Origin of the sequence: Colwellia sp. BRX9-1, from assembly GCF_014077195.1 — a bacterium.
Classification (GTDB): Bacteria; Pseudomonadota; Gammaproteobacteria; order Enterobacterales; family Alteromonadaceae; genus Colwellia_A.
Genome location: NZ_JACGVM010000006.1, coordinates 1 through 57,671, shown reverse-complemented (window position 1 = coordinate 57,671; position 57,671 = coordinate 1). Strand labels below are relative to the sequence as shown.

Genomic DNA, 57,671 nt, shown 5'->3' with positions numbered 1-57,671 from the left:
ATATAGAAATATTATAAGTTGCATCTAGTGTGGTCAGCAAGGCATCAATACTTGTGGTGTCTCCAGTTACATTTGAAGAGTGATCAAAGCCAATAATAAGAAACAGCACCAAGGCTATGCTAATAGAAGGTATGGTGGTCCATAACATATATCGAATATGTTCAAATAATTCACTGCCTGCTACTGCAGGAGCAAGGTTAGTCGTTTCAGATAACGGCGATAATTTATCACCAAAATAAGCACCTGAAATAACAGCTCCCGCCGTAACCGCAGTCGACATTTCAAAACCGTTCGCAATGCCAATAAAGGCAACACCGACCGTTGCCGCTGTAGTCCAAGAACTGCCAATACTCATTGCGACAATACCACAAACTAAACAGGCAGCGGCGTAGAACCAACTAGGGTCAATAATTTGTAAGCCATAATAAACCATCGTAGGCACAGTACCAGACAGTAGCCAAGTTCCTATTAATGAGCCAACTGCTAACAGTATTAAAATTGCCCCCAAAGAAATAGAAATACCACCGACAATTGACTTCTCAATCGACTGCCACGTATAACCATTCTTGATACCAATAACAATCGCTATACCCATAGCGAGTAATAAAGCAATTTGATTTGGACCATAAGAGGAGTTGTCAGCAAAATACCAAACGGCTGTTGTTAACATAACAACTAATGCAAAAATAGGAATTAACGCATCTAGCATGCTCGGTTCTTTGTGGGTGTTGATTACTACGGGTTGATTGTCTTTTTCTGGCTCTGTCATGTGCGATGCCGACCTTAAGTTTTTTATAGTTATAATTTTTAATGTTTATATCGTTTTTATTAACGAGTTATATTATTTTTCATTAGGAAAAATAGTACAACGCTAATCAAATTGATATTAATCACAAACCCCTAAAAGTCAGGGTAACGCATATAGGCTAATCTATAGAAGAAATTGAGTTTAGCTTTTTTCTTACATAAAAGCCGCAATTAAGCGGCTTTTTTGGGTGGGTAATCATTATTTTTTAGCGACTTTACCCAGCGAGATTAAATCAAAAGTTATCTTAGCCGTTTCATCTAAAAATGGATCCAATTCTTCTAACTCATCAGGTAAGTCTTCAAGTGATTTCACTTTTTCTTTACCCATAACAACTAATCGTTCATTAACACGAATAAGTTGCTTCGCTTTTCGTTCTTCGCGTTTTGCTTTACGTTCATCTAACTTAAGGGAAATAGTTTTATCGTCTTTCTCTTTTTGATAAACCGCAATATCATCAAGTAAGTAGTTAAACTCACGATTGCCTTTAACACGCTCACTATGCAGTGAAGTGAGGTACGTTAAGTCAGCCGATAAGTTACCTAAAGCTTGATATTTTGCCTTAGGGATTTGATCCCAAGGTAGTGCATTTTTCTCTCGACTTTCTCCCCAGTCTTCTGGGTCAACAGCCGTTGGAAAAGAAATATCGGGTAAAACACCTCTATGCTGAGTACTACCACCATTGATACGGTAAAACTTAGCGATGGTAAATTGAATACTACCTAATGGATTGTCATAAAGGTCATAAACTCGCCCTAGTCCACGATGTTGCTGAACAGTACCTTTACCAAAGGTATGTTCGCCTACGATTACCCCACGACCATAATCTTGAATCGCTGCGGCAAAAATTTCAGAAGCAGAAGCACTGTATCTGTCAACCATCACGGTTAATGAGCCATCATAAGAACTGACTCCATCATCATCACTATTAACTTGTACTCGGTTTGCACCATCACGTATCTGGACAACGGGGCCTTTATCAATAAATAAACCCGTTAATAATGTTGCTTCACGTAATGAACCACCGCCATTACCACGTAAATCAATAATAATACCAGCGACTTGTTCAGCTTTAAGTTTATCGAGTTCTTTGTTCACATCGCGCGATAAATTATTATAAAAACTAGGTATAGTGATAATGCCTAATTTTTTAGACTTTTCATCACCTTTAGTTTCAAAATACACTTCAGACTTTGCCGCTCTGTCTTCAAGGACTATTTTATCACGAACAATCGTAACAACTTTAATAACGGCATCATCTTCCGCTTCCGCTGGTAAAATTTGCAAACGAACTTTGGTGCCCTTAGGTCCTTTAATGAGATCTACAACATCATCTAAACGCCAACCGATAACATCTTCAAATTTATCATCGTCTTGCGCAACACCGACGATTCGGTCTTTAGGTTTTACTTCGTTTGATTTGTCTGCCGGTCCACCGGGAACAACGCTATTGATAACCGTATAGTCTTCTTCAGCTCTAAGTACCGCACCAATCCCTTCAAGAGACAGATTCATGTCCATTTGAAATTTTTCAGCATTTCTTGGTGATAAATAAGAGGTGTGAGGTTCAACAACGCGAGCAAAGCTATTCATGACGACTTGGAAAACATCTTCACTTTCACTTTGTTTTAATCTTTTAATCGCATAACGATAGCGTTTGCCTAAAACTTCTTGCACTTTAGGCCATTCTTTACCCGCTAAGGTTAAATTTAGGGCGTCGTACTTAACTTTTAAGCGCCATAACTCATTTAATTCTGCACTATCTTTTGGCCAATCAGCTTCTTCACGGTCGAAGTTATAAACTTCGTTTACAGTAAAGTCGAAAGGTTCTTTTTCTAAAAGGCTTAATGCATATTCATAACGCTCGGCACGTCTTTGAAGGTTTAAGTTAAATATGTCATAGGCTATATCTAACTTACCACGAGCGATTATTTGATCAAATTCAAGACGATGCTTTTGAAAGTCTTCTATATCGGTCGCTAAAAAAACATTTCGAGCATAATCAAGTTGTTTTATATAACGGTCAAATATTTTTTCAGAGAGCGCATCATCCATGTCAACTTTCGAGTAATGGGCTCGAGTAAACTGCGCAGTAACGCGTTTACTCGATGCAGCATGCTGGCTTTCAGGAGCCAATATGGGTAGCGATTCTACCTTATCAAGATTTTCGACAGCAAAGATGTTCATTGCTGATAGCGACAAAGAAACGGCAATTGCGATACGACAAATTTTTAGCATGCCCAAAACACTCCAATTTATTCAGTAAATATATTTTTAATTTGTGTCTTAACAACCATTCCTGAATTTAATTGTACACTCACATCTTTACCAGCAACTTCAGTGATAACAGCGTTCATAGGCGAGTTGCCTAATTTAACTTTAACGCTTTTACCAACAACGACTGCGCTGTCTTCAACAGGAACAAGTTTAACTTCTGCTTTAGTATGCGTCGATTTAGTTGATTTTACCGACTTAAACTTAGCTTGTTTTTCTTGCTTTGCTTCTAGGTTGTGAGCAGACGGTTTTGCTTCAGTAGGATTGTCTGACTTATTAAGCTTAGATCCTTTATAAGGCTTTTTGCTTGCTTTGTCGTGTTTGTTTTTGTTACCAAATTTGTCTTGGCTTTCTTTTAGTGTCTTACTGGCATAGTCAGCTTGCTCTTGATCTATCTCAGCAGAGTCATTGCCATCGATATCAACACGAAAGTTACCCAACTTAACCGCTTTCAAATAACGCCAGCTGCTAGTGTAATGTCTTAATGCTTGACGTAAGCGAGTTTTACTTACAGTGCCATCTTCCGCTAAATTTACAGACAAATCTTGAAAGATGCCGATTTTAAGCGCTTTAGCTGGACCATCAACAGAGAAACACTTTGGAAATTTATCCGCTAAATAAGCAATAATTTCTTTTGTGCTTAACCGTTTAACTTCAGTTTCTTGCTCTGCTGCTACTGGTGTTTGTTGTGCAACGTCAGTATCAACTGCAACGTCAGTAGTTACTTCAGTTTCAGTATTACTCATTTCTGTTTTGCTCACTTCGTTTACTATTTTAGTGTCCATAAATACAACTTTTTAAAAATTCTTAAATCTAAGAGGTTAAATCTTGAAGGTACTGTTCACGGTTATCCAACAAATGTTGGCACCAGTCATAAATATCTTCACTATCTATGTCAGGTAGTGATTCTTGGCAAATCCAAGTGTCCCAAACCAAAGATAATAATTGCGCTAATATCTCTGGTTCAATATCTTCTTCGGCTAAATCATAAATCAGATGATAAATTTCATTTATTCGTTCGGCAACGAATTCTTCTTGGCCATCCCAGTCACCGACAATACTTTCGCTAACGAGATAATCATGAATAACGATAATTTCTTTCATTAGTTTAACACGCCATGCTTGATGATCATATTTTCAAATAAATTAATTATTGCTTCCAAACCTTGTTGATCAATTTCATCAAAATGATCATAGGCTGTGCTATCTATATCAAGGACAGCAATAATATTGTCACCGACTTTTACCGGAATAACAATTTCTGAATTACTACTTGCATCGCAAGCAATGTGACCATCAAAAGAATGAACATCGGCAATACGCTGTGTGGTGCTTTGGCTAACTGCTGTGCCACAGACCCCTGTGCCAACAGGAATACGAATACAAGCCACTTTACCCTGAAAAGGCCCTAAAACTAGTTCATTATCAATTAAACGATAAAATCCAACCCAGTTTACTTGTGACAAGTGCTCAAAAAGTAAGGCGCTGATATTTGCCATGTTAGCAATAATATCAGGTTCATCGCTGATTAAGGCATCAACTTGTTGGTAAAGTTCTTGATATAAATCATTTTTATTCATAAATACCGGTATTCTTATGTTTATCAAAGATAAGTGATGGTCAAAAAACGCATAACATAACCCGATAACCCGCGAAGTTAAAGCAATTATTACAGATTTTATGCACTTTTAACTTATATTGCTGCAAATTAGCTTAACTGCCGCTTTATTTCTCGGTTTTTATAGCAAAAGTAACATTCACTTGAGCAACAACATTACTTTCTGCTACTTGTGAATTAAAACCGCCGTTACTTCTACCTGCCACACCATAAGTGTTTGGTGTGTGATAAGCAGACTCAGTCAAATTTGAAATCTTACCTAAGGTAACGCCCATTTGCTTGGCAATAGTGATGGCTTTTTGGTGCGCATTTTTTAAGGCATTGATCAGCGCTTGTTGATACAAAGCTTCATCGTTTATTATTGAAGTTTGCAAAGCAGAAATGCGATTAACACCGATTTTTACAACATTATCGAGTAATTGGTCATAGCGCGAAAAATCGCTAAAAGTCACTTTTATGGTACGAGAGACTTCAAAGTAAACTTTTTCTTGCTGAGCCGCTGAGTTATCTGCTAATTGATGACTATTAATAACCGCTTTCGTGTTGCTTTTTTCGAACTCTCCTTGATTAGGCAACTTCTGATGAACGATTATCGCTGGCACATCAGCCGGTATTTCATAGCGGGGAATTAATTCTAATCGAGCGGATTCAATAGCAGACTCAGCAATGCCAATTGATAAATACATCTGGGTCACTAACTGGCTTTTGTGGTCAACCAAGGCTTTAGCTTTGCTGGCAACATTGCCGCGTTGGCTAACCGTCACCGTAAAAGTAAACTTGTCAGGCGTTGCACTAACCGACCCTTTACCAATGACTTCAATACCCTGAGTCGTGTATTGCTCTGCTGTGATAGATAATGAAAATAAACTGATCATAATAACGAGTAGGTATTTCATCTTATCCCCAATAGTGAGTTGTTTGTAAAAAGGTACATTAACTATTTTACTTCTGTTGAATAGATTCAACAAATCGTTTTTGTTGTTCTTTATTTGCTTTATGCCACCAAAACTTTAATTTATTTAAAGCATCGTCTGATTTTTTAATATCGCTACTTTGTTTATTATTTTCAGGCGTTTTAGCCAGCTGTTTTTGATGTTCAGCTATTTTTTTAAAGGCTAAGCCCGCTTCAAATTCAGTTAAACTTTGATTATGCACAAATATAGCGTCTTGTTGAACTGAGTTTTCATTAAAAGACTTTATTTCAATGGTCGGGGATTGGGCAAATTCACGTGCGTTAAAGCTGTCAGATATAACGGGGGTGACCATAATGTACTTCTGGTGGACGGTTTCTTTTAAAGTAAATAAAATAACTTGGGGAGCAGACTTTATCGTTACGTGGTCGTCGTCATCATAATTTTCAAAAAGCTCGCTATATTGCACGATTAAAATATTTTCACCGCGCTTTATATCAACGACAGTATTTCGGCTAAAAAAATCACTACTTGCCTTTTCACCATTAACTTTTATCAATTTATAAACATCAGGCACCACCAATTGTGCAGCAACAGCATCGTTAACATTTATAAAACAAAAAAATAAACAAGCTAATAAATTAAAAGACCAAGGTGTCATCAGTAAAACCTACACAAAAAGAATTAACGAAAGCTTAGCTTATCGTTAATTCGTACTATTTGCGATTTAACTTATGATAAATTCTGTTATTAATAAGCGTATTTGAAGTAACTAACGAATAGCCCAGTGCTTGATGTCTTGTTCGGTTAAAAACTGTTCTGCATTTTCGCCCTGCATTTGAGCTAACGTCGCCAATATACCCGCTTGAATGCATTGTGGTGCTGAAACAGTCATTGACCGCGGTGCATGCTCAATTGGCCAACCCGTTTTAGCATTTAGAATATGGCTGTAACGTTGACCGTTTTTCTCTAAAAAGCGCTTTGCATCGCCACTCGTTGCCAGTGCACCTTTAAATAATGAGACGACTATGGTTTTTTTGTCGACAAAACCAGGGTGCTCTACTCCAACTTGCCACGGTTGACCATTTTTTCTTGATGAATTTGTCGCTAAATCGCCACCTAAATTCACCAATACGGGTTGTTGTGTTAATAAATTTATTAAGACTATGGCGCGATCAACTGCATACTCTTTACCAATACCACCGAAATCAATTTCCATATTTATCGGTAAAGTCACTTGGCGATTATCGTATTTTATTTTATGCCAACCCACATTCTCCATGGCCTTTTTAACCGCCAGCGAAGTAGGAATATTGTCAGAGCAATCAAAACACCAGACTTTTCTTAGCACGCCTGAGGTTATATCAAATATCCCATCGCTAAGTTGGTAACAAGTATCGGCAAAGTTTAATAAAGCAAAAGTCTCATCGTCAATAGCGATGGGCTTACCCTGACTTTGATTTATCTGGCTACAAAGGCTATCGGAGTTGTAACGGCTATACTTGTCTTCAATGCGCCAAACTTCTGTACTGACTTGTTCACCAAGCTGTTTGGCAAGCGCGGGGTCCGAGGTTTCAATAATCACCTCACACAGACTGGCCATAGCATCAAATTGAATACAGAATCCGTCTGAGCGTTTGGCCAGTTTTATTTCTCTAAGTTTATTCAATTGTCACCTTGATAAAAAGATAAAGCCCCTATTTATGTAATTAAATAAGGGCTTGTATTATTTAGATTATTACTACACTTTAGAACGAATAGCTAACCTGCGCAATTATTGCATCAATGCTTTCATATATATCTATGTTAGCTAAAGCACTAGGCACTTTATGTCCGGCACTTTTTGGGTCTTGGCGATAATATTCAAGTCTAAAAGACAAATCATTACCATCTGCTAACTTCATACCATATTTTAAACCAACCGTATAAGCGGTCATTTCACCAATACGGTAATCGGCACTGGCAAACTCAGGTGTTGCATCATCTTCCATTAAGAAAGGTTGATAAAATTGGGCTGCGCCTTGTTGATAAAAACGTAAATGAGGCTCTAAATAGCTACCGTTACCTAACGGAATATAAAAGCGAGTATCTACCGTATGAGACTTTATATCCCAGTCATCCCACATATACCGATATGACACATCTAAAATAGTTTCATCAAAATGATATTTTGTTTGTGCAAAAACACTTTGTTTGGTCCGTTCATTTGGGCGATTCTCATATAAATAGTCTTGTGCAAGACCTTCGTTATTTAACAAACTTAAGACTTTAAAGGGGTCCGTCAAATAGCCATCAACAACCGAATAGGAATAATTAAACTGTGTGACCATACGTCTATTAATGACTTGGGTAAAACCTACCATAATATCCGAGGTGGTTTTATCATCATCTCTGCCCATTCGAGTAGCATCATGAGCACTTTCGTCTTCGCTGTCATTATAAGCTGACGCCATAGAAGCAAAAGGTTTAGGTAAGCCCCCTTCTGGTGTAAAGGTGTCTTGAAAATGACTTAAACCAAAAGAAATAGTCGAGTTCTTCTTATTAAAGTCATAAGCAATATTGCCATTTACCCCTAAAGACAAGTAATCATATTCTTTTGATAGATGCCCACCGACACTGCCTGTAAAATTAGGTGCTAGTGCTTGCGTCCACTGAGCATTCAGCTGTACACGCGTATCATGAAAAGTGTCATCAAGGGGTGTTTCACCTGCTTTAACTTGATAATCTCCTTTACCAGAGGGTCTTGTAAACGTTTGAACATCGGGCTGAGCAACGGCGCCATTGGCTGAAGCCCCCGTTAATGCATCAACCGTTAACTTCAAATTTAAAATACTATCGTCGCTGTAAGTTTTTTTAGCATTAAAAACAGCTTCTGCTGCTGAAACACGATCAGCCTCACTGTAATATAAAAACGCGGAGTCAAAAGACCAAGTATCTTTATCTGCTGCTACTGATGTTGGGGCAGCACTAACTTGAACACTGCCTAACAAAGCGGTAGTTGCTAAAGTTAACGCAGCCTTGAGGTTCTTTTTATTGATGGTTTTTTTCGATTTACTCTCGTTAATTAATTGCATCCACAACCTCCGCCACCGAAGCTTTTACCGCCGCTTGACGCTTCTTTGCTGAAATAAATATGATCATCAAGTGCCGAATCAATTGGCGAAGATGTTAAGGCCATTTGCTCTTTTGCTAACAGATCACGTTCCCAAGGTTCGACACCTAAACTTGAGCAACCTGATGCCAAAGTTACCGCAGCAAAAACCAGTGAATATTTAAATTTATTGTTCATTGAAAACCTCATTATTCTCTTTATATTATTCGTTAGAGAGCAAGTAACTGTTGAATTTCTTGTTCGTATTGTGAAACTTTGTTGGTAAAAAAACCACTATGTGCGTATTTAATCTCACCTAACTTGTTGATGATCAAACTACTGGGCATCCCCTGAATTTTAAAAAAGCGCGCGAGCTCACCGTTAGGATCATAAATTACCGAAAAGTTTGCTGGGTTCTCTCGTAAAAATTCAGTGGCTAATCTTTGTTCCGTATCGAGGTTAATACTAATAACAGTAAAGCCTTGTGCTTGATGCTCATTCTGCATTTTATTCATCCACGGGAATGATTTACGACAAGGACCGCACCAAGATGACCAAAAATCTACATAAATAACATCACCATGGTGTTGAGCTATTAGGGTATCTAATTGCATTTTAGCTGAACTTTCAGATAGATTATTCGCTTGGGCATGACTCAGTAATGCTAAAGACGTTAGCATCAAAAAGAAAAAAAATTGCAATCTTTTAATAGCCACTCTTGCTGTTAGATAAGGATGTTGTACGTTAAGTATGTTCACTGAAATACCATCAAGAAATATAATTGACGCTATCTTAGTTAAGTTTTCTTAAGGAAAGCTTAAGAAAAATTAAACAAACTTAATAATGACTTTTTAACGGTCGTCGCCAAAAGTTATCACCGCTTTATTTTCCAACCACAAGGGGTATTGGGTCATCACTTTACTGAACATCCGGCTTTGTAAATAGTTATTTAGCCATGCCCTAAGTTTCGGATACGGTGAATGTAAATACCATTGCCGCTCGACTTTTGAAAACTTACGAATAAAAGGCAATAAAGCGATATCGGCCAAACTGTTTTTGTCTGACATAAGAAATTCAGTGAGTTGTAGACGTTGCTCTAAATCGGCTATGTATTTTTCACACGCAGCTCTGTCACTGGCCAGTGAAGTTTCATGATAACGTTTTGCACACTGATATTTATCAAAACATTGTTTAAATTCATCATCAAATGTTGAAATTAACGATAACATTTCCGGTAATAAATCAGGTGTATCACTATGCAGAAGATTATCGGGATCGCTTTTATCTAATGCCCACAGCATAACCTCCAGACTTTCTTCAATAACCCGTGGCTCTCCCGTATCAAGTTCGGTGACTAAAACTGGGACCGTGCCTTTTGGTGATACCGCAATCATTTCATCGGGTTTATCGGTTAATACCAGGTCACGTAATGCAACTGTCTGTTTTGCATAATATATTGCGATTCTTGCGCGCATTGCATAAGGACAGTTTCTTAAGGAATAGAGTACAGGTAACGACGAGTTTGGCTTCATGGGCGTTTATTTATAGAAAATATAAAATAATAAGTTACTTTAACGGTATTCATTAAGGAAATATATCGGTAAAATCGCCACCTTTAAATTTAAGTGAAAATAAGTGACCCCATGGATCAAAAAATAGAGTTATTAGCACCCGGCGGTGATGTCGAAGCAATTAAAGCAGCGATTATTGCTGGAGCCGATGCCGTTTACTGTGGCCTAGATACTTTTAACGCCCGTAATCGTGCGACTAATATCTCCTTTGATCAACTTGTTGGCGTTATTCGTTTAGCTCATCAGTATCAATGTGAAATATTTTTAACCTTGAATGTGGTGATCTTAGAGCGTGAATTTGCTTCACTGGCTAAATTATTAACTAAACTTGCCAACACCACACTTGATGGTGTTATCGTGCAAGATATTGGCATGTTCTATCTGCTTACCCAGCATTTTCCAACCTTAGATATTCACGCATCAACGCAATTAACCACCCATAACGTTGGTCAAATACCTTTTTTGAAAAAACTCGGTGCATCACGAGTGAATTTATCAAGAGAGCTAGATTTACGTGAAATTACCGCAATGGCAGCAGCAGGCAAAGCACACGATACCTTAACAGAAGTTTTTGTGCATGGTTCACTCTGTGTGGCTTTCTCTGGTCTTTGTTATTCAACCTCAGCAAGTGTTGGCAATTCAGGAAATCGTGGTCGTTGTAGCCAAGCTTGTCGTGAAGAATATGAACCAACAGCAACCGGTAATAAATTCCCGTTAAATATAAAAGATAACTCGGCCTTTTTTGATTTACCTGCGCTTATCGAAGCGGGTGTGCATTCCTTTAAAATTGAAGGACGTATAAAAGGTGCAAGCTACGTTCATACTGTTGTTGATAGCTTTCGCAAACAAATTGATGGTTTCCTTAAAACGGGTGAATTACTCGAAGATGGTGAACGCCTTTATAAAGTTTTTAACCGCGACTTCTCCAACGCCTTTTTACGTGGTGATTTAAATCAGTCAATGTTTATTGAAAACCCACGGGATAACTCTAAATACCACGCTGTCGATAAAAGTAATGCAATATCAGTTGTACAAATTCAAGAAGTTGAACAAAAACTTAATGATGAAAAACAGCTGATCAATGCCTCTGTTGACGATAAAATAAAACATTTAACCATTGGAAAAATACCGCTAACACTGGCTATTTCCGGTACATTAGATAAACCACTTACCTTGACCGTAACGACAAAAGAACTTTCTCAACAGCAAGCTTTTGTTGATGCTAAAGACAGCGAGAAAGGGCTTGAGGTTAAAAGTTACGCGCTTAAGTCACAAAGCAACTTAGTAAAAAGTGGCAAACTGAGTATTGACAGAGAAACCCTTGAAAAGCGTTTTAAAAGCTTTAACAATGCCCATTTCGATTTGATTGAAATAATAACCGATGACTTAGAAGATGGCTTAAGCATTCCTTTTAAAGAATTAACGGTATTAAAAAATGAAGCCGCCTTTTTGTTGAATAACTCTAAAGCTGTGTTACCTGAGGTTCAATTACCTAAGTTAGCCAATCACCCTAAACATACCCCGACTGGTGATGCAAAAGCCGAGCTATCAATTCTTATTTGTGATGAAAGTGATGTTGAATTAGCAAAATTAACTTCGGCAGATATTTACTTTAAATTACCCGATGCATATAAACGCGGTTGTACTAAGTATGTCGGTTTTCTTAAAGAAAACCCTCGCTTGATCCCTTGGTTTCCTTCAGTATTAATTGGCAAAGATTACGACGTTGCGGTCAATATTTTACAACAAGTAAAACCACAACTGATTGTAACCAATAACACGGGTATCGCTTATGAAGCGAACCGTTTGGGGATTCAGTGGATAGCAGGGCCTTTCTTAAATACGACTAACTCTTACGCTTTACTTGCAATGCAAGAAGGTTTTGATTGTAAAGGTGCGTTTATTTCTAACGAAATAAACCGTCAACAAATTAGAAATATTGCTCGTCCGGAAAACTTCAAACTTTTCTACAGTATTTACCACCCTATTTTATTGATGGCCAGCCGACAATGTTTCTTCCAACAAAGTGTTGGCTGTGAAAAGCCACGCATTGATAACGGCTGTATGCTGTCGTGTGATAAATCTACCAGTATCACTAACTTGAAAGGTGTTTCGTTTGCTATCGATAAACAAAAAGCCGGCTATCCAAGTATTTATAATCAAGACCAGTTTTTAAATACTGAAATTATTGAAGACCTAAGTGATTTATTTGATGGCTTTATGATTGATCTGACTAACATTGGCTCAGGTGATAAAGAAACACCAGACAAAGCGTTATTAATTAGTCAATTTGAAGCATTACTTAACGGTAATATTAACGTACCTGAGACACTTAATATCATGGTACCTGAATCAACGAACAGCCAATATCATAACGGCTTATAAGATAATCGCGAGCAAATAATACCAAAACGATGCTTATAAAATAACTGCATGTTTATCACCAGACTAAGTCAGTAAACATGCAGGTTTTATCATTAAATAAGTTTAGTTGTTGGTATAACAGACTTTTGTTTTTGCGACATAATCATGCAAACAACGCTTTTCTTTACCAAAGATAAAGAGTGGATTAACCAGGCCTGAAATAATTTGACCACCAAAAGGAACAAGAGAAAGTAGTTGCATCGGTATCATCCGCTTAACGTAAATTGTCGTTAAACTTGCCTTACTGTCATCTAAATTTTCAATTCGAATAGACATGAAATTCTTGCCTATGGTTTGTCCATAATGGTAAAGCAGGTAACCATGTAAGACAAGGCCAGCAATAAGTCCATAAGCGAGTAACATCACTGTTAAAGAAAAAGTGGGTTCCGCTAATTTATCAAAACCGACAGTGATAAAAATAGGTACAGCAGCAAATATACCAATAAGACCATCAATTAATGCCGCATAAAAACGGTCTAAACGTGTTGCTTTTTCACCCACTCTTTTCACATTTTGTTCTATCGCCGGTTCAGCGACAGTTTGCTCGACTGTTACAGCTACAGGTGCGGGTTCAACAACTGTTTTCTCAACTATTAACTTATTAATTTCTGCAGCTCGTTCTGGGTATTGCTCACTGTCGATTTGTTCTGCTGCTGAGTATAATTCTTCTAAGGTATATGACGTAAAATCGATTATTGGATCCATGTAGACTATGCTTCCTTTTTAAAAAGGTGAATTGGCTTGTGTTAAGAACTCACGTTCTTCTTGACTAGACTTCCTGTTAAGGATTTTATTGCGATGCGGATAACGGCCAAATTTTTCAATGATTATTTTATGTTTATTTTCAAAATCGATACTTGAAGCAACGCCATTATCGACAAAGAGCTTAACAGCGATATCATGTATCATTAATGACTCACTATGCATAAACGGCATATACAAAAAATTTCTTTCTAAATGATTTAACTCTTGATCAGCGCCAACGGCTATCGCTTCTTGAGCAAGCGCTAAAGCTAAAGGGTCACAGGCAAAAGCACCTGGCGTATCACGATACATATTTCTAGAGAACTGATCTAGAATAATAATTTCAGCAAGTCGCCCTTTAGCTGTAAGTCGCCATTTGAATAACTCACCACTATTTGCCGCCAGATGCACAGCCGAAAACTTGCTAATAATACACTCATCAAACGCGAGGTCTTTTAGCCACCACTGTGATTGATCAATTTCTTTAAACCAAAAATTTAAAACGTCATCTGCATTCATTTACCCAACCTCCATCGCTGTAATCAATCTATCGGCTAAGCACTTTTATTTATACGTCACTTTGCCACCAATCATTTTAAAGGCTGGCATACCCCGAATTAACGTCTCCCGAGCAAAGACACTGGCACAGCTTGGGCACACACAGGGTGTCATGGTAAAATTTTTAACTATCCGAGCTTTAAAACATTTAACTAATGCCCCTTTACCGCCTTTTTTGTATTTATACAGAGGTGCTCGACACTTACTGCAATAAATATCAACAGACTTTTCAGGGGCTTTTTTATTGGGCTTAGCCATCAATAACAGTTACTAAACTATTATTTATTTTCTTTAAGTTTAGCTTTAGCCGCTTCAACTTTAGCAAAATCTAAACCTAGCTCTTCTACCGCTTCTTTAATTAGTTCTGGGCTAGACATGACCATCATCATAATTGATTGCAACTTCTCCGGTGGTAAACCCAATGACTGAATATTCATCATCGCCATCATTGGGTTTTCGGTGAGTACTTGAAAAAGTTCTTTAATTTTTTCTTCACTTACATTTAATTCTTTTAGTGCCTGAATAATAGGATTCATTACCTTTCCTTAAAACATAAAACTTAGCTAAACAGCATTGTCGCTATTTCAACTGACATTTACCAATCTAATTTTCTCATTCATTGGCACTATTTTCAGTAAATGTTATTTACCTAGTGACTAGATGATTAAAAAATAGCAAGAATTGATAACAATATTTAAATGGCTCACTCTTGGAGTGAGTGAACGGGAATTTTTCTTTGTTTATCAAGTTTAATTAAGTAAGCATTTCTGCCAATACCCATAAATTCTTCGTCCGTATAAACAACGGTATTATCATCAAAAAAAGTCACTGACTCTTTTTGGGTAATAGTCCCTAGATTAATTTCATAAGCATCGCCTGAAAAAAAGTCATCCCCTTGCCAATTTTCAAATAGCCACAACCTTTGTGAGTCTAATAACACCAGTTTCTTTTTATTGGGGCTTAACGCCGCAGAAGTTATCCAACAGAGTTTTTCATGATGCGTACAAGTCGTGAAAGAGCTGAGCTTTGTCGCCTGATGATTAGCCGCATAAGCCCCTATTCGGTACAAATTAGTTTCGCCGTCAAATGGCACGGATCTGTTCTTTGTAAACAAGTACAATTTCTTTTTGTAAAAAACAAAAGCTTCTAAATCATATTTTTTCTGATGTTCTTTTGGCGGATAACTATTTTGCTCTGGATACATAAATTTAATTATCTCAGCGCTAGTGCTATCGCCCTTAATATCAATGGGATTTTCTATTTTATAGATGGTTAGCCATTTTCGCTTATTGTCGTTATTACCAAAATCACCTAAAAAGAAATGGCCAAAATCGTCTTGGGTCATATCTTCCCAATCAATATTTTTAGCATTAGTGATCAACACCGTTTTACTTATTTTACCATCGGCTTCAACCCGGTATAAATTCGGCTTATCACCACCATCATTTATTGCCCAAAGTTTACCTTTTTTATCAAATTCAATACCCGAAACTTCCGTGAGCCTCTCATCCATTGAAACCAGTTTATTGTTATAATGATGTTTAATTGATGAACCCAGCGCAATAAAAATAAACAATGATAAAAATGTAGTTAACCAACGTAGGTTTTTCTTGAGCATAGGTTTTTTAATTTTCCGAAAATACTAATCAAGGAATTAAAATAAAGACTTATTTTAATTCAATAGAAAATGGATAAAGTTTAAGGAGATCACTTTGAATGTTCAAGATCAGCTGCCAGTCGAATTTTTCGACGCTATTATAAACTGTTTTAGCGCTTTTAGGAAAAGACAGTTTGTCGCGACTGCAGGTCATTATTTTTCAATTTCAATACTTAGTCACATCTGAATCTGTTGTTCGCAGGTTAATCAACATATTCAGACAATAAAATATCTTTAGGAATACTCTCAGCTTTTATTCGCGTTGAATGCAGCATTTGCATTTTCCATTGCCCCGCCACTTTCACCATGACGGCACTTTCTAACCAAGCTACAGTACTTTCTTCCTTGCCATTATTGAAAGTTGCTTTATTCCAATAACTCACCCATGCAACATCACTATAAACCCTTGTTTTAATGACACTAAAATAGTTTCTTCTTTTATACTCTGAGGGTTTAACAACGTTAATCAGGTCGGTTAAGCTCCAATCTTCGCCGGCTTCTAACAACTGAAAATCGTCAGTGACCACGGCTTTCATTTTAAGATGGTCTGCTGCTGACATCGCAGAAAATAGTGTTTCAACCGGTCTAAAAACGGCTTCATTGGCCAATGAATTAACGCTTACTGATAAAGTAAGAATAAGAATAAGTAAATTTTTATTGTTCATGGTTTTCCCTAGTAATCAGTTATTTTATAATTATGCCTAGCTAAATTGATAGACACTTTGTTAATAAACTTTATAGCAAAAACCTAAACTCTGATTATCTTTGAGTAATAGTTTTTAATAAAAATTAACCGTTACGTACCAAGATAAGTTTTTATTACCATTACTTTGCACGTTCGATTGCTAAATATTGTCGTTGAGATACGCAATAAAGGCGTGCTCTTCGAGTGGGCGACTAAAAAAATATCCTTGAATATAATCGCATTGATGCTTAGTTAGTAATTGGCACTGAGCAAGATCTTCAACCCCTTCGGCAACCACTTTTAAACCTAAACTTTTTGCCATCGACAAGATAGCGCAAGCCAAAGCTTCATCTTCATCTTCAGCATTAAAGGTAATATCTTTAATAAAAGCGCGGTCTATTTTTAATATGCTAATAGGAAACCGCTTTAAGTAGCTAAGTGACGAATAACCGGTACCAAAGTCATCAATCGACAGTTCTATACCCATAGCTCTTATAGCTGATAACTGAATTAGGGTTTGATCATCTTCTTGAATTAATAAACTTTCAGTCATTTCAAGGATCAGTGAATCTGGAGCAAGTTGTGTTTTTGCTAAGATAGTTTCAAGTTTACTGATAAAATCCTGACGTTGAAACTGCACACTCGAGATATTAACTGATATCTTTGGTGCAAGATCAAATTGGCTTTGCCAGCATTTAGCTTGTTTACAAGCTTCTTCTAAGACCCAATCTCCAATTTCAGTAATAAAACCAATATCTTCTGCTAATGCAATAAAGTCAGCCGGTGGAACCAAGCCTTTTATTGGGTGTAGCCATCTAACTAATGCCTCAGCAGAAACAACTTTATTACTACTAACTTGATGGATAGGTTGATAATGTAAAATTAACTCCTTGTTAACAATAACCTTGCGTAATTCAACTTCTAGATGCCTTCGTTGTTGGGCTTTGATATCCATTTCTTTAGTAAAAAATTGTACATTATTTTTACCCTTTTCTTTGGCTTTATACATAGCGCTATCGGCTTTACTCAATAGCTCTTCATAGGTACTGCCATCATCTGGAAATATTGATATACCTATGCTTGCGGTAACATAAGCTTCTATTTCTATTAAATGAAATGGCTTAGCTATTTCATCAAGTATCTGGCTGGCAATTTTTTCAAAACTAAAGACATCATTGTCGCCCGACAAAATCATTGCAAATTCATCACCACTCAAACGACTGACCGTATCGGCCTTTCTTACCGACTCTTTGATACGCTCTGTGGTTAATTTTAACAGCATATCTCCCTTAGCGTGGCCAAAGGTATCATTAACATTCTTAAAGCCATCTAAATCAATAAAAAATATAGCAACTCTATTATTGTCCCGTTGGGCAAGTTCCAAAGTATGCTCAAATCTGTCGACAAACAGATTTCTATTGGCGAGTCCGGTCAATGAATCGTAATTAGCTTGGCGATAAATTTTATCTTCGGCCTTTTTACGTTTAGTAATATCACTAAATAATGAAACATAAGACTCTAAGTGCCCAAACTCATCTCTCAAAGCAGTAACAGATAACCATTCATAAAACACCTCACCATTTTTACGTCGATTGCAGATTTCACCTTGCCACTGCCCCAAGCTTTCCAAATCTGCCGCCATGCGCTGATAAAATTCTGTATCATGATGACCAGAGCTTAACAATGTGGGGTTTTTACCTAAGACTTCTTTTTCCTCATAGCCAGTAATTAATATAAACGCTTGATTAACCGCAACAATATTATTATCAATATCGGTAACCATTACAGCCTCTGTTGCGGTTTTAAATACCGTTGAAGCGAGTCTCAACTGTTTTTCATCTTGCTTAATTTGGGTAATATCTTCTTTAATCCCTACATAACTGGTGATTCTATTTTTAGCATCTTTGAGGGGATATACATTGGCTTTCTCCCAAAAATTATCACCATTTTTTCGCTGATTATAAAACTCCCCGACCCAGTGTTTACCTGATGTTATTGTTGCCCATAAATTCTCATAGAGCGGAGATTGATGAAAACCAGATTTAAGAATATTTGTTTTTTGACCGATCACTTCTGTTGCTTGAAACCCAGAACTTTTAACAAATTCTTTATTAACATAAGTGATAATACCATTAAGGTCTGTGGTTTGAATTGAGACTGGGCTTTGCTCTACAATTTGAGCAATTAATGAACGCTGAGCTTCAGCTTCATTTTTTCGTTTTAACATAAAAAGTAAAAACAGACTCAAGGTCGATAATAACAAGAGACCTATCACTAATAGTTGTATTAAGTTTTTTTTAGTTTTATCGATTTCATTAACTTGCTTGTCGACCAAGTTCTCTAAATTACTTTGATAATGCCAAAGCGCTTGCTGATATTCCCTTTCTGATGTCACATCTTGGATAATAGAAAAGAGCACAGCTTTATTATTATAAGTTATCGGAATGGAATGTGACGACACGGTTTTAATATCGCCATTACTGGTTTGATGTCTAAAAATAAAATAATTTCTATCTTCTGATTTAGCTAAGGCTCTTTCTGAAGCGACTTGCTCTACACTCAACAGGTTAATGTCTTGAATAGCCAGTGACTCAAGTTTTTTTTCTGCGAATCCATAGAAATGTTGAGCGGCTGAATTTGCCTGAAGAATATTACCGGTTTTAGGCTCAATGATTAACATAACTGCGCTATGTTTTTCAAAAATAGCGCTAAAGTCACTCATTGAAAAAGTATCATTTGAAAATAATAACAGCATAACAAAAGCGCAAAGATACCGATATTTTTTGAACGAAACCTTGATCGCCTTTAGCAGGCAGAAGCGCTTAACATTGAACATATTATCCTATTATACTTAAAAAGAAGGTTAAATTTTATTCAAGTAAAAACTGCATTAAGATAGTTCGTTAAATTAACTTAATTCCATTTAATACTAAGATAGTAACATAGGGTGAGATTAATAACAGGAAGTCAAAAAGAGTATTGAAGATTAGAAGTTACACTTTATAATTTAGCGATTATTGACCGTCAATAAAAGTGCATTAGCACTTATTCTATTGGGCTAAATCTTGCTAAAACACCATAAAAAAAACACCAAGCCAATAAATGACTGATGTTTTTATTTGCTAAGTAAGACATTAGCTCATTAGGCTGAATATACATTCAGCCGCTTAGTTTAATCACTGTTATTCTGTGTCGCTATAACCGGCCCAAATATCAGCGTTTATGGTATTCACCGCCCCTTTCTTTTTACGCTTTTTCTTTCCTGTGCCTTCAGGCTTTGCCATGGGTTTTTCTGCGGCAGTAATTGAATCATTACTGACTTCATCGGCTTCAAAACCTTTGACTTGCTCACGTTCAAGACGAATTTTATTTTTCTTTTCGATGATACTAAAGTGATGAAAGTCTTCATGGTCAATCAATGATAAAGCTAAACCTACTTCACCAGCACGGCCACTTCGACCAATACGATGCATGTAGTCTGACGGACTTCTCGGTAAGTTGAAATTAATAACCACCGGCAGTTTTTCAATGTCTAGTCCGCGAGCGGCTATATCTGTGGCAATGAGCACGTCAATCTCGCCAGCTTTAAAACCATCAAGCACCCTACTTCGTTCGCCTTGACCTTTATCACCATGAAACACTGCCGCGGTAATACCACGTTTAGCAAGTTTTTCAGCTAAATGCTCACAGTGGTGTTTAGCATTAACAAAGATGAGCGCTTGTCGCCATTCATTTTCTGCAATTAAATGTGCTAACACTGCGGTTTTTTCGCCTTTATTAACGCTAAAGACACGCTGGACTAGCGTACTTGCATCAGCACTTTGAACTTGTATCTCGATCGGGTTGTTAAGTAATTCTTGGGTTAACGTTTTTACTTGTTCAGGAAAGGTTGCTGAAAATAATAATATTTGTTTTTTCTTAGGTAATAAAGCTAACAGCGCAGATAACTCTTCGGTAAAACCTAAGCTTAACATCCTATCGGCTTCATCAAGGACTAAGGTCTTAACCAAATCAAGCTTAATGGCATTACTTGAAATTAAATCGAGTAATCGACCCGGGGTTGCCACCAGAATATCGGCGCCACCTCGTAATGCCAACATTTGTGTATTCACAGATACACCACCAAAAACAGCAACCGTTTTTATCGCACCATTGAAATGCACGGCATAAGATTTAATGCTCTCTGCTACTTGTTTAGCAAGTTCACGCGTAGGTACTAAAATAAGCCCAGTAACATAATTCCCCTTGTTACTCTTGTTACTCTTGCTATTTGAGGCTGTATCAGCAGACAGTTGTAAAAAAATGTGCTGCAAAAGTGGTAATGCAAAGGTGGCTGTTTTACCTGAACCGGTATTTGCCCCTGCAATTAAGTCACGTCCTGCTAAAACACTTGGAATAGCTTGTGCCTGAATAGGCGTCGGCTGCAAATATTTGAGCTCAGTTAATCGAGCTAATAGGGGGGGAATAAGACCAAGTTCTGTAAACTGGGCTGGGGTTGAAATAGAGGTCATTAAGATAAAGGGCTCAAGGCTAAAATAAGTAAGTATATTTTAGCCTATTTTTGCCCCAGTAAGTTAATAAAATTGACTAACCCTAGCAGAAAGCCCTTAACGTGAATTAAATTCAGGTTAAGGGAACACCCTGACAAGATAGTTAAATTTTACTAATAACTCTTTACTTCTTTATTTAGATATTTCGGCGTTAAGAAAATCTTCTTGGTGAGGCTGACCCGTTGTATTAGTTAAATTAGCATTAGACTCACTGTTGTAAAGTAACCAATCTCTTGCTGCGCCAAAAGCGCTGCCATCAGGGTTTAGTGATATAGACTCCAAGTAAAGCGCTAAAACACCCGCAACATGTGGAGCGGCCATTGATGTGCCGCTCATCGTTGTTGTGCCACCGCCACTTTTAGTCGATAAAATATTAGCTCCAGGGGCTGCAATAGCTACTGGCGCAGATTGATGACTAGTCCAGCTAGCTGAGCCATTACCCCAGTTAGAAAAGCCAGCCCAATCATCATTTATATCGGTTGCACTAACGGTTATCACCGCATCGTCATAAGCTGCTGGCGTTGAACCATAAGCATCTGCGCTGTCATTTCCTGCCGCCACAGCAAAAATAACCCCTTGATTTTTCGCATTACAGATAGCGCGATGAAAGTTATCATTACCAATAAAACCGTCATTGGTACAGGTACCTGTTTTAGAGCCATCACCGCCCAAGCTCATGTTAGCAACAACCGCTACGCCTAAAGATTCAGCCTGCTGTGTTACCCAATCAATACCAGCAATAACCCCAGAATTAGAGCCACTGCCAGCAGCATTTAATACTTTAACGGCATGTAAAGTAACGGCTGGTGCTACGCCAATAACATCAAGGTTATTATCTAATGCACCAATGGTGCCCGCAACATGGGTGCCATGGCCTTGATCATCATCCCAGTTATTTGAACAATCTAAACCAAGACACATTTCAACACTATAACCATTAGCGACATTACTAGCTAAATCTGGGTGATCAGAATCTATACCCGTATCAATAACATAAACATGAACCCCCTGACCGGTGTTTTCATCAGTATTTGCCCCTATGCGACTAATTCCCCAAGGAGTTTCTTGCTGGCTAGTCTGGCAACCAAATAAGAAACTGCATGCTGCCACTTGATTGGAAGTACTTTTTGTTGCGTGAACTCTGCCATCTTTTGAAACACTCAAAACACGTTGATCTTGACTTAGCTGGGCAAGTACTTTTGACGGAACCGTCGCAGAAAAACCAGTAAAAACATGGCTGTAAGTATATTTACTTGCTATAGCGTAATCGTCGATAAAGTCTGCAACACTGGCGATTTGATTAGCATCTAGGCTAACGATAATATTGCTAAGTGCGTTGTCTTCTGCAGCAATAGCTGGCAGTGCAATACAAGATGAAATCATTAAGCTTATTAATTTCTTTTTCATTTTTGGCTCCACATAGTATTAAGTTTCTCAAGTTACTCTAGGATAGAGCACTTAATTATTGTTTTTGGTACACATCTAAAAGTAAACGTGTTGTTACCAATGTAGAGTCTTGATACTGGTATGACCATCAGGGGAAACCCCTACTTTAATAATATTAACCCCTCACTGGAGGCATTGTCTTGTTAACAAACAAGTTAATATCGAAAAAAACCGAGCAAATAAACACGGCTGTTAAAACGCCGCTAATAGTAAATGTTTAAGATTTAGCTGAGGAGCGTAAAAAGGTAGGATTTAATTATGATTTCAGTATTATTGATGTGTGTATTGAGTTTCAAGTAAACAGAAACAGCTAGATATGTTAAATAATAAATATGGCTAAACGGTATTTTATGCAGAGTATCGATTAAATTGCGCAAAAGCGTGTGAATCATTATTTTTTAAGTAATAATACGCCATCAAACTTCCATAATTTTCCTGCATCAATATAACATCGATTATCATCATATTGACGTTACTATTGGGTTAAAAATAACTAGAGATACCATGAAAATACTGACCACTTTAATCACATCATTAACGTTAATACTAAGCACCTTAGTAAGTGTCAACGCTATCGCCACAACCTTTACTTTTACCGCGATCCCTGATGAAGACGAATCTCAATTAAGAACTCGTTTCGAAAAAGTAGCCTTGTATTTAGAAAAGGAACTTGGCGTCAAGGTTAAATACGTACCGGTAAAGTCATACTCTGCCGCCGTAACAGCCTTTAGAAACAACCAAGTTCAACTCGCTTGGTTCGGTGGTTTATCTGGCGTACAAGCCCGACTTTTAGTGCCTGGATCACAAGCGATTGCTCAAGGCTATGAAGATCAGTTTTTTAAGAGCTATTTTATCGCTCACCACAGTACGGGGTTAACGATGAACGACAATTTCCCTGATATAAATGATAAAACCTTCACCTTCGGCTCAAAAGGTTCAACATCAGGTCGATTAATGCCACAATATTTTATTGAGCAACATTTAGCTAAAAAGCCACAACAAGCGTTTAAACGCGTAGGGTTTTCTGGTGACCATAGCCGTACTATTGCTCAAGTTCAAGCGGGCGCTTACCAAGTTGGTGCTGTTAATTATAAAGTATGGGAAAGTGCAGTTAGCGCAGGAAAAATAGACACCAATAAAGTCAGTGTTATTTGGGAAACCCCCACCTACCCTGATTACCAATGGACGATACGCGCCAATGTTGATGCTGAATTTGGCAAAGGCTTTACGAATAAAGTACAGGCGGCACTTCTTAATATGAATAACCCGGAGCTACTTAGTAGCTTTCCACGTTCTTCTTTTGTCAATGCTAAAAATAAAGATTTTGAGCCAATATTAACGGTAGCTAAAAAGATAGGACTTATCGATTAATGATAACCCTCGACAACCTAAACCTTTATCATCATAAAACAGCCAGCAATAATACAGGTAAGCGCAAAGGGGCTACTCAAGTCATCTTTGATCTAAGCCTGACGATAAATAAAGGTGAAAAAGTTGCGATTATTGGTCCCTCTGGTGCAGGAAAAACCTCACTACTGCATCATTTATATCAGTGTTTACAAACCAGCGCAGCGCTTTGTTCTCAGCGCCAAGGCTTAGTCGATAACTTAAGCATCTTCCACAATATATTTATGGGTGCTTTAGCTCGCCACCATTGGTTATTTAATCTTATTAACTTAATGAGACCTTTTAAACAAGACTTACACGATATTGGCCTACTTTGTCAGCAGTTAGAACTAGATGAGCCCTTAGCCAAGTCAGTAGATAAACTTTCAGGTGGGCAAAGACAACGAGTCGCATTAGCAAGAGCTTTATATCAGCAGCAAGATATATTTCTTGGCGATGAACCTTTTTCAGCACTTGACCCATTAATGGCGTCAAGATTACTTGAAATAATATTAGCTCGCCACAAAACTGTCATTATGGTTGTACACGACCGTACCTTGGCAATGAACGCTTTCGATCGTGTTATCGCCTTAGATAAAGGTCGGTTGGTACTCGACAGCAAAAAACAGTCCATTAACCAACAGCAGATCAGCAAACTTTATCAAACTGACGCAGTCGCGTAGGTTTATTTTATGGCGTTGCGACAAAATACAGTTTACCCATTAGGATATTGGCAAAAAGTCACCTTATCAATAGGGTTTATCGCCTTAGTTATTATTCCTTTTGCTGATATAGAAATTGTTACTTTCGACCCTTTACTTGAGTTATCGCTTATGGCTCAAGGTTTTATTCACGCTGACTTTTTCGCCACTGAATACCTGTTTCAAGCGATAATTCAAACCCTTAACTTTGCCATTATTGGTGTATCTTTAGGACTGCTGCTCGGCGCTCCTCTCGCACTCATCTACCCACACCCTTTAGTATCTGGCTGCTGCGCTTTTTTACGCGCAATTCATGAGATTTTTTGGGCGCTGTTATTTTTACAAGTTTTTGGTCTTTCTCCAATAACAGGCATTTTAGCGATCACTATTCCCTTTGCCGCCACTTTTGCTCGGGTATTTCACGATATAATCAATCAATCGTCAGACAATCCATTAGAGAGTATTGACAGCAGAGCAGATATTATTAGCCGCTATACCTATGGCAAAATAGCTCAAGTTTTACCGCAACTTATCACCTACACACGCTACCGTTTTGAATGTGCGCTGCGCAGTAGCGCTGTGCTGGGATTTATTGGTATGCCAACACTGGGTTATTATTTAGAAAGCGCTTTTAAACAAGGAAACTATAGCGAAGGCGCTGCATTACTGATGATATTTATTGCGCTTATTGGCACGATTCGTTATTGGTGCCCTCCTAAGTTATTAGGGGTTTACCTTATTATTGCTTGTATAACATTGGTAGAAATTCCTACGCTAGATAGCAGTTTACTGATACGCTTTATTAGCCAAGATATTATTCCTCCTGCGTTAGTAAACACCTTAAGTTTTGCCGACGTGCAATGGTCATTACTTTATACTTGGTTTAGCGATATTGTTACGCTACAGGCTTTCCCTGGGGCGATATCGACCCTAACTTTAGCCTTATTAGCATTAGCGGCTAGCCACTTTGTTAGCTTAAATGCCCATGTCATTGCAAGTAAGCATTTATGGCCCGCCCCGCTTGCGTATTTTGGTCAGTTCATTTTACTTATTGGTCGTTCAGTACCTGAATACATATTAGCGTTTATTTTTTTAATATTACTTGGCCCGTCGATGTTACCTGCTATTCTTGCCCTAGCCATACATAATGGTAGTGTTATCGCCTACTTAACGGTTCGACAAAGTAACGCCATAGCGCCCCCCCTGATGCAGATAAGCACGTTAAATAAGTTTAACTACTACATAATGCCAAGCATTTATCCCAATATGATGGCTTTATTGTTTTATCGATTCGAGATTATCGTCCGTGAAACTGCCGTGTTTGGTATTTTAGGTATTATGACATTAGGTTTTTATATCGACAGTAATTTCAGTGAAATACGCTACAGTAGTGCATTAATTCTTATCATCTGTACCGCTTTACTTAATGTCGTCATCGATCATATTTCAATGCGGCTACTTAACTCCCACAAACAATCGTTAACGACATAAGCTAAAACCAACACTTATCGATTTTGCCATTTTATTACAAATAATTAGCTATTCAATAGTCCTTAAAAAAAAATGATACCTGTGTTTAAATTAAACCTTGGCGCTTAATATGAGCTTCCATTAAAAATATTACCCTTTAATTACAAGTATTAAGACAAATTGAAGGTTTTAATTCTCAGTGATACTATTGAGATGATATAATAAATGATTAACGATTAGCAGTAAGTCCTGAAAGTGCTGTTGAATTAATGTATATTTATCATCCTCTTGATATTTTTATTCTATTGAGAAGTGATATCAAACTAATTTATCCATTCACAACCTATTTGAATTCTTAATAATTAAAAACTTATGGCTACAAACACTTTTACACCTGAATTACTTGAAAAACACTTTGCCAAAAATGAATGGAAAAAAGGAACGCGTATTTTTCAGGCGAATGGCATTAAAACCTGCGCCCTTGATGGTGAAATAATTCGTGGTGTCGTTTACAGTGAACGCTCTCGCCAAAGCACTTATTTGACTCGTTTAGTGCTAAATATTAAGAATGATGGTATTGCCAGTTATTGCGATTGTTATATTGGTCGAGATTGTAAGCATGGCGCAGCGTTAGCGCAGTGTTTTATTCACGAACATTTTGACCAAAACAGTATTGCGACTTCTGAAAAGGTCATTGATAAATGGCTTAGTCGCTTTCAAGCACAGCCCAGTAGATATCAGCCCAATAGCCAACAAAAATCGCTATTGTACTTTTTAAAGCCTAACAGTTATAACGAAGATGACTATTTCACTTTAGGTATAAAATCAGCTCGCCCCAAAAATAGTGGTGGATGGAGTAGTTCACTTGGCAGCGAGTTTTCTGCCAGCTCGTTAATAAATAGTGCTTATGCTAATAACGATGATGTTGCTGTACTTACCGAACTTATCCGTACTAATCAGTATGGCGATAACATCAAGTATTTTGATTTGTTCGAACGTATTATCAAAACTAATCGCTGTTTTTGGCAAACAAGTTACGACTTAAATGAAGCGATCACTTTGGGTGATCCCATAGAAGCCCAGTGGCAGTGGTTAGCCCTTGATAACAAGTTACACACCTTAAAACTTGTTTTCATGGAACCCTCGACCAATATTCTTATCATCAAAGCACAGCCACTTTGTTATTATGATGAAAAGAATAATTGCTTTGGGAAAATCAATACCAATACACAATGTAATTTTGAGGCAGACTTACTCAATTCACCTATTTTCGAAGAAGACAAATTACCTTGGGTCATGAATAAGTTATCTATGTCGTTAGGTGATGCTGTGCAGCGTTTACCTAAACCCAAAACAGAATACTCACAAGAGTTGACCAAACCAGAAGTACATTTGCACTTTTCAACCCCCCGTGAAGCAGATCCACAATCAGGTTTTGTAAAGGTTAACTTTTCCTACCAAGGAAATTTAGTCAACCCACATAATGAGAGTGTTACGGTTACCCCCAAAAACTCAAGTGAAAATGATAACGAAACTGAAACTGATAAAAAAATAAAACTGTATCGAGATTTAACGTTTGAACAAGCGGTTATCGATAAGTTGACGACGTTAAAATTTACCGTTCAGCCCAAAGCTAAGCGTTATACTTTCACCAATGAAGACTATTTAAATAAAGATAAAACGCCTAAATTTTCGATGCTAATGCAAGGGCGCTACCTTTGGCATCACTTTTTGCATCAAGAAGTACAACCACTTAAGAATTTAGGCTGGCATATAACTTTTACCGATGATTTTTATTATAAGGCGCTCGCTACCGACAGTGTTTTTGATGCTGAAGTTATTCAAACCGATGACCATGACTTTTTCTCATTAGGGTTAAACTTAACCATTGATGGTAAAAAAATGCCGGCATTTCCTATTTTGCTTGGCGCGATTGAACAACTCCCTAAATCGGCGTTAGTTGACCGCGAAAAAGAAAAACTTATTTCGCCTGATTCACCTATTTACGTTGACTTAGATAATGGTGACTTCGTTGCCTTGCGTTATCAAAGCGTACAACCGATATTGAAACAGTTTATTGAGCTGTTTATGCCCAATGCTTTAAATAAAAATGGCACTATGGAGCTATCACGTTTTCAAGGACATCAAACATTATCAATGTTAGATGACCAAGGAATGATAGCCACGGGTACCAGTAAGTTAAGAAGCTTAGCTGACAAACTCAGAGACTTCCAACAAGTGACCACGGTTCCTGTGCCAGAAGGATTGAATGCGACCTTAAGAACATATCAGCATCAAGGGCTAAATTGGTTGCAGTTCTTACGCGAGTATCAATTAAATGGTATTTTGGCTGACGATATGGGTTTAGGTAAAACGATTCAAACCTTAGCGCACCTATTAATTGAAAAACAACAAGGCCGCCTTACTAAGCCCGTGCTCATTGTGGCACCAACCAGTGTTATTTTTAACTGGGCAAATGAAATAGAGAAATTTACCCCACAACTTTCTTATCGCGTTTTACACGGCAGTAAACGCCAGCAGCATTTTGATTGTTTTGAAGGACTTGAGAATCAAGTTGATATTATCATCACCAGCTATGCATTGATTACTAAAGATTTAGCGCTTTATAGCCAGCAAAAATTTTATTATCTAGTGCTCGATGAAGCTCACTATATAAAGAACACTAAAACAAAATTATACCAAGCCTTTTTGACCCTCAAAGCGCAACATAAATTATGCTTGACCGGTACACCGATGGAGAATCATTTAGGTGAGTTTTGGGCACAATTTAATTTCTTATTACCGGGCTTTCTTGGTGGCCAAAGACAATTTACTAAACTCTTTAGAACACCGATAGAGAAGCATGGTGAGCAAGAGCGTAAGCAGTTATTAAACCAACGCATCAAGCCATTTATTTTACGCAGAACGAAAGATAAAATAGCCACTGAGTTGCCGCCAAAGACTGAAATCATTCAAAAATTGCGTATTGAAGGTCAGCAAGCTGAGCTTTATGAATCAGTGCGTTTAGCGATGGACAGTCGTTTAAAAGATATCATTGCTGACAAAGGCTTAAAGCGCAGTCAGATAGAAGTATTGGATGCATTATTAAAACTAAGACAGGTTTGTAATCACCCTAAATTATTATCACTTGAAGGCGCTAAAAAAGTAAACCAATCAGCCAAGCTTGACTACTTAATGGAAACGCTACCTGAGCAAATTGCTGAAGGTCGCAAAATATTAATTTTTTCTCAGTTCACCAGTATGCTTGCTTTAATAGAAGATGAGTTGGTGGCAGAAGGCATTGATTTTGTTAAACTAACTGGTTCAACGACCAACAGACAGGCCGTGGTAGACAAATTCCAAGAAGGTGAAGTGCCGGTATTTTTGATTAGCTTACGTGCTGGTGGTGTTGGCTTAAACTTAACCGCTGCCGATACCGTGATTCATTTTGACCCTTGGTGGAATCCTGCCGTGGAGAATCAAGCAACTGACAGAGCGTATCGAATTGGACAAGACAAACCTGTTTTTGTTTATAAATATATTATAGAAAATTCAATAGAAGAGAAAATCCAAAAAATACAGCAAAATAAAGCAGAACTTGCTAAAGCTTTATTGTCTGAAGAAGTCAGTGATAATAAGCTGAGTTTAACAGATGATATTTTAGGCTCGTTGCTAGCACCGCTAAGCTAATTTGAAATAATAGCCATTACATTGCATAGAGTTGATGAGAATAAGTAGAGTCATCAACTCGCTTTTAATGACACGTCATTGCTTTGAATACCGCTAACTTGCTATCTTACTTATCGGGGTAAACTACTCTGTCTCTTGATATTACGGGTTTGGTTACATATTGAGCAGGGGTTACTCAGGTATTAAAAAAGCGCCTCAAAATTAAATATCATTAGACTGTCTGAGGGTAGCGTCTAATTCAATCACACTTGAAACTTGGTTTCTTCCTGCTTTTTTTACGCTATACATGGCTTTGTCAGCGGCTTCTAGTAGAATTATTCTATTAGATTGACTATCGGGAATAGTTGAAGCTAAACCAATACTTATCGTGACATTAAATGTATTACCCTCATAATCTAAAGGAGTACTTTCAATTGAAAGTCTCATTTTTTCTGCCAGTTCCTTGGCATCTTTAGCGCTATATCCTGAAAGTAATACCACAAACTCCTCACCTCCAAAGCGCGCAACGAGATCTGTCGACCGCTTAATATTTTCTTTAATCACTTTAGCCACATGTATTAAGCAAGCGTCTCCACATAAATGCCCATGGTTATCATTAAATACTTTGAAGTGATCAACATCTATCAGCATTAATGCTGTTGATATTTTATGTCGGCTACCCATTTGCCATTGGCGTTCAAATTCACTGTTAAAATATCCCCTATTAAAAATATTTGTCAGTGAGTCAATTTTGTTGAGTTGTTCTAAAATTTTGTTCTGTCCATCCAGTTGAGTTTCAATTTCAAAAGAGCGGTTATATTCACCTGAAGAGCGAATGCCCATTAAACCAATGAAGGTTACATAGACGAGGATCATAATCGCATAAGGGAGTTTATCCTCAATGATAAAACCCGCTATTATTGATGGAACTAGAAGTATCCCTAAATTCAATAAAGCTAAAGGTATTCTTGGTGTCAGTGCAACAATGGCACTGCTGGCAATACCACCGATAGCCAACATAGTGACATGTAAAATAGGGGTGAAACGCGGGTCATATATCGCTAAACCAAAGAATAGGCTTAATACACTTGCCTGTAACAATGATAAAAAAGTAAAGCAATTGCGCCACACGTTAGGAGAATAATTATAAATAGCATCGCTAAAAAACCAGTGAGCAAGGCGCACTATACTAATTGCCAGCATGCTTAACGCAAAAGCTAAGGTCAAAGCAGGCTCTTCGGTGTGAAAATCAAATGGCCAAAATACAGCCGGTAACATCACCGCATAAACAAGGATGCCTGTCATCGAACGACGTCTAAGATCCATATCAATACGTTGTTGAATGTCTGGCAGTTTTTTGATGTTTAGCTCCTGTCGATAATTAGCTTTATATGTAATCGTCTATTAATAAAAAGCTAATAGTTATTTTTTGTTAATAAATTTAAGTGTATACGCTAGGATAATAATGGCGAAACTTTTTATCATTTAACGAAACCAGCCCTTACTGGCAAAAATATAAATACCACAAGACATCGCCACACCAACAAAGAAAGTCACTTCATAAAGGGTAAAATTCCACGGGCTGTCAATTAAGTTCATTCCCATTAGACCACCAACCATGGTGGGGATTAAGGTTATGGTGGTGATAACAGCCAGTAACCGCATTACCTTATTCATTTGAAATGAAGACATATTAATGCGCAGTTCAACTAATGCTGCCAGTGTTGTTACTAAGTCATCGGCACTATCAAATAATCCATCAACGTCATCGGCTAATACCGTCAGGATAGGTCGAGGCATCAATTCAAAACTTTTAATTGCAAGAGGCTTTTCTGCAAGTTGGTGAACCACTGACGCTAAATGCTTAAGGTTACCCCTAACATTGGTAATTTCATTACGCAGTCGAAACGTTTGGTCTAAAAAGCTTTTATCACCTAATTGTTTTTGATGCTTATCTAGGTATAAAAGCGTCTGTTCTAATGTGCCAATAACATCGGTGTATTGTGCGACAAGAACACGAATAAGCGCACTTGTCGCTTGCATCAGAGGCGGTGCAGGTATTCTTACCTCCATTAAATCAACTGTTATTTCATCTACTAACGATGATTCTGTCCCAGACAAGGTAATAATATTATTATTCGCGCCCAATAAAAGAATAGGACTTCGTTCTATGGTCGGCACACTATCATCGGACTGTTTTACCACCTTGGGACTCCAGAGAAAAATGGCGGTGTATTCATCCATTCGCTCTATTCTTGGGTACAACGAATGTTTAAAGAGCATATCTAAGGCAGACTTAGGGGCTTGAAGAATCTCCGCAACCTCTGTGAGTTGCTCAGAGTTGAGCCCTACAGCAAATAACCAGTCATTACTTGACGACTTTAATCGCTTTACAACATTACCCCAAGTTAATTCAGTGTAGCCACAAATATTTTTATCTACTAACGAATAGGCGCTAAAAGACTGTATTGGTGGTGACGATACTGTCGAAAATTTATTGTTATCTAAGGACATAGCAAATTTCATTCGAACACCAAATAAAGCCATTCGGATGAATTTAAGCAGTCTTAAAGCAGGAATATTACGTAAATGTTCATTAGCCATAGGGATCAAAGATAACAAGCCCGTACAGATGATGAATAAATCTAAGATACGCCACGGATCCAGTAAAAACACACGGCGACTTGATGCTAAAACAAAGTTAACGCCGTATTCAACGATGAAAAGGGCCAGGATCCCCCATTCCAAAAAAACTTTCGCTTGAGAAAAGCGCTCATTAGTCGCAACGACTGTTGGCGCAAGAGCAATGAAAAGTGAAATAAGCGCTAAAAAGCCCATGACACGTTCATTGAGCAACAAGCGAATTTTTGATGTTATAAAGATACTCTCATCCACCTTAGAATTAATTAAGTGTTAATTGTATTATTAAGGCTAAAATGTGTAAACACATTTCAAAACAGAACAGTAAGTGCATTTCAAGTTCCCTCTTTTCGTTGTGATTTTCACAGCAAAGTTATCAGTAATAATTTAAATTATGGGCATCTATTTATCTTGAAATAACCTATAGTCATAGTCTTAAGGATAAAATAATGTTTATTAATTAATTGGTTAACATACATTAACCGTTTCATTAATAAATATATAACAACATCATAAGCAATTAACTAAACGATAAAGAGTGTTTAAAAGTTTTTCATCACAAAGTGATATAAACGCTAACAAAGCTCACTATTTAAAAGAAAGTATCACGGGTGAAAGACTGCCAAAATAAAGATTATAATAATGGATTAAGTAATTATGTCACGATACGCAAATTTATATAAATCTCCTCTATATCTAATCACTGCAGCCGTAGTGCTATTTTTAATTGGCTCAACAATAATAGCTTGGTATAGCCTTAACAAAGTTGAAAATACCCTAAAAACACAAGCAATAGAAATTTTAAAGGCCAGAGTGAATGTCAGTAATGACTTACTAGAGAATGGCTGGGTTAGGTCTCATTTTAACAAGGTAAAAGCTTGGTCAACCTCACCGATTGTTGTCAAACAAGTCAAACAGTTAGTTGCGGCCCAAGCAATTGGCGACTCTGCTGCGGTGACAAAAGCCACTGGTAATTTAACTGCTTTTTTAGAACCTTATCTTCTGGCTGAGGAAAATGAAGGGTTTTATGTTATTTCCCCTGACTATAATAACCTCACTGCCAAGGTTGCTGGCTTAATTGGGCAACCCAACATAATCGCTAAACAATACCCCAAAAAGCTTGTTGAAGTTTTCAATGGTCAGCTCGTTTTTATTCCTCCGCTTTTATCAGAAACCCCTTTAGTCAACATTCAGGGAAAACTACAGCAAAAATATCCAACAACTTTTATTATTGCGCCAATACTTGATAATGAACAACAAGTTATTGCTGCGCTCGCCATACGTTTAAATCCGTTTGGCGCTTTTTCTTCGACAGTACAGCAGCACAGTTTTTGGAAATCAGAGCAAACATACTTCTTTGACACCAAAGCTCGTTTATTAACCGCCAGTCAATTTGAGCCAGAACTTAGGTCCGAGGGAAGACTAACGAAAGAGCAATCTAGCGTCTTAGCGATATCATTAACGCTTCCGTTGAAACCAACGACTAGTGAACAAACGCAAGCCCCCATTTATACAAAATTGGCTCAGTCGGCATTAGAAGGCAACACAGGTTACAGCGAAGAAAGCTATTTAGATTATCGTGGCCAGCCCGTATTAGGCGCTTGGTTGTGGAACAGTACTTTAGGCTTAGGTATCGGCGCAGAAGTCAGTGAAATGGATGTATTGCAATCTCAACAGAAAATAGTACATGGCTTTTTCTGGCAGCTATTGCAAACGGTGTTATTGAGTTTGTTTATTTTAGTTATTGCTTTTTATTGGCAAAAACGCAGCGCAGCTGCCATCTTCGATTCAGAGCAGTACCTTTATTCTATGCTTAATAACGCTCCTGATGCCATTATATCCTTTAACGCAAAAGGGGAAATAATACGCTTTAATAAAGTCGCTGGTTTACTGTTTTTGGTTGATAGGAAAGGCGCTGAATCGATGTTTTTCAATGATTTCTTTATGAAAAACGAACAAAAAAACTTACAGGAATGGATCAAAAACATCGTTAATGATAGCAGTGTATGTGACAGTTTCAGAATTATGCAAGCTAAGGCTAGTGACAGTCGTGAATTTTCAGCTCGTGTTGCGATAAGCAGCCATAAAACCACTCAAGATAATATTTTTACTGCCATTATTTCTGATTTAAGCACAATACAACAATTAGAAGGAAGACTGCTGGTACTAGAAAGTGCTGTTGAACAAAGTCATTCAGCGATATTGATCACCAATTTGATTGGTAAAATTGTCTACGTCAATAAAGCCTTTAGCGAAACTACCGGCTATTCAAAAACAGAAGTTTTAGGGAGAAATGCCAACCTGCTAGATTCTGGACACAAAAACACCGATAAATATCAGCAGCTCTGGCAAAAAATTATTGAAGGCCAGCATTGGAGTGGTCAATTATACAATAAGAAAAAAGACGGTAGCTGTTATTGGGGCACTACCGACATTACCCCCATTAGAGACCGTAATGGTAAAATAGATCATTTTCTTGCGATAAATCAAGATATAACAAGGCAAAAGGCCAATGAAGATAAGCTACTAAAACAGCAGCTTTTTTTAAAAGAGGCTGAACGTATTGCTCATTTGGGGTGTTGGGAGAAAGATCTTAAAAACGATATCATTTACTGGTCAGACGGCATGCACAGATTAATAGGTATTGAGAAAAATTCTACGCCTTTGACTTCAGAGCTTATTGTAAACCTTGTCCATCCAGAAGACCGTTATCAATTTAGAATACACCAACTAAAAGCCTTAAATAAGTTAGAAGTTTATAACTATGAATGCCGAATAATATTAGCTGATAAGCAATTAAGGTATATCAATACATCAACTGAGGTTACCCGTGATGAAAGTGGCGAACCATTAAGTATGCTAGGTATTGTCAGAGATATAACCAACATTAAACAGAATGAAATAGAGCGTGAAATACTTGATGCTGAAAAAGAACAATCTCGTCAAGCGACACTCAATGTGCTGCTTGATGTTAAATACCAACGTAACAGAACAGAAAAGACATTAGCTGACTTAAAAGAATCTCAGCAAGAATTAGAACAAGCACGTTTAACAGCAGAAGCGGCAAGCGACTCTAAGTCGCAGTTTTTAGCAACAATGAGCCATGAAATTAGAACACCGATGAATGGTGTTGTTGGTATGTTAGAGCTACTGCAGCAATCAGAACTAGATGATGATCAATACCATTTAGCCAATGTTGCCAAAGATTCAGCATGGGCGTTATTACAAATCATTAATGACGTGCTCGACTTTTCAAAAATAGAAGCGGGGAAAATGACTTTAGAGTCAATACCGTTCACCTGGACAGAGATTATTGAAGGCGCTGCAGAGTTACTATCATCGCAATTACAAAGCAAAAGATTATTGTTGGTTTGTTCATCTAATCATCATATGACTGAGTCAATGCTAGGCGATCCCATTAGGTTAAGGCAAATTGTACTTAATTTATTAGGTAATGCGATTAAATTTACTCACAACAATGAACAGCCGCAAAGCCTTATTGAGGTTAAGCTTGATTATTTAGATAATAGCCAAAACAAAAAATTATTTCGATTAACGGTTAAAGATAATGGTATTGGTATTAGTGAGGATCAACAAGTTCATTTATTCGATGCTTTCACACAGGCAGACAGTAGCACTCATCGTCAGTTTGGTGGCACAGGACTCGGCTTATCTATTTGCTCAAAGTTAACCACTATGATGGGAGGACAAATAAGTTGTCAAAGCGTGATAGGTGATGGTACAGAATTTCATGTCGATTTACCTTTAATAGCAACTGAAAATAAAAAGACATCGACCCTGAGCGTAAAACTCTATCATTTAAATATTTTACTCATTGCTTACGATGGAATTACCGATAATATCTTGCACAAAGGTCTAACAGAGCTTGGCGCACATTGTCATTTAGCACCAAGTTCGCCAACAGAATTAAGCAAGCTTATTTCTGCTGAAAATTATGATCTTATTATTATTTCAGCAGAACAAGTTATTAGCCTTTGGCCAGAAGTTAAAATGCAGTTACCCAACAACAGTGATGAGGATATTAATATACTGATCCTTGAAAGGTGGCATGACTTCGACTTACCCTTTTACCCTGAACACGCGACAACTATTGCCAGTAATCCGTTTTTACCACAAAAAATATACTGGGCCATTGCCCGTATTATGGATCAAAAAAATCCACTTATAAGTTGTCTAAAGCAAGATATTAAGACGTTATCTATACCCAGTGTTACTGAAGCACAAGCCAGTAATAAACTAATTTTGATTGTTGAAGATAATGTCTTTAATCAACAGGTATTAGAGCGTCAGCTAAATCTATTTGGTTATGCTGTGATCATTGCCAACCATGGTGAAGAAGCCTTAACTAAAATGACGCAATATTCATTTTCCCTGATCATGACAGATTGTCAAATGCCGATCATGGATGGTTTCGAATTTGCCCAAAAGGTGCGAGAGAATGAACAAGGCGGCACAACACAGATACCTATTATAGCAATCACCGCTAACGCGATGCGAAATGAAGCCGAACACTGCATTAAACTTGGCATGAATGACTACGTGACTAAGCCAATGAAGCTAGATAGCTTAAAAGCTTTACTCAGTAAATGGTTAGTTGAAGAAGAACTCGAAGATGAATTTAAAATAGAATCACCACCTGAATTGACCGATGAACAAGTCACTAAAATGATAGCAAAACCGGCAATAAACATCTCAGCATTGGTTGAATGCTTTGGTGATGATAAAGAAGCGCAACAAAGCTTTTTACAATTTTATCAACAACATAGCAAACCATTATTCGCTGAATTAGCCGTGCACATTACCGATAAAGATTGGCAGAGTGTAATGGAACTGGCACACAAGCTTAAATCTTCAACCCGGGGCGCTGGAGCGATATTACTAGGTCATTATTGTGAGCAATTGGAACAATTCGCTAAAGAAGAAAATACACAAGAAATTATAACGTTAAGCCATAAACTTTATGCTGAGTTTATTCGAGTGTCTGACGAGATAGCGGCAAACTTTTAGGCCATGTTATGGCGTTTGTCAGTGATTATCTATAGCGGTGACTGAAAATATTGTTATAAACGTTTTCATCAATCACACGTCGCTACTGAATACTCTTATTATTTAGCGTATTAATTGCTGAAAACGTCGGCCACTTACCCACGGCACGAATAGTTAACTGAGGGTTGTGATTGTTTATCTTTTTTCAATTAAAGGAATGTTATTTTCCTTAAATAGCTTAGCAACAACGCCTTGCGTTAAAGGTTTAATGAGATAACCTTTTGCGCCTAGTTCAATAGCTTTTTTTACTATTTGTTTATTTTTATTACCGGTTAACATAATAAGTGGCGTATCAAAATTTTTGCCGTTGCCCTGTTTCATTTGTCCTAAAATATATAAACCATTGGTATCGGGTAGACTTACGTCGAGTAAAACGATATCAAAACGTATATTATTAAGACAAATTAAGGCCGTTCTACCGGTACTAGCGGTTTGAACGTTGAGTTTATACTTGTGCAACAGTGTATTGGTTAAATGTATGCTAATGGGATCATCTTCAACCAATAGAATATTAATAGCGGCTGATTTATTATCCCCTTGTATCTTATCTAATTCTTTTACCGCATCGGCGTTACTTGCATTATAAAGCTTATTAAAAGAAGTTGGTGGATGTACTTGCTCGCTTTTATCAGATTGAGCCGCTTCATTACTTTCTTGTGCTATATTTTCCACGTCACTGATTAATCCACTGAGCAAGTCTAATGCTTTACTTTGCAGTTCCACCAGCCTAGGTCGAATTTCGTTTGAACGTATCGACGCTAAAATATTCTTGACTACATCAAGATTAATATTAACATTGTGTTTGAGTTTAATTTGCTCTGTTGCTTTACTGATAGAGTGTTCAACGTCGGTAATACTCTCTTCAAAAGACAACCTAAGTCTTTCTTTCAGCTCTAAGCCGTGCAGTACCGTTTCTCTAATTTCTTTTGCATATGACTCTTTGTTATAAATATAATCTAAGGCAGCATTTTTTTTGAGACCAATGCCCAGCTTAGTCAGTAAATTAGAACAAACAACAACTGCACGTTTTTTCTCATAAAGCGGATTGGTAATTATATAGTCATCAATAATATCGTTATCATAAGCTTCATAAGCTTCGTTTTCTTCCCTTGCAGAAACAACAGAAACAATAAAATGTTCGCACGTTTGTCCTACTAAAACTGATTTAAGCGAGCTGTAATAGATCATTAAAGATCGTTGAAAAGAGGTTGCGTCGATTAAAATTATTTTAGGCGTTTCATCTTTAAGCTGTTTCTCAAGCTCCGGCAAAGCAGTAACAACAAGTACTTTATCAAAATGTTCAATCAACACCTTAATTAACAGCTCGCTATCTTCACGTTCGGTCGTGTATAAAATAATATTATGATGCTGCACTATAACTCCTTGACTCAACTATCTAATGCTAACCTTGTAAGAGTGTAAAACTTGCTTAGCAATATTGGCCACTCGACTTTATCAAAGTATAAGTGAGTATGTAAATTTCCCTGCTCAGGTCAATACAATCTAACACTGTTGAGCATGCTTTGGATACATTTCATCTTATCAATTAGATTAATATATAAATAAGCTAAATCAAGGATATAAAAGAAGCAAAAGTGTGATTAACAGCTAAGGTGTACGGGTTAATTTGAAAACATCACTTTCATCAGCAAATTTTTAATAACATCATAAGATTCATCTTCAAATTTAACGCCAAAATAATCAATCGTCGGCGATGACTTAATATTGCAAACAATACCTTTTATTGATGTGATGTCACTTAAGGCCTTGTCAGTAATAGCGAAGGTAATGGTATCTTCTTTGGTGATAACAACATTTTCTTCCTTCTTGGCACTTAATAAACAGCCTTCTAATGAAAGATTAACCATAATACCTTTTAATAACGAATTATTGACCGAAGCTTCAATATTTAATTGTGTATCAATTCGCGTTTCTTTTCGTAGCGGTCGTACGGCCACCTGTTGCGGAATGTTCAAGACAATCATTTTTGCTGGAACAGTTATCGTGCGCTCTATACTGGTAACAAAAGCAACAACCGCGCCTTCATGCTTTTCTACGATACTTCTAACGGTGCAGGCTACCCCTTGATTAATATTGCCAGTAAGCTCAACATGACGATTTAAATCGGGTAATTGGATCAACATAAATTGCTTGGGTAAAAAACCAACAAAAACACTTTTAAATTTTATTTTTTTACTGGGGGGAATTGAGACTTCGACAATAATGGCAGAGCCAGGGGTTAGCATTGATAATGACTTTGTTACATCTTCTCGAATCATTGATAGTTCTCCTAGTAAGCCATGCCCTGTAGAGGTTTAAATTGATAAGTTAACTTATCAACTCATTCATTGCAGGTTATTAATTGTGTTAAAATTAAATATATCATCGATTTTCATACTATCAATATTTATTAGCCACAAAGCGATAAAGTTTTAATAATAATATAATTGACTGCAAGTTTTTAACGCTATTAAGCGCAGCAACACTTTATAAATAGGCTTTATAGCCTATTGTAACCGCTGGTAGCTTTTAAACTATCGGCAAAAGGTTATTTACTGATGTTTTTAACCTTCATATTAAGCTATTGTTAAAAGGTAATGAGCACGCCACTATCGGCTTTTAATAAGCTAATTAGTTAATATTTATTAGTATTTTTATTAGCTAAACCGTGAAACATGTAAATTTTATAAAGAGTCTTATTGATGATTGAACTTTTTCGCAACATGAAAATTTCACAAAAAATCCCATTATCTATTAGTGTTTTTATTATATTACCTTTAATCATCTCCCTTATTGCAATAAATTCAACGAACACCATTAACAAAAACGGTCAAGATATTTATGATAATTATTTTGTCAGTTTTGTTAATCTTACCGACGCTCGAAAATATTTATATGAAGAGTTTGTACTAATAAAAAGTCATATTCTTTCTCCTGACGATAAGTCTATGAGAGACACTGAGCAAAAAATCAGTAATGCATCAGTCAACTTCCGTGCTTCACTGACTAAATTTGAACAAACATTAGACAGTGGCGAAGAAACCAAACTACTCTATAAATTCAAAACTCAATTAACAACGTTTGAGTTGTTAACCGAGCGAATTATCACTTTAAGTAAAAGCAACCAAGATATTGCTGCAGATAGACTAGCTAATGAAGAATATGGCGTGCTTTTTAATGACATGCAACTCAATATGGCAGGTATGCTAGAAACTAATATTGATGGAGCTCAAGCCCTATACAACAGTAATCATCAACATCATCAAACTACGCGTTCTCTTATTATTTTGGTTACCGCTATTATTATTGCCATTGGCTTATTTATTGGTTGGCTATTGATCAGCACAATATTAGAGCCACTGCTTAAAATACAGTGCCATATAGCAAGTCTTACTCATTCAGGTGATCTTCTCCTTCAACTCGACATTGAAGGTAAAGATGAAATTAGCGAATTAGCTGAGTCATTTAATACTATGCTTGAGTCATTATTTCATGCACACAACAAGCTCATCCAAACAGAGAAACTAACCTCTTTAGGTTCACTAGTTGCAGGAGTTTCTCATGAGATTAATACGCCATTAGGCATAGCTGTCACGATAGGCAGTACAATCAAAGATAACTTTCAAAAGTTTTCAATTCGTTTTAAAGAAAAAAAAGTAAAACGTTCTGACTTGGAAAGTTTCGAAATAGAAGTCAATGAATGCTTAGATATTTTACTGAATTCTTTAGACCGAGCTGTTGTTCTCATTCAGAGTTTTAAGCAAGTGGCTGTTGACCAAACGAGTGAGGCAAGACGTATATTTTTCTTATCTGATGTCGTGGACGAAGTGATCCGTATACATCACCATAAAATAAAACGCCTAGGGATAACCTTCGACTGCGTAATTGATAAAAATATAGAGATGGACAGTTTTCCAGGTCCTTTGGGGCAAGTGATGACTAATTTATTTAATAACGCCATTATTCATGGTTTTGAAAGTACAGACTCTGGCATTATCGCTATATCAGCTTATCTGAATAATTCAGTTGTCATTATCAAAGTAGAAGATAATGGTAAGGGCATCCCAAAAGCGTTTATTGACAAAGTTTTTGAACCTTTTTTTACCACTAGGCTTGGTGAAGGAGGTTCAGGTTTAGGCCTGAGCATCATCTTTAATATTGTCGTCAATTTACTCGGTGGTAAAATTAGAGTAGCCAGTACATTAGGAAAAAACACCTGCTTTACCTTAGAATTACCTTTGGTTTCGCCCCAAAAGATAACAAAAATTAATGATAAAGATTAACTGTACTCGCTATTATCTTAAACACGTTTAAAATAATCAGCTAATTTTTTCTCTATCTAAAACAAGTTAACCGCACAAGATTATCAATGGCACGCTTATTATGGTTTTTGATAAAATGCTACTTGGCCTCGTCCTGAAGCTTTAACTTGGTACATCATGTCGTCTGCCTTAACCATCAATTCGTGGAGTACCTTAGCGTCTTTAGGGGCAACAACAATACCAATACTTGCGCCTACCTGGCATTGCATATTATTTGAAATATGAATGGGCTGCTCTATCTCAACAAGAATATTATTGGCTTGTTCAAGCATTAACTCTTGGTCAAAGTTCGTCAACTGACGGGCAACAATAAATTCATCCCCTCCCCATCGAATACAGAGGTCTGTTGCCAAGTTAAAATGCGCTTTAAGACGTTTTGCTATTGCTATTAATACCTTATCCCCCGCTTCATGGCCATAAGTGTCGTTAACAGGTTTAAATTTGTCTAAATCAATCATCATCAACACTAAACTTTGTTGATTTTCTAAACAATAAAGTAAGGCATTATCTAATTTTTTGTCGCCGGAGCGTCGATTAAGTAGATGGGTTAAAGGGTCATGATCCGCTTCAAAACGTGTTTGAAATTCTCGTTCTGCTCGTTCAGTAACGTCATGTATTATCACTTCAACTAAATTACCTTGTTCACTTCTGCGCTCATTGCTGCGCTGTTCGGTTAATTTTGCGAATAAACAGTGCAGCCATAGCGTTTTATTGCCGATGCGGCATTCTATGTCTAGAGTGACTTGTGGACGATTCTTGTCGGCGCGAATACTCAATAACAACTCTTCGAGTTTGTCGACATTATTTAATAAAGTTGGAAAGTGTAAAGAGGCCAAGTCTGTCTGTCCTGCAACACTGAAGTATTGTAAAAATGCTGGGTTGAAAGTGGTAATGGTGTTTTTTTCATCGAGCAAACAAATTCCAGCACTCGCTTGTTCAAAAATAAGCCTGAATTTACGCTCTAACTCTTGAGTTTTTTCGCGCAATGCTCGCTCATTACTAATAGTAAGATGTAACTCATGCATTAAAGAGTTTATACCTTTTGTTAATTTACCAATTTCATTTTTGGCACCTTGCTTCACCAACAACATCCGCATTGTTTTAGGTATACTAGGGTTGATGGTAGTAAAGCTATCGGTTAACTTTTGAATAGGCTTAGTTAGCCATCTGTGCACGATCAGAGAGACAAAAAAAGCAATAATGATGGATTGTATTAGTATCAATGCCACTTCTTTTTTAAGTGAATTTTCTACCTGTTGTTGAATATAATTATTGTCTGGATAAACAGTAAGTGTGCCAACAAGGGTATCATCAATAAAAGGATGGATTAATTGGATAACTATGCCATCTTGTGGTTTGTTAAGAGCACCACTGGAAATGCTCATTTCGCCCTCGCCGGAGAGTCTAGCCCCTTGAACTAAATCATTACTCAACAAACCACTAATAATTTCCTGTCCGAGCTCGCGATCATTTAAATAGGCAGATATCGTCGCAGTTTTTGCCATCGTTTGGGCTAATTGTTTAACAAGCAAATAGTTAGTATCTTTCTTTTCTTGAAGGCCAGCATAATAGGACAACGTTGAAGAAACCAACGCAACTAGCACGGCAACAATAGCGATCGCCAATGGAACTCTGACATAAAGATTTTGACTAATTTTCATTAAATCGATAAACCACTTTTACAGCATCAGTGAGCTGGTCTTTAGGTATATAACCAATTGAATATGGTGAACTGTATAACTTGTTCAAAGCGTCTTCAATTGAAATAGCCGCGATCGGCGGTTTAGCTCGCCCAGAGAACAGTAACCTTGCCCAGTAAGCGTTTATTTTTTGCTCGTTTTTATTAACTAATTGCAGATAAAAGTCATTCTTCAATAGTGATTCAGAGGGCAAATCTAGTGGCTGTGCCATTTCACCGTCAGGAAAAGTTAAATAACGCCCCATATAAATGTCAATCACTTCGCGCTTAGATAATGAGTTAATCGCATTGTCTTTATTGACCACAACAACAAACTCGGTACTCACAGCATCAAAGTTGAAAATAGCCAATCCAATCATTAATAACAGGGGGTTTTTCATCATTAAAACACCATGTTCGCACTAACAGTAAACACATTAATTCTATGCTCTTTTTCAACATTTTCCGGATCACTTATCCCCCATAACCCACCACCAAAAGGTTGAATATCAAAGTGATCAATTTGCGCTTTAACGATCAAATTTTCTGACGCCTGCCATTTTACGCCAACATTAATTGAATGTTGGTGCACCACTAATCGGTCAACAGCCTCTTTTGAAGCAAGTGCTAACTGTTGTAATGGAAAGGTTACTTGTATTGGCGTACCAGGAAGAAATTGGGGCGCAGTAACTGTGGTTATCTTATGGCGGTTCTCTGAAATAGAAACACTGGAAAAAAGCGTCACTTTATCTAAACGATAACCAACACTCACATAGCCATTAATATTTGATGAAGCAACCAACCAAGGAGACTCTGAAATACCTATTTCAGATTGAATTAACCAATTATCACTATCGTAGGTTAATCCTAAAGCAGCATATTCAATACTATGGTTTTTTGTGTCAAAACTTGCTGATAGCGACGCTGCTTGCGGCCACACAGGAGCTGGCACAGAGTTTAATAAATCAATAAACTCATTTAATGCCTCGAACTTATAGTCCCCGGCATCGGCTTGTGATACAGAAAATCGCATGGTCCAAGCATCAAGTACGTAGGTTGCGCTAAAAGTCATTAAATGGTCAAAATCAATAAAAAAGTCTTGGCCATTCGCTTTTAATTTTGCAGTCGTGTTACCCGCAGCCAATTTTAACCGTAAAAAACCATCATTAATTGATTGGCTGTATTCAATATCTACACCATCAAATTTTCCCGCTGTACTTGCAAAAGAGTAATACTCATGTGGCGGACGTACCCACAAATAAGCGTATCCCACGTGCGGGTACTCTGAAAGTAAATAAAGGTCACTGTTTAATCTGCCCGCACGAATAGCCCAATTACGAGAAGGACGGTAGCGCAGAAAAGCTAATTCGAGGTAATTTTCAAAGTCTGTATTCCCGTGATCTTCTAGGACAAATTGCACAACAGAATCCCAGTTTTTATCTAAGGTTATATTAGCTTGCCCACCTAAAATTGAGTCACGGGTAGCTGACCAGCCTGTATCGTCAATATTCAAATAATTGGGACTAAAAGCAATATCAGGATCGTCACTATAACTAAGGGCTAAAGAGGCAAAACCACTAAATTCAACTTTTATGTCATCGGCACAGGCATTATAAGTAATGCCTGTGAAAACTAAAGCTGTGGCGATAATAAATCGATACAAGGTAGCAGCCTTTTTTCGTTTGATAATATTGAAGATATTAATGATAACAGATAGCTCATTTATTTGCCTATTGTTCGACCATAAAATACCACGACTTCTTTAACGAGTGCTAGGTTAACGTCTGTGTTTTGAATTAATAGACTTTTGAGGTTCGTCTCAGGAGGATAACGCATAAACCTATGCTTAATCAGCAAAATAAATGGCGAATCTTGGACTGCGAAATAATGGCTTGGATATCGGCTTGGCTAATGTTGGATAATATATTTAACAAACACTTGTCCTAGCAAGAACAACATTATTTTGGTCTGGTTAAGTGTAATCAACCGATTGCCCCTTAGGGCATTTTCCCTTAATACTTATCTTTCTAAGTGCTCGGCATGAAAACGCAAATGCGCTTCAATAAATGAAGAGATGAAATAGTAACTGTGATCATAGCCTTCATGAATAGTTAACTCTAATGGGTAACCACTCATTTTTGCTGCAGCCTCTAGCGTTTCTGGTTTTAATTGCTCTTTCAAAAAGTCATCTGCACCACCTTGATCAACTTTGGCAGGAATAAACTGTTTTGCTATACGCATTAATTCACTGGCATCATGCTGGTACCAACTTGCTTGGTCTTTCCCCAAGTAAGCGCTGAAAGCTTTTTTGCCCCAAGGCACCTTAATCGGATTACAGATAGGACTAAAGGCTGACATTGAACGATAACGTTCAGCGTTTAACAAACCAATAGTTAGTGCCCCGTGTCCGCCCATGGAATGTCCACTAATAGCGCGCTTATCTGACACTGGAAATGTGGCTTCAATAATTGCTGGCAGTTCTTTAACCACATAATCATAAATCTGATAGTGACGGCTCCAAGGTGCTTGGCTAGCATTAAGATAAAATCCTGCGCCCTGACCCAAATCATAACTATCGTCATCAGCTACCTCTTCACCTCTTGGACTAGTATCAGGAGAAACAATAGCAATGCCTAACTCAGCAGCTACTCGCAGTGCGCCGGCTTTTTGCATAAAGTTTTCATCGGTACAGGTTAGACCTGAAAGCCAGTAAAGCACAGGCACTTTTTTGCCATTATTAGCCTGTGGAGGCAAAAAAATGGCAAAGCGCATGTTAGCGTTTACGGCTTTAGAATGGTGGCTATATTGCTTGTGCCAGCCACCAAAAATTTTATTTACACTGATACTTTCAATTAAAGGATCAATTGTCATAGGGTAACCTCAAGACGCTCCCCTGCTAATTACTGCAATAAAAGGGCAACGCCATACTATTAATGTGAGTGACTATCTTTCTAAAGACAAATGCTGGTTATTTATATCGCCTATTTATCAAAATGAATAACACTGCGAATACTTTTTCCTTTGTGCATTAACTCAAACGCTTCATTAATGTCTTCAAGACTCATGGTATGAGTAATAAAATCGCTCAAGTTGAATTCTCCGGCTAAATAACGTTCAACATAATCTGGCAACTCAGTACGACCTTTAACACCGCCAAATGCAGAACCACGCCATACTCGACCCGTTACCAGTTGAAATGGACGGGTTGATATTTCTTGTCCGGCACCTGCAACACCAATGATCACTGATTCTCCCCATCCTTTATGACAACATTCTAAGGCAGAGCGCATTAGGTTAACGTTACCAATACATTCAAAAGAGTAGTCAACACCGCCATCGGTCATTTCGACAATCACATCTTGAATAGGCTTGTCGTAGTCTTTGGGGTTAATAAAATCGGTAGCACCCAATTTTTTCGCAAGTTCGAATTTACTTTCGTTAATATCGATAGCAATAATTCGACTAGCTTTCGCCATGGTCGCGCCAATCACTGCAGACAATCCAATACCGCCAAGGCCAAAGATAGCAACAGTTGCGCCCTCTTCAACTTTTGCTGTATTCATGACTGCGCCCATGCCGGTGGTAACACCACACCCTAGTAGACAAACCTCTTCTAATGGTGCTTCTTTATTAACTTTCGCTAATGAAATTTCTGGCAAGACTGTGTATTCAGAAAAAGTTGAACAGCCCATATAGTGAAAAATAGGCTGACCATCTTTGTAAAAGCGGGTCGTGCCATCTGGCATCAAACCTTTGCCTTGTGTCTCTCGAATTTTTTGGCAAAGGTTGGTTTTACCCGATAAACAGAATTTACATTCACCACACTCTGGTGTGTATAGTGGAATAACATGATCGCCTACCTTAACACTGGTTACACCTTCACCTATTTGTTCAACAATACCACCGCCTTCGTGACCTAAAATAACGGGGAAAATTCCTTCTGGATCCTCTCCAGATAAGGTAAAGGCATCGGTATGACAAACACCAGAGGCAATAACCTTAACTAACACCTCTCCTTTGCGAGGTAGCATGACATCGACTTCTTCGATAGATAGTGGCTGATTAGGGCCCCAAGCAATAGCCGCTTTCGATTTTATAAATTTATCTGACATCGTTATTCTCACTTTTCAATTAATAGGTATTTTGATGGGATTAGCATCTAGTCGAATTTGTTACAGTAACATTAGTTTACTCAACTTATTTAAAGATGATAATACGCCTAATGCGTAATTAACTTTTACCCCTTGGTAACAATCTAAAGGACATAGCTACCAAGGGGTAAAAGCATTTTGGTTAAAAATTTTGATCTACATTATTCATCTTAATGACTGTGTCCTTGGGCAATATTTATCATAGCAATACCAACAGCAACTAACCCCATGCCTAGCCATGTTGTTAAATCAAGATGCTGACGGTAAATCAAAGCAGACAATAAAGTCACGGTTATAATGGCAAGCCCGGCCCATAGCGCATGGACGATACCAACTGGCATGCCTTTCATTGCTTGACCTAAAAAAATGAATGCGGCTAAATGTCCAAGTAAAACTAAAGCACTTGGCAGTGGTTTACTAAAACCATCAGTCTCTTTTAATGCTACATGAGACATCGCCTCAGCAGCGACACCTAAAAAAAGGAATAACCAACTCATCTTTATTTCCTATAATGTTATACGAACGGTCACTGTCAAAGGTCTAAAGTAATTTTAAATAAGCTACTTTTGTGGCCACTAACAATGTCTTGTTGGTGGCTAGTATAGTTATTTCTATATAAATGATAATATGCTAATTTGTAAATTCACTTGTACATATAGGTAATAATCATGCAGTGGGATGGCATCAGCGAATTTGTTTACGTTGCGGAAAATGAAAGTTTTACCCTCGCCTCAAAGAAAATGGCGATATCTACCGCACAGGTGAGTCGACAGATAAGTGCATTAGAAAAACGCCTTAATATTAAGTTATTTTATCGAACAACTCGCAAAGTATCATTAACAGAAGAAGGCCGTGTTTTTTATCAGCATTGTCGCAGTGTTCTCGATGGTCTCGATGCTGCTGAGCGGGCCATCACAAATTTGCAGTCAAAACCCCAAGGCAAAATTAAATTAACAGCGCCTGTTGCCTATGGTGAAAAACAAATATTACCGCTAGTGAATAATTTCATAAAACAATATAGCGATGTTGAAGTGTCGGCTTATTTAAGCAACCGCCAAATAGACATTGTTGAAGAAGGCTATGACCTAGCAATTCGCCTTGGTAAGTTAAGTGACTCGACCATGATGGCAAAAAAACTTGGCAAAAGAACAAACTACCTTTGTGCATCACCGCAATACTTAGAAAAACAGGGAGTACCCCATTCTATATCAGAGCTTAATAAACATAGTTGTTTGTTGGGTACATTAGACTACTGGCATTTTAGAGAGTCTGACCGAGAAAAAAGTATCCGCGTAACCGGTAGATTAAGATACAACAATGGCTACAGTCTGATGGACGCCGCATTAAAGGGCTTAGGGATAGTTCAGTTACCCGATTATTATGTTCAACAACGCATAGAAAGTGGTGAACTGGTGACCCTATTAGATAATTACCGTGCGCCTGATGAAGGAATATGGGCAATTTACCCTCAGAATCGCCATTTATCGCCTAAAATAAGACTGCTGGTTGATTACTTAGCTGAACAGTTACTTTAATCTTCAGCTTTATTAAATTACCGAACAAGGCTGTAAAGCTTAAGTCATAACATAAAATAGTAGCGGTTAGGTTTGCCGCTATTATCTTACATACACTCCACCTAAGCCTCCAAAGTCATGCCGCGCAGATAAAGAGACAGCAATAAAAGTAAAGTAGTAATGATCAATTGCCTGTTTTTCCGTTAATCATCCAACAGGCTTTCGAGTGAATGTGTAACGCCCATTCGTTGATGTACTACTGGACTTGTTGTGGTGTATAACGTTGGAATACGGTCTTTTTCTAAAACAGTTTCCGCAATCGAAAAGGCCGCTAAGGCCGTTTCGTGGAAGCCACTTAAAATCAACTTTCGTTTACCCGGGTAATAATTAATATCACCAACGGCATAGATACCCGGCACTGAGGTTTGAAAAGATTGTGTATCTACTTTTATCTGGTGTTGGTGCATGGCAAGTTGCCAATTTGCTATTGGGCCAATCTTGGGTGACATACCAAAGAATATAACAAGTTCATCAAGTTCCACTCTACGTTTAATGCCATCTTTTGAATTTACTGTTAGGCCAGTTAGTTTATTATCTTTATGCTGAAAGTCGCTCACTTGACCACATAAAAATTGCATTTTTAGTTCTTCACACAAGGCGAACATTTCATTCACGCTACTTGTAGCGGCTTTAAATTTTGTACTACGATGAATAAGCAAGACACTATTAGCCGTTTTTTGTAGGCTCAAACTCCAATCAAGTGCGGCGTCTCCGCCACCTAGCACAACGACGTTTTTATCTTTAAAGTGTTCTATATTATTGATTCGGTAGAACAGTTGTTTATCTTCAAATTTATCAATTAAGGGTATTTTTAATTTAACGGGTGAGAAGGCACCATTACCAGCAGCAATAATCACCGCGCGACAGTGAATAAGCGTATTCTTGTGCGTGGTAACTGAAAAAGAAACATCCGACAATTTATTAATGTCTTCGACCCGCTCGCCCAATAAAAAAGTTGGCTTAAAGGGAGCCGCTTGCTCATAGAGATTTTCTATAACTTGGCTTGCCTTAGCATTAGGCAAAGCAGGAATATCATAGATAGGCTTATCTGGATAGAGTTCAGTGCATTGGCCACCAACTTCTGGCAAGCTGTCAATAACAACCGATTTTAATCCTTGTAAACCAAGCTCAAATACTTGAAACAAACCAGCAGGGCCTGCACCAATAATTACAACGTCTGTCGTTAAGGTTTTCATAAGTACCTCCTCAGTACCATTAGCTTATATTTATGGCGGATCTAGCGCCTTGAAATATCAGTCTATTGTCATTTTTATAATCAATATAAATCACTACGGGCTTTATTGATTTACCCTTAGCAGGGTTAGCATTTAACGAGTTAAAATCACCTATCATCCATACTCAAAATGGTTCGCTACTGCTATTCTATAAATTTTTTTTCAAGTCGATGCTCAATTTATTCATCTACCCTGCTCGTCTTTTTTAACCAAGGCTTAAAGAATAACGCACTGGAAAAAAACAAGATAAAAGCTTGCGTCGTGATGCCTTGCCACGTTGAATTAATACCTAGCCACGCGAAATGAAAGTCAATAGGAAAGCGCGTAATACTAATAATAGCGGCTTCTTGCAGCGCTGTTATCGCTTTACCCGCGAGAATAAATGACAAGGCTAATAGTAAATACGTTGTTATTGAAAAGAATCGCGCTATTGGTAATTTAATAGAATATTTAATCATTAACCAGGCCACGACAACTAGCATAGCCGCTGCTGCCCCAAAGCCACTAAAAAGAACAAATTGCTGTGAGGGGTTTGTCTGGGTTAACAATGATTGATAAAACAGTACTGTCTCAAAAACCTCACGATAAACCGCAATAAACGCTAAGCCAGATATTCCCCATAAAGCACCTGATTTTAAACTTTTATTAATATTTTGTTGAACATAACGTTGCCATTGATCGGCTTGCGTTTTGCTGTGCATCCAAAAACCAACATAAAAGAGCACAATTGCAGCTAACAGCGCGGCAACACCCTCCATGGTTTCACGGCTAGCACCGCTAATCGTCACTAATTTTTGTGCCACTAACCAAGTTAACCCACCCGCAATTAAGGCTGCTATCCAGCCAAAATGAAGATATTTAATGGCTTCTTTTTTATTGGACCGTACCAGTATGGTAAAAAGTACCAGCACAACCAATAGCGCCTCTAAGCCCTCTCGTAACAAAATAATAAAACTGGCGCTAAATAAAGCTGTGTCTGATATAGCTGAGTCATTGAGTAAAAATTCAGCTTGTTCTATTTGCAGCAAAATTGCAGAAACAGATACAGCAACGTCACCCGAGCCTTCCTCGTTGTTAATTTCATTGCGCAAGCCTAACAAGTTAAATTCAATCATTTTACGTAACGAACTATCATAAGCGTCGAGGTTATTTTCAACAAGCTCGAACCCATCTAAGTAGGCACTCACCGCAAATTGTTGGGCAAGTATAACGTCATTATTTTTGTAAGCGGCAAGTGCTTTTTTAAGTTGATCACGCGCGATTGTTAATGGCGCCTTAGTTGTAGAAAACAGTTCCTCAGGGTTAGATCTAAGCTGCTCAACAAAACCTTTTTCCAAGTCAGTTTTCGCCCTATACAATTCGTTAGGGCTATACTGAACAAGTTCGGCGAGTGAGAGTTCAAGTGTATTATTTTCTTGTCGTTTTTCATCAAAAACAAAAGCTAAACTACCCGTATAAAATGCTAACGACCAACGTTGTTTTGCCGTTAAGTTATTAAATGAAGGCATTGCAGTGCCGTCAAGACCGCCGGTTACCACATCATATAATCCTAGAATAGAACGGTCTAAAGCACGTGTTCTTTCGTTAAAATTAGTAGGCTGTGGACTTAGTTGCCTTGCAAGCTTCCCGTCTCCTTTACCCGTTACACCATGACAACTGGCACAATTATTTTGAAATAATTGCTTTACCCTAGATGCTGAAAGTAAAGATGTTGGTAACGATAACTGCGGAGAGTTATTTATCAACAGGTTTTTTAATTCACTGGTCAGCATTTGTATTTCGACAAGTGTTTTTTTCGCTTGTACCGCAGAGAGAAGTGATTTCGATAACGTAATCATGGCTTGTTCACCCGGCTCTCTCACCGATCTTTCAGCAATAATGTTAGAAAAATCAAGCATTTCTTGATACTCACCTTGATCAATAACTTTGCCATTACTGATGGCAGAAGCATAATCAACACTAATATATTCAGTGAGTTGTAAAAGTTGACGTAATCCTTCTGTATCGCTGCTCGCCGATGTTTGCGTTGAGATAAGATAACCAATAACAAAAAAAACATGAATAAATTTGCGCTTTAATGAGCGCATTGAAAAAGTCATTAATTTTTGAAAATAGCGAGAAAAATAATAAGTCATAAATAACTCTGTAACGCAATTGAGAATGATTCTCATTATACTACATAGGATAAGGATAATGTTAAATATTTATAAAAATAAAGTACTATAGTATCGGTTTAAGTTCTAACGGTTAACGTATGTCCCCTTAAATTAAATGTTCGCTTTTAATAAAGCACAATAATAGTTTATCGACTAATGAACCTCCCCCTTTATAGCCAATAATCTCCTCAAAGAGATAACAGTAAAGTTTGACCCTAAAGCAGGTCAGGCGTTACTATGATGAAGTTCTAGTAGGCTTTAGCTAAAATAGCTTGGCCAATTTACTCACCTAGTCGTAACATAAACATCCATATTTGAAATATTTACACCAACGCTGAACGGTTATACGTTCCTTAACAAAAGTGGCCGTATGTACAAAACTAAAAAAAGCACCAAACCCCAAGAAATCTCTTACAAACGTGTTCAATCATACATGATGTGGATGATCGAGAGATACGGTGATTACTCAGCAAAATCTTTATTGCAAAAAGCCAATTTATTATTCAAAGATGATACTCAATATAATCAAACTGCCTTAGATTATTTAATTGAACACGAAATTATAGATGATGCTCGTTATGCTAAAAGACTAACGCTTAGTCTGGCCGAAAGTAAAATAGGCCCAAATAAAATAAAAGAGAAACTTTATGCTAAGGGTTTTCAATCAACAACCATTAATGAGTGTGTCAATGAACTTGAAACGTCAGAAGATGACTATTTTGATAAAGCGTTGGCGTTAAAAATAAGAAAATTTGGTGAAGAGCCTATTACCGATATAAAGTTGAAGCAAAAAGCTTTACGCCATTTAACGGCAACCAAAGGATTTTCATATGCCATTGCCAATAAAGCGATTACTTATAACCCTGAACAAGAAGAATAGGTAGTCTGTCATTAAGGCTTTATTTTATAACAAACAATAAAATAAACTTAAGACCCTGTGCTTTATATACAGCTTACACCACAAGAATAGTGCGTTAATATAAGATCAATATCTTCGCCAGCTTTATTGTTAGTAATCATCAAATACTTTTTTAAATTGACCATTATTTTTCAATACAGAGATGGCTTGGTTGATTCGAGGAAGTAAATTTTCGTGTTCTTTTCTTAATCTAATAACGATATCACCTTTAGTATGTAAAGAAGCGAGTGCTATAGACGTTTGATGTTTTTCAGCCCAATATTGAGCCGCTCTTTCTTCTATAATGGCAACCTTAAAGCGCCCTTTTACCAACCCTTTGACTAATTCACTTTCTGATAAAAAATCAGCGCGAATAAACTTGTCATCATCAAAATAAGCATAGCCTGCTACTGTGCCGACTAACTGCCCATAAGCCATTTCTGGTTGATTGAACTCTATTGCAACATTAGGCAATGTAACAAAGTATTCTGTTACTTCAAATAAAGGAACACTGCTAACATAATCAACACCAATAATTTTATCTTTAAACCAATTGGGGCTAACAACATCGAAGTCAATTTGTCCTAATTCCAATGCGGTAACCGCTCTTTTTACTGGGAGATAACTGGTATCAGTAGGAATGGCTGCTTGCATCATAATAAGCTCAATTAACGCGATAATAATACCGGGTTTTTGTTGATTACCACTATAACCAAACGGCACCCAAGCCTTGGTGCTGCCTAGATCATATTTTAAAGGACTAGCAACAGTTTCTGTCGCACTAGAGACAAAAGATCCAAGCGTCATTGAAGCAGAGATTAAAAATATCGCCACATTAACCGTACGTTTCATCTTTGGTATTATCAATTGAAAATTCACTAAGTAGCCCCCCAAGAAGAGTTGTTTTAACTAAATAGAGTGTAAAAAACAAATCAGATACATTTTTAAAATTAACAGATAAAAAATCCAGTAGGCTAGTCGCGTAACCTTCATCGTTTTCGCAGCGCTAATAGCGTTAGCTATAACATAGCGCGATTTACGGTCTATTTCGACTGTCTATTTACATAGTCAAACTATAACGATTATTCACAGAAACGCTTATCCAAGAGGCGTAATTAAATGTTAATAAAAATCTGAAATACGGTTAATAAGATGAGCTTATTAACATTAGTTTTAATGATTTTATCTCTTTATTAAATATTGTTAATTATCCAAATAAGTTAATAATATTTCAGACCATAACTTTAATTATTTTTAAATCTTAACGTAATGTTAGGCACATAAAAATATGCCGTAAAGGTAAAGACTTCTTGTAGAATTTAGATTATTACTCATATAAATCAAGGTCCATAAAGAGAATAATTTAGTTTATTAAAGATATTTTATTAAAATACTCTTTAGTAAATTCAATAAAAGCGTTCAATTTATTCGACTGGTGAATTAATTGAGGATAAATCATAAAAATGGTCTTCCCTGCTGGCATTTCACTTTCAAGTATAGCGACTAACGTTCCCTCCTTAATCTCTTGGTCGACTAAATAGTCAGGTACCCTAATAATACCTTCGCCCTTTAATGCTAATGTTTTCAGCATATGGTTATCGTTTATTTTTAACCAACCATCTACGGGCACCTCAGCGTTTAAGAATGACCAGGTTAATTGCTCTTGTCCCCTTAAACATTGGTGCGTTTTTAAATCGCTAGGCTCCTTTGGTTTACTGTATTTATCTAAATATTCAGCAGAAGCACAACAGCAATGTTTATAGGGCAAAATAGCTTTTGCAACCATATTTAAAGGCGGGGAGTTAGTGGCACGAAAAGCCAAGTCAAAATCACTGCGATTTAGATCAAAACGGGTGTAACTGGTATCGATAGAAAACTCAATAGCAGGATGTAAGGCGCTAAACTTAGAAAAAATGTCGAGTAAAAACCTTTTGGTAAAGAGGCTTGGTGCTGTAATTTTTATAACACCTTCAATAGCATTGCCTTTATGACCAGCATTTCGTTCTAATTCTAAAACAGAATGACGAATTTTATTTACACCTGTTAAAACACTCTCACCTTCTGCGGTTAAGCGAACACTCCGTGTCGAGCGGATCAACAAAGCAAAACCCATCTCCTTTTCTAATCGACGAATTTGAGCAGATAAATGCCCTCTTGATATTTGTAAATGTTGTGCCGCGACCGTAAAGCTTAAATGGCGGGCAACTTCACTAAATAACATTAATCGCTCAAGTTTTTTATGCTCTTTATTCATCATCTTTTGCGCTTATTGTGTGTTATATAAAACAATGAATTTTATTTTGTTATATATTCATTTGCAAATTTTTAGTGAAAAATACCTAGTCTTGTTATTACCTGCTTTATGCACGGCTGTAATTAATTTCACCAGCAGACGCTAATGCAGACGCTAATGCAGTCACTAAAGTATTACGGCATAAAATAGTAAAACAAAAAACGACAAATCAATAACTTGATTAACAAATTTGAATAAAAATAGGCATAAGAATGTTAAATATAGAAAATAAATGGGCGCTAGTAACGGGAGCTAGTCGAGGGGTCGGTCTTCGTGTTGCGAAAGAGCTTGCTAAACAAGGCTGTAAACTCATCATTCATTCTCGACAATTAGCTGGTACTAGAGATTTACTTAATGAATTAACCACAGCGGGTCATGAAGTTTATGCTGTAGCGGCTGAACTTAATTCAATCTCTCAAGTAGAGCATTTAATTACCGAGGTGAAAGCCTTGAGTAATAATCACCTAGACATACTGTATAATAATGCAGCAATCATGACCAAGTATCAGCCGCTCTTTGCCCCGACGGCAGAGGAATACCTACACAGTTTTATGGTTAATAGTATTACTCCGGCTAAATTATGTGATGCTTTTCTTCCAGGCATGCTAACGCGTAATTGGGGACGTATTGTTAATGTTTCTTCAGGCATTAGTAATCAACCTGAATTGATGGCATATAGTTGTTCAAAAGCCGCTCTTGAAAGGTATGTGCGCGACATGATGCCAACGCTATTAGGCACTAACGTCTTAATGAACTTGCTCGACCCTGGTTGGTTAAAAACAGACCTTGGCGGCACATTTGCCCCTAACGATGTCGATTCAGTAATGCCCGGCGCACTTATTCCCATACTATTGGAAAAAGAGCAAGGGAGTGGTATTTTATTTTGCGCCCAAGATTATGTTGGTTAACATTATACTTAGTATCAGGCTTAAGTATCGAGCTTAAGCATCGATGGGCTAATGACGCTTTATTAAAGATAGCTAGTCTGTGGAACAAAGAGCATTAGATCGATGAAAAAATAATTTTATTTGTACTTTTATCTTGAGTAATAGTTAATGAAATCACTAAAAAATAGAAACATACGTTGGGGAATTATCGGTTTAGGTAACATAGCCAATAAATTTGCAACCGACTTATTAACGCTGAAAGATGCTGAGCTATATGCCGTTGCTTCAAGAACACAGCAAAAAGCCAATGATTTTGCCGATAAATATCACGCGACTAAAGCTTACAGCAGTTATAAGGCGCTCGTAAATGATGAAAATGTTGACGCTATTTACATAGCAACACCACATTCAATGCATAAAGAAAATGCGCTGCTGTGCTTAGAGCAGGGTATCGCGGTGCTATGTGAAAAACCTTTTGCCATGAATACAGATGAAGTGCAATGCATGATTGATGCTGCAACGGCAAATAATACTCTGCTAATGGAGGGGCTCTGGACCTATTTTCTTCCCCATTATAATTTTGTTTTAAATAAACTGACTGATAAAACTTACGGCAATCTACGTAAAGTTGAAGCAGATTTCGGTTTCGCAAGAGAATTTAACCAAGAAGCTAGGCTGTTTAATAAATCATTAGGCGGAGGCAGTCTTTTAGATATTGGCATTTATCCTATTTTTGCAGCACTAACTACCCTTGGCGTGCCCGAGACCATGACCGCTGATGCAACATTTTTTGCTAATGGCGCAGATTCTTCCTGTTCCATGGTCTTTAACTATAAAAATAACGTGGTAGCCTTGTTAAAATCGACACTCTTGGAGTCGACGCCGAGTGAAGCTGTGTTTTATTGTGAACAAGGCAATATTAAAATTAACAGTGGCTTTAACAGCCCTTCAACCGTCACTTTAATAACTGATACAAAAGAAGAAGTTATCTCTTTTAATAGCAAAACATTTGGCTATGATCATCAAATCAACCATTTCAATGAACTGTTACGTCAAGGGAGAAAGGAAAGCCATATCATGACCTTTAATTTTAGTCGCCAGCTTATCGAGACTTTAGATAGCGTTAGAAAACTTATTGATTTGAAATATTAATTGTAGATATTAATTGTAGATATTGATTGTAGATATTGATTGTAGATATTGATTTGAA

Annotated in this window: 46 protein-coding genes (1 of these 46 running past the window's edge); 11 read left to right on the top strand and 35 right to left on the bottom strand. The window is 37.4% G+C overall.

Annotation, left to right across the window (positions count from 1 at the left end; genetic code table 11):
• The 12 genes from nhaC to H4J76_RS07795 form a co-directional block, all read right to left on the bottom strand.
• Positions 1-769 carry the 5' portion of a Na+/H+ antiporter NhaC gene (gene nhaC / locus H4J76_RS07850; protein ID WP_182230376.1) on the bottom strand. 734 nt of this gene lie to the left of the window's left edge, so 769 of the gene's 1,503 nt are visible here — the first part of the coding sequence; its start codon is at positions 767-769; the stop codon falls past the left edge of the window.
• Between the two features lie 237 nt (positions 770-1,006).
• Positions 1,007-3,043, bottom strand: a complete 2,037-nt coding sequence (gene prc, locus H4J76_RS07845; RefSeq protein ID WP_182214210.1) for a carboxy terminal-processing peptidase — start codon at positions 3,041-3,043, stop codon at positions 1,007-1,009.
• A gap of 17 nt (positions 3,044-3,060) precedes the next feature.
• The gene (proQ, locus tag H4J76_RS07840) at positions 3,061-3,864 is read right to left on the bottom strand and encodes an RNA chaperone ProQ (protein WP_259366774.1); all 804 of its coding nucleotides are present in this window, start codon (positions 3,862-3,864) and stop codon (positions 3,061-3,063) included.
• 28 nt (positions 3,865-3,892) lie between these two features.
• Positions 3,893-4,183 (bottom strand): hypothetical protein, encoded by a 291-nt coding sequence (locus tag H4J76_RS07835; protein ID WP_070376584.1) that lies wholly within the window; start codon positions 4,181-4,183, stop codon positions 3,893-3,895.
• Positions 4,183-4,659: a GAF domain-containing protein gene (locus H4J76_RS07830; protein WP_070376583.1), complete on the bottom strand. Its 477-nt coding sequence runs from the start codon at positions 4,657-4,659 to the stop codon at positions 4,183-4,185. Before H4J76_RS07830 ends, H4J76_RS07835 begins: the two co-directional genes overlap by 1 nt.
• Before the next feature lie 145 nt (positions 4,660-4,804).
• Positions 4,805-5,593 carry an SIMPL domain-containing protein gene (locus H4J76_RS07825; protein ID WP_182230375.1) on the bottom strand — a complete coding sequence of 263 codons (789 nt, stop codon included), beginning with the start codon at positions 5,591-5,593 and terminating at the stop codon, positions 4,805-4,807.
• Positions 5,594-5,639: 46 nt separating this feature from the next.
• Complete coding sequence (locus H4J76_RS07820; protein ID WP_182230374.1) at positions 5,640-6,269, bottom strand: DUF2057 family protein; 630 nt, start codon at positions 6,267-6,269, stop codon at positions 5,640-5,642.
• Between the two features lie 111 nt (positions 6,270-6,380).
• Positions 6,381-7,277: an FAD:protein FMN transferase gene (locus H4J76_RS07815; RefSeq protein WP_259366382.1), complete on the bottom strand. Its 897-nt coding sequence runs from the start codon at positions 7,275-7,277 to the stop codon at positions 6,381-6,383.
• A 79-nt stretch (positions 7,278-7,356) separates the two neighbouring features.
• On the bottom strand, positions 7,357-8,682 hold the full coding sequence (locus H4J76_RS07810; protein WP_182221713.1) for a DUF3570 domain-containing protein: 1,326 nt from the start codon (positions 8,680-8,682) through the stop codon (positions 7,357-7,359).
• Entirely contained in the window at positions 8,673-8,897 is a 225-nt protein-coding gene (locus H4J76_RS07805; RefSeq protein WP_070376578.1) for a DUF4266 domain-containing protein, read from the bottom strand. The genes H4J76_RS07810 and H4J76_RS07805 overlap by 10 nt, the downstream gene beginning before the upstream one ends.
• 32 nt (positions 8,898-8,929) lie before the next feature.
• Positions 8,930-9,457 carry a TlpA disulfide reductase family protein gene (locus H4J76_RS07800; RefSeq protein WP_310733598.1) on the bottom strand — a complete coding sequence of 176 codons (528 nt, stop codon included), beginning with the start codon at positions 9,455-9,457 and terminating at the stop codon, positions 8,930-8,932.
• A gap of 93 nt (positions 9,458-9,550) precedes the next feature.
• Positions 9,551-10,231, bottom strand: a complete 681-nt coding sequence (locus H4J76_RS07795) for a glutathione S-transferase (RefSeq protein ID WP_182221712.1) — start codon at positions 10,229-10,231, stop codon at positions 9,551-9,553.
• 111 nt (positions 10,232-10,342) lie between these two features.
• Between H4J76_RS07795 and H4J76_RS07790 the strand changes: the two genes are divergently transcribed.
• Entirely contained in the window at positions 10,343-12,655 is a 2,313-nt protein-coding gene (locus H4J76_RS07790; RefSeq protein WP_182221711.1) for a peptidase U32 family protein, read from the top strand.
• 102 nt (positions 12,656-12,757) lie between these two features.
• Here H4J76_RS07790 and H4J76_RS07785 read toward each other — a convergent pair whose 3' ends face one another.
• From H4J76_RS07785 to H4J76_RS07745, 9 genes are all read right to left on the bottom strand, one after another.
• A complete protein-coding gene (locus H4J76_RS07785) occupies positions 12,758-13,399 on the bottom strand; it encodes an RDD family protein (protein WP_182221710.1) in 642 nt (213 codons plus the stop codon).
• An 18-nt stretch (positions 13,400-13,417) separates the two neighbouring features.
• Positions 13,418-13,957, bottom strand: a complete 540-nt coding sequence (locus tag H4J76_RS07780) for a DUF924 family protein (RefSeq protein ID WP_182230373.1) — start codon at positions 13,955-13,957, stop codon at positions 13,418-13,420.
• A 45-nt stretch (positions 13,958-14,002) separates the two neighbouring features.
• The gene (locus H4J76_RS07775) at positions 14,003-14,254 is read right to left on the bottom strand and encodes a hypothetical protein (protein WP_182221708.1); all 252 of its coding nucleotides are present in this window, start codon (positions 14,252-14,254) and stop codon (positions 14,003-14,005) included.
• Between the two features lie 20 nt (positions 14,255-14,274).
• A complete protein-coding gene (locus H4J76_RS07770) occupies positions 14,275-14,532 on the bottom strand; it encodes a DUF2999 family protein (protein WP_182170121.1) in 258 nt (85 codons plus the stop codon).
• A 167-nt stretch (positions 14,533-14,699) separates the two neighbouring features.
• Entirely contained in the window at positions 14,700-15,614 is a 915-nt protein-coding gene (locus tag H4J76_RS07765) for a hypothetical protein (RefSeq protein ID WP_182214193.1), read from the bottom strand.
• 242 nt (positions 15,615-15,856) lie between these two features.
• Positions 15,857-16,318, bottom strand: a complete 462-nt coding sequence (locus H4J76_RS07760; RefSeq protein WP_182230372.1) for a nuclear transport factor 2 family protein — start codon at positions 16,316-16,318, stop codon at positions 15,857-15,859.
• Positions 16,319-16,498: 180 nt separating this feature from the next.
• Positions 16,499-19,093, bottom strand: a complete 2,595-nt coding sequence (locus H4J76_RS07755) for an EAL domain-containing protein (protein WP_182230371.1) — start codon at positions 19,091-19,093, stop codon at positions 16,499-16,501.
• 427 nt (positions 19,094-19,520) lie between these two features.
• Complete coding sequence (locus tag H4J76_RS07750; protein WP_182214188.1) at positions 19,521-20,849, bottom strand: DEAD/DEAH box helicase; 1,329 nt, start codon at positions 20,847-20,849, stop codon at positions 19,521-19,523.
• A 171-nt stretch (positions 20,850-21,020) separates the two neighbouring features.
• Positions 21,021-22,295: a S8 family serine peptidase gene (locus H4J76_RS07745; RefSeq protein WP_182214186.1), complete on the bottom strand. Its 1,275-nt coding sequence runs from the start codon at positions 22,293-22,295 to the stop codon at positions 21,021-21,023.
• Between the two features lie 543 nt (positions 22,296-22,838).
• Here H4J76_RS07745 and H4J76_RS07740 point away from each other — a divergent pair.
• From H4J76_RS07740 to H4J76_RS07725, 4 genes are all read left to right on the top strand, one after another.
• Complete coding sequence (locus tag H4J76_RS07740) at positions 22,839-23,705, top strand: putative selenate ABC transporter substrate-binding protein (RefSeq protein ID WP_182230370.1); 867 nt, start codon at positions 22,839-22,841, stop codon at positions 23,703-23,705.
• Positions 23,705-24,403: an ATP-binding cassette domain-containing protein gene (locus tag H4J76_RS07735; RefSeq protein WP_182221704.1), complete on the top strand. Its 699-nt coding sequence runs from the start codon at positions 23,705-23,707 to the stop codon at positions 24,401-24,403. Before H4J76_RS07740 ends, H4J76_RS07735 begins: the two co-directional genes overlap by 1 nt.
• A 9-nt stretch (positions 24,404-24,412) precedes the next feature.
• Positions 24,413-25,912: an ABC transporter permease gene (locus tag H4J76_RS07730; RefSeq protein WP_182230369.1), complete on the top strand. Its 1,500-nt coding sequence runs from the start codon at positions 24,413-24,415 to the stop codon at positions 25,910-25,912.
• A gap of 351 nt (positions 25,913-26,263) precedes the next feature.
• Complete coding sequence (locus tag H4J76_RS07725; RefSeq protein ID WP_182214179.1) at positions 26,264-29,581, top strand: DEAD/DEAH box helicase; 3,318 nt, start codon at positions 26,264-26,266, stop codon at positions 29,579-29,581.
• Between the two features lie 201 nt (positions 29,582-29,782).
• Here the strand turns inward: H4J76_RS07725 and H4J76_RS07720 are convergent, their stop codons facing one another.
• Entirely contained in the window at positions 29,783-30,886 is a 1,104-nt protein-coding gene (locus tag H4J76_RS07720) for a GGDEF domain-containing protein (RefSeq protein WP_182214177.1), read from the bottom strand.
• A 159-nt stretch (positions 30,887-31,045) separates the two neighbouring features.
• Positions 31,046-32,455, bottom strand: coding sequence for a CorA family divalent cation transporter (locus tag H4J76_RS07715; RefSeq protein WP_182230368.1), 1,410 nt, complete (start codon positions 32,453-32,455; stop codon positions 31,046-31,048).
• 402 nt (positions 32,456-32,857) lie between these two features.
• Here H4J76_RS07715 and H4J76_RS07710 point away from each other — a divergent pair, with 402 nt between their 5' ends.
• Complete coding sequence (locus H4J76_RS07710; protein WP_182230367.1) at positions 32,858-37,228, top strand: PAS domain S-box protein; 4,371 nt, start codon at positions 32,858-32,860, stop codon at positions 37,226-37,228.
• Between the two features lie 174 nt (positions 37,229-37,402).
• Here the strand turns inward: H4J76_RS07710 and H4J76_RS07705 are convergent, their stop codons facing one another.
• Positions 37,403-38,641, bottom strand: a complete 1,239-nt coding sequence (locus H4J76_RS07705) for a response regulator (RefSeq protein ID WP_182214172.1) — start codon at positions 38,639-38,641, stop codon at positions 37,403-37,405.
• A gap of 248 nt (positions 38,642-38,889) precedes the next feature.
• Positions 38,890-39,546, bottom strand: coding sequence for a PilZ domain-containing protein (locus H4J76_RS07700; protein ID WP_182214170.1), 657 nt, complete (start codon positions 39,544-39,546; stop codon positions 38,890-38,892).
• Positions 39,547-39,969: 423 nt separating this feature from the next.
• Between H4J76_RS07700 and H4J76_RS07695 the strand changes: the two genes are divergently transcribed.
• Positions 39,970-41,550, top strand: coding sequence for an MCP four helix bundle domain-containing protein (locus H4J76_RS07695; RefSeq protein WP_182231314.1), 1,581 nt, complete (start codon positions 39,970-39,972; stop codon positions 41,548-41,550).
• 98 nt (positions 41,551-41,648) lie between these two features.
• Here the strand turns inward: H4J76_RS07695 and H4J76_RS07690 are convergent, their stop codons facing one another.
• The 6 genes from H4J76_RS07690 to H4J76_RS07665 all read right to left on the bottom strand — a co-directional run bounded on the left by H4J76_RS07690 (position 41,649) and on the right by H4J76_RS07665 (position 47,915).
• Positions 41,649-43,250, bottom strand: a complete 1,602-nt coding sequence (locus H4J76_RS07690) for a diguanylate cyclase domain-containing protein (RefSeq protein ID WP_182214167.1) — start codon at positions 43,248-43,250, stop codon at positions 41,649-41,651.
• Positions 43,240-43,671, bottom strand: coding sequence for a hypothetical protein (locus H4J76_RS07685; RefSeq protein ID WP_259364614.1), 432 nt, complete (start codon positions 43,669-43,671; stop codon positions 43,240-43,242). The genes H4J76_RS07690 and H4J76_RS07685 overlap by 11 nt, the downstream gene beginning before the upstream one ends.
• Positions 43,671-44,930: a hypothetical protein gene (locus H4J76_RS07680; RefSeq protein WP_220465929.1), complete on the bottom strand. Its 1,260-nt coding sequence runs from the start codon at positions 44,928-44,930 to the stop codon at positions 43,671-43,673. The genes H4J76_RS07685 and H4J76_RS07680 overlap by 1 nt, the downstream gene beginning before the upstream one ends.
• Before the next feature lie 356 nt (positions 44,931-45,286).
• Positions 45,287-46,138, bottom strand: coding sequence for an S-formylglutathione hydrolase (fghA, locus tag H4J76_RS07675; protein WP_220466009.1), 852 nt, complete (start codon positions 46,136-46,138; stop codon positions 45,287-45,289).
• Between the two features lie 110 nt (positions 46,139-46,248).
• The gene (locus H4J76_RS07670) at positions 46,249-47,379 is read right to left on the bottom strand and encodes an S-(hydroxymethyl)glutathione dehydrogenase/class III alcohol dehydrogenase (RefSeq protein ID WP_220466008.1); all 1,131 of its coding nucleotides are present in this window, start codon (positions 47,377-47,379) and stop codon (positions 46,249-46,251) included.
• 209 nt (positions 47,380-47,588) lie between these two features.
• A complete protein-coding gene (locus H4J76_RS07665) occupies positions 47,589-47,915 on the bottom strand; it encodes a multidrug efflux SMR transporter (RefSeq protein ID WP_182214165.1) in 327 nt (108 codons plus the stop codon).
• Between the two features lie 171 nt (positions 47,916-48,086).
• On the opposite strand from H4J76_RS07665, the gene H4J76_RS07660 reads away from it, so the two are divergent.
• The gene (locus tag H4J76_RS07660) at positions 48,087-48,953 is read left to right on the top strand and encodes a LysR family transcriptional regulator (protein WP_182214163.1); all 867 of its coding nucleotides are present in this window, start codon (positions 48,087-48,089) and stop codon (positions 48,951-48,953) included.
• Between the two features lie 182 nt (positions 48,954-49,135).
• Here the strand turns inward: H4J76_RS07660 and H4J76_RS07655 are convergent, their stop codons facing one another.
• Together H4J76_RS07655 and H4J76_RS07650 are read right to left on the bottom strand one after the other, a co-directional pair.
• Positions 49,136-50,188, bottom strand: coding sequence for an NAD(P)/FAD-dependent oxidoreductase (locus H4J76_RS07655; RefSeq protein ID WP_182214161.1), 1,053 nt, complete (start codon positions 50,186-50,188; stop codon positions 49,136-49,138).
• Positions 50,189-50,406: 218 nt separating this feature from the next.
• Positions 50,407-52,362 (bottom strand): FTR1 family protein, encoded by a 1,956-nt coding sequence (locus tag H4J76_RS07650; protein WP_182214160.1) that lies wholly within the window; start codon positions 52,360-52,362, stop codon positions 50,407-50,409.
• Between the two features lie 391 nt (positions 52,363-52,753).
• Between H4J76_RS07650 and H4J76_RS07645 the strand changes: the two genes are divergently transcribed.
• Positions 52,754-53,263, top strand: a complete 510-nt coding sequence (locus H4J76_RS07645; protein ID WP_182214158.1) for a regulatory protein RecX — start codon at positions 52,754-52,756, stop codon at positions 53,261-53,263.
• Between the two features lie 129 nt (positions 53,264-53,392).
• On the opposite strand, the gene H4J76_RS07640 is transcribed toward H4J76_RS07645, so the two are convergent.
• Complete coding sequence (locus tag H4J76_RS07640; protein WP_182214156.1) at positions 53,393-54,160, bottom strand: ABC transporter substrate-binding protein; 768 nt, start codon at positions 54,158-54,160, stop codon at positions 53,393-53,395.
• 484 nt (positions 54,161-54,644) lie between these two features.
• The gene (locus H4J76_RS07635; RefSeq protein ID WP_310733528.1) at positions 54,645-55,538 is read right to left on the bottom strand and encodes a LysR substrate-binding domain-containing protein; all 894 of its coding nucleotides are present in this window, start codon (positions 55,536-55,538) and stop codon (positions 54,645-54,647) included.
• A gap of 248 nt (positions 55,539-55,786) precedes the next feature.
• Here H4J76_RS07635 and H4J76_RS07630 point away from each other — a divergent pair, with 248 nt between their 5' ends.
• Complete coding sequence (locus H4J76_RS07630) at positions 55,787-56,482, top strand: SDR family oxidoreductase (protein ID WP_182214154.1); 696 nt, start codon at positions 55,787-55,789, stop codon at positions 56,480-56,482.
• A gap of 147 nt (positions 56,483-56,629) precedes the next feature.
• Positions 56,630-57,613 carry a Gfo/Idh/MocA family protein gene (locus H4J76_RS07625; protein ID WP_182230366.1) on the top strand — a complete coding sequence of 328 codons (984 nt, stop codon included), beginning with the start codon at positions 56,630-56,632 and terminating at the stop codon, positions 57,611-57,613.
• Positions 57,614-57,671: the final 58 nt, after the last annotated feature.

Coding starts and splice junctions, on each gene's coding strand:
- H4J76_RS07775 (WP_182221708.1), bottom strand. CDS start 14,254: ATGGCTAAGCCCAATAAAAAAGCCCCTGAAAAGTCTGTTGATATTTAT.
- prc (WP_182214210.1), bottom strand. CDS start 3,043: ATGCTAAAAATTTGTCGTATCGCAATTGCCGTTTCTTTGTCGCTATCA.
- H4J76_RS07770 (WP_182170121.1), bottom strand. CDS start 14,532: ATGAATCCTATTATTCAGGCACTAAAAGAATTAAATGTAAGTGAAGAA.
- H4J76_RS07785 (WP_182221710.1), bottom strand. CDS start 13,399: ATGGATCCAATAATCGATTTTACGTCATATACCTTAGAAGAATTATAC.
- H4J76_RS07660 (WP_182214163.1), top strand. CDS start 48,087: ATGCAGTGGGATGGCATCAGCGAATTTGTTTACGTTGCGGAAAATGAA.
- H4J76_RS07805 (WP_070376578.1), bottom strand. CDS start 8,897: ATGAACAATAAATTTAAATATTCACTGGTTTTTGCTGCGGTAACTTTG.
- H4J76_RS07795 (WP_182221712.1), bottom strand. CDS start 10,231: ATGAAGCCAAACTCGTCGTTACCTGTACTCTATTCCTTAAGAAACTGT.
- H4J76_RS07740 (WP_182230370.1), top strand. CDS start 22,839: ATGAAAATACTGACCACTTTAATCACATCATTAACGTTAATACTAAGC.
- H4J76_RS07655 (WP_182214161.1), bottom strand. CDS start 50,188: ATGAAAACCTTAACGACAGACGTTGTAATTATTGGTGCAGGCCCTGCT.
- proQ (WP_259366774.1), bottom strand. CDS start 3,864: ATGGACACTAAAATAGTAAACGAAGTGAGCAAAACAGAAATGAGTAAT.
- H4J76_RS07670 (WP_220466008.1), bottom strand. CDS start 47,379: ATGTCAGATAAATTTATAAAATCGAAAGCGGCTATTGCTTGGGGCCCT.
- H4J76_RS07685 (WP_259364614.1), bottom strand. CDS start 43,671: ATGATGAAAAACCCCCTGTTATTAATGATTGGATTGGCTATTTTCAAC.
- H4J76_RS07760 (WP_182230372.1), bottom strand. CDS start 16,318: ATGAACAATAAAAATTTACTTATTCTTATTCTTACTTTATCAGTAAGC.
- H4J76_RS07825 (WP_182230375.1), bottom strand. CDS start 5,593: ATGAAATACCTACTCGTTATTATGATCAGTTTATTTTCATTATCTATC.
- H4J76_RS07630 (WP_182214154.1), top strand. CDS start 55,787: ATGTTAAATATAGAAAATAAATGGGCGCTAGTAACGGGAGCTAGTCGA.
- H4J76_RS07790 (WP_182221711.1), top strand. CDS start 10,343: ATGGATCAAAAAATAGAGTTATTAGCACCCGGCGGTGATGTCGAAGCA.
- H4J76_RS07810 (WP_182221713.1), bottom strand. CDS start 8,682: ATGCAATTAATTAACGAGAGTAAATCGAAAAAAACCATCAATAAAAAG.
- H4J76_RS07730 (WP_182230369.1), top strand. CDS start 24,413: ATGGCGTTGCGACAAAATACAGTTTACCCATTAGGATATTGGCAAAAA.
- H4J76_RS07745 (WP_182214186.1), bottom strand. CDS start 22,295: ATGAAAAAGAAATTAATAAGCTTAATGATTTCATCTTGTATTGCACTG.
- H4J76_RS07635 (WP_310733528.1), bottom strand. CDS start 55,538: ATGATGAATAAAGAGCATAAAAAACTTGAGCGATTAATGTTATTTAGT.
- H4J76_RS07780 (WP_182230373.1), bottom strand. CDS start 13,957: ATGAATGCAGATGACGTTTTAAATTTTTGGTTTAAAGAAATTGATCAA.
- H4J76_RS07735 (WP_182221704.1), top strand. CDS start 23,705: ATGATAACCCTCGACAACCTAAACCTTTATCATCATAAAACAGCCAGC.
- H4J76_RS07650 (WP_182214160.1), bottom strand. CDS start 52,362: ATGACTTATTATTTTTCTCGCTATTTTCAAAAATTAATGACTTTTTCA.
- H4J76_RS07625 (WP_182230366.1), top strand. CDS start 56,630: ATGAAATCACTAAAAAATAGAAACATACGTTGGGGAATTATCGGTTTA.
- H4J76_RS07720 (WP_182214177.1), bottom strand. CDS start 30,886: ATGGATCTTAGACGTCGTTCGATGACAGGCATCCTTGTTTATGCGGTG.
- H4J76_RS07700 (WP_182214170.1), bottom strand. CDS start 39,546: ATGATTCGAGAAGATGTAACAAAGTCATTATCAATGCTAACCCCTGGC.
- H4J76_RS07690 (WP_182214167.1), bottom strand. CDS start 43,250: ATGAAAATTAGTCAAAATCTTTATGTCAGAGTTCCATTGGCGATCGCT.
- H4J76_RS07665 (WP_182214165.1), bottom strand. CDS start 47,915: ATGAGTTGGTTATTCCTTTTTTTAGGTGTCGCTGCTGAGGCGATGTCT.
- H4J76_RS07830 (WP_070376583.1), bottom strand. CDS start 4,659: ATGAATAAAAATGATTTATATCAAGAACTTTACCAACAAGTTGATGCC.
- H4J76_RS07695 (WP_182231314.1), top strand. CDS start 39,970: ATGATTGAACTTTTTCGCAACATGAAAATTTCACAAAAAATCCCATTA.
- H4J76_RS07725 (WP_182214179.1), top strand. CDS start 26,264: ATGGCTACAAACACTTTTACACCTGAATTACTTGAAAAACACTTTGCC.
- H4J76_RS07710 (WP_182230367.1), top strand. CDS start 32,858: ATGTCACGATACGCAAATTTATATAAATCTCCTCTATATCTAATCACT.
- fghA (WP_220466009.1), bottom strand. CDS start 46,138: ATGACAATTGATCCTTTAATTGAAAGTATCAGTGTAAATAAAATTTTT.
- H4J76_RS07820 (WP_182230374.1), bottom strand. CDS start 6,269: ATGACACCTTGGTCTTTTAATTTATTAGCTTGTTTATTTTTTTGTTTT.
- H4J76_RS07765 (WP_182214193.1), bottom strand. CDS start 15,614: ATGCTCAAGAAAAACCTACGTTGGTTAACTACATTTTTATCATTGTTT.
- H4J76_RS07750 (WP_182214188.1), bottom strand. CDS start 20,849: ATGACCTCTATTTCAACCCCAGCCCAGTTTACAGAACTTGGTCTTATT.
- H4J76_RS07755 (WP_182230371.1), bottom strand. CDS start 19,093: ATGCTGTTATTATTTTCAAATGATACTTTTTCAATGAGTGACTTTAGC.
- H4J76_RS07645 (WP_182214158.1), top strand. CDS start 52,754: ATGTACAAAACTAAAAAAAGCACCAAACCCCAAGAAATCTCTTACAAA.
- H4J76_RS07835 (WP_070376584.1), bottom strand. CDS start 4,183: ATGAAAGAAATTATCGTTATTCATGATTATCTCGTTAGCGAAAGTATT.